The sequence below is a fragment of the Tritonibacter aquimaris genome, from assembly GCF_009617595.1.
GTDB classification, from domain to species: domain Bacteria; phylum Pseudomonadota; class Alphaproteobacteria; order Rhodobacterales; family Rhodobacteraceae; genus Epibacterium; species Epibacterium aquimaris.
The window spans coordinates 53,189-109,534 of the sequence record NZ_WIXK01000006.1 but is presented as its reverse complement, the minus strand read 5'-3'; the positions used below and the strand labels follow the sequence as shown (position 1 = coordinate 109,534).

Sequence of the window (56,346 nt, the reverse complement as noted above, 5' to 3'; positions counted from 1 at the left end):
CAGCTGCTGACGCAGGGCCAACATGCCAAGGCGCACATCTTCCAGCTCAGCCGCCCAATCGGTGCGCAGCGCATCATCGTTCAAGATGGTGCTGACAATGCGCGCGCCGTGATCCGGCGGGAAGGAATAGTTCTGACGGTTCAGGAAGGACAGAGTGCTCTGGTTCAGCGCCTGACCATCCGCATCCTGCGCCACAGCCATCAGAAGGCCGGTACGTTCACGGTAGATGCCAAAGTTCTTGGAGCAGCTCGCCGCAATCAGACATTCCGGCACAGAAGACGCCACCAGACGTACACCCTGCGCATCTTCTTCCAGACCATCGCCAAAGCCCTGATAGGCGATGTCGACCATCGGGATGAGGCCTTTTTCGTTCAGCACATCCACAACCGCCTGCCATTGGGTCAGGTTGAGATTGGCACCGGTTGGATTGTGGCAGCAGCCGTGCAGCAACACCACATCACCAGGGTTTGCGCCTTTGAGATCCTCGATCATGCCGTCAAAGTTCACACCACGGGTTTCGCGGTCAAAATAGCGATAGCTGACGGTTTCGATGTTCAGATACTTCAGGATCGAAATGTGGTTCGGCCAGGTGGGATCTGACACAAAAACCCGCGCGTTTGGATTGGCGTTGCGGATCAGCTCAAACGCCTGACGTACCGCACCCGTACCACCCGGAGTGGCTGCGGCAGCGATATTGCCGCGTGCAACCGCATCCCCAAGGATCAGGCTGATCATGCCATCCGCATAGGCCGGATCACCCGCGAGACCCACGTAGGATTTGCTTTCCTGCGTTTCCCAGATCTTGTGCTCTGCTGCTTTCACCGCACGCATAACCGGGGTAACGCCTTCCGCGTTTTTATACACGCCCACACCAAGATCGATCTTGCTGTCGCGCGGATCCTCACGGAACTGCTGCATCAGCGCCAGGATTTTATCAGCTGGCTGTGCTTTTAGGTTTTCAAACATCACTCTTCTCCAGTCGCGATCGGCAAGGTTGGAAAGGCACCCCATTCCGCCCAAGAGCCGTCATAAAGCGAATAATCGGTTTTCCCCATGCGCTCCAAGGCGAGGCACAGGATAGCGGCTGTTACCCCTGATCCACAGGTGGTAATGGCTGGTTTGGACAGATCAACACCGGCCTCTTCAAAGATAGTGCGAAGCTGATCTGGATCTTTCATCGTACCCGCTGCGGTCAGCAGGGATTTGAACGGCACATTGCGCGAGCGCGGAATATGGCCTGCACGCAACCCTTCGCGTGGTTCTGGCTGGTCGCCGCGGAAACGCTCTGCGGCGCGCGCATCAATGATTTCATGGTCGCGCAGCTTTGACGCCGATGAAACCTGCGTCGCATCACGCACCAGATGGTTCTGTACCCGCACGGTCATGTGGCGATCGCGGATAACCGGTGGCAGATCTTCAAGCGGCAAGCCTTCAGCCTGCCATTTTGGCAGACCACCATCCAATACTGCCACGTTGTTCTGCCCCATTAAACGGAGCAGCCACCACACACGCGCCGCCGAAAACAGCCCAGCGCTGTCATAGACCACCACCTGGTGGCCATCTCCCACCCCCATGGCGCGCAGACGTGACATGAATTTTTCCACAGGCGGCGCCATATGCGGCAGCTCTGAGCGATGATCGGAAATTTCGTCGATGTCGAAAAACCGTGCTCCCGGAATATGCGCGTTGTCATACGCAGCCTTGGTGCTGCCCTTGGCTTCCGGGCCGCAGCCAACCGGTGGCATAGACGCATCCAGGATGCGCAGATCAGGGTCTTTCAGGTGCGCTGCCAACCATTCGGTCGAAACAAGTGTCTTTGGATCGTCCTTCATACATGCCTCCCGGGTCAAAACCTGCATGAAGGCGTACTACCGCCCTCATCCGGGTGCAAGAGAGGCACAAGGCCGCAATCCAACAAAATTGATTTCACCCGCAGCGTCAGCTGTGATCTTTCAACAGGCGCTGCTTTTGCCGTGACCAATCGCGCTTGGCTTCGGTTGCACGCTTGTCATGCAGTTTTTTACCTTTGGCGATGCCGATTTTGATTTTGGCGCGGCCCTTGTGGTTGAAATAGAGCACCAAAGGCACCAGCGTCATGCCCTTACGCTGGGTGGCATTCCAAAGCTCCGACAGCTGAGACCGTGACACCAGCAATTTGCGACGGCGGCGTTCAATGTGTTTGAACACTTTGGCCTGCTCATAGGGCGGCACATACGAGTTCACCAGCCACAGCTCCCCGTCTTCGACGGCAGCATAGGAATCAGCGATATTCACCCCATTGCCACGCATGGCTTTGACTTCTGAACCTTCCAGCACAATGCCGCATTCCAGATCGCTGTCGATCGCATAATCAAACCGCGCGCGGCGGTTTTCCGCAACGATCTTGTAATTTGGGTCGGTGGTTTGCTTCTTCTTAGCCATGAGGAGCAGATGTAAGCCCGCAATCCCTCAGGCGCAAGAGAGGCTGGACGGCGTAACCCGCCCCAGATGCAAGAAAACGCAGCCTCTGCCGCGCGCAGGTGCAACAGGTTCCAAATGCGCCAAACTTGGCCGCGCGCGCCATCACAGCTCGCGGCGGGCGTAATGGTGAATGTTCAAAAACACCGCCCCCTCATCCAGGCCGCGGTAGGAATGCGCTTGATCCGCAGCAAAGCGAAATCCGCGCCCGGCCCCAAGCTGTAGCGTTTCCGCCCCATATTGCAGCTCAACCCCGCCCGAAAGCACATAGATATCTTCAACCAGCCCTTCTTCATGTGCTTCGGATTTGTGAAATTGCCCCGGCTTCAGCGTGATCTCAAAGGTTTCTTCCGCCAGTTTGGGATCAAATGGAAACACAATGCGCACCGAAATACTGCCCGGAAAACGCACGGTTGGGCCCTCATCATCGCTGTTTTCCTGCAACAAAGCCGTGAGCGGCACATGAAAACCTTCGGAAATTTTCCACAGTGTTGCAATGGTAGGGCTGGATTCCTGCCGCTCGATCTGGCCCAGCATTGCCTTGCTGACCCCGGTCAAATCCGCAGCCTTACTCAGGCTAAGGCCCTGCTCGGTGCGAATCCGGCGCAGGTTCTGTGCAATTGTGTCCTCTTTCATCGCCTGCCCTATTCCAACTCTGACGGCCCGTTTTAGCGGTGTTCACTTTTTCCTTGTGCGCTATAACGCACAAAGCTAAATTGGACGCTATAACGCACGCACTCTAGACCCAGCCACATGGGAAGAAAAGCCAGATGGTCGCCAAAGTGAAATTCTCCCATATCTCCGCAGGTGCGATTGCCGTGCTGGTGGGGTACACCAGCTCAGTTGCCATTATTTTTCAGGCAATTGACGCCTCTGGTGCAACAGCCGCGCAGGCCGCCAGCTGGATGATGGCGCTGGGTCTTGGTATGGGGCTCACCTGTCTGATTCTTTCACTGCGCTACAGAATGCCGATTCTCACGGCCTGGTCGACGCCGGGCGCGGCATTGCTTGCTGTTGGGCTGCACGGCATTCCAATGTCGGATGCTATTGGCGCGTTCCTGTTCTCTGGCGTCTTGCTCACGCTGACAGGGCTGACCGGCTGGTTTGAAAAAATCGCAGGCCTCATCCCCGACAGCCTCGCCAATGCCATGCTTGCAGGCATTCTATTTCAATTCGGCCTTGATGCGGTGCGCGCAGCCCAGGTTGATTTTGCATTGGTTGCCGTGATGACCACCTGCTTCATCGCCGGGCGGCTGTATTTCGCGCGCTACACCATTCCTGTGACCTTCTTGCTTGGGTGCCTTTGGGCCGGTGTTGCGGGCAGTTTTGGCCCGCTTGATGGCTTTGATCTTGCCCTCACCGCGCCTATCTTTGTGATGCCAAGCTTTTCACTGCCAGTGCTGATCGGAGTGGGTCTGCCGCTTTATATCGTGACCATGTGTTCACAGAACATGCCCGGTGTTGTTACACTGAAGGGCGCGGGATACGAGCCACCGGTCTCCGCCAGCATGACGATCACCGGGTTGGCGTCTACCGTGCTTGCACCTTTTGGCGGTTTTGCCTTTAATCTGGCAGCGATTACTGCTGCGATCTGCGCCGGGCCAGAGGCCGACGAAGACCCGAACACCCGTTACATCGCCTCAGTGATGGCCGGGATCTTTTACTGTATTGTGGGTCTTGGCGGCGCAGCAGTGATCAGCCTGTTTCTGATCGCACCACAGGCACTGGTCGCCACCATTGCAGGCCTTGCCCTGCTCAGCACCATTGGCAACAGCCTTTCAGCCGCACTGGGACAGCCATCCGGGCGCGAAGCTGCGCTGATGACATTCATGATTACCGTCTCTGGAATCAGTTTCTGGGGCATTGGCGCAGCCTTCTGGGCGCTCCTTGTGGGGATGCTGGTGAATCACCTCTTGGCGCGCCCACTCAGAAAAACACCAACAGCCACCACCCAAACAGACGTAAACACCCCGCAAATGCCGGGGCACAGCAACCAAAAGTAACCGAAATCCGCCCCAGATATTGCCTTTATTGCGCAAATAGTGTCCCTGTGGGCAAAAATTAGGGAAAACGCACAATGCCGATGTACCGATCAAGAACCTCCACCCATGGCCGTAACATGGCAGGCGCCCGCGGTTTGTGGCGCGCCACAGGCATGACCGATAGCGACTTTGGCAAGCCGATTATTGCGATCGTCAACTCCTTTACCCAGTTTGTTCCGGGCCACGTGCACCTGAAAGATCTGGGCCAGATGGTTGCGCGCGAAGTTGAAGCCGCTGGTGGTGTTGCCAAAGAGTTCAACACCATTGCGGTGGATGATGGCATCGCCATGGGCCACGACGGCATGCTTTATTCGCTGCCTTCGCGTGAGGTAATCGCAGATTCCGTTGAATATATGGTCAACGCCCATTGCGCCGATGCAATGGTGTGTATCTCCAACTGTGACAAGATCACCCCCGGCATGTTGATGGCGGCAATGCGCCTGAACATTCCGGTGATCTTTGTCTCCGGCGGCCCGATGGAAGCGGGCAAAATCGACATCGAAGATCTAGATATGAAAAAGATCGACCTGGTGGATGCCATGGTTGCGGCGGCAAATGACAAATTCACCGATGAGCAAGTGCAGCACATCGAAGAAAACGCCTGCCCTACCTGTGGCTCCTGCTCGGGCATGTTCACCGCAAACTCGATGAACTGTCTGGCTGAGGCGCTGGGGCTCGCGCTGCCGGGCAATGGCTCCACACTGGCGACCCACTCAGACCGTAAACAGCTGTTCCTGGAAGCAGGCCGCAAGATCGTTGAGATCACCAAACGCCACTATGAACAGGATGAAAAAGGCCTGCTGCCGCGCGAAATCGCAACCTTTGAAGCGTTTGAAAACGCGATGTCGCTGGACATCGCCATGGGCGGATCCACCAATACTGTTTTGCACCTTCTGGCCATCGCTCATGAAGGTAAGGTCGATTTCGACATGACCGATATGGATCGGCTCAGCCGTAAAGTGCCCTGCCTGTGTAAAGTGGCACCCAACACCCATAACGTTCACATGGAAGACGTGCACCGCGCCGGTGGTATTTTCTCGATCCTTGGCGAACTGAGCCGCGCCGGGCTTTTGCACACAAATGTTCCCACCGTGCACTCCAGCACCATGGGCGAAGCCATCGCAAAATGGGATGTCACAGTCGCCAATAACCCCGCTGCGGAAGAGCTGTTCAAGGCGGCGCCCGGCGGTGTGCGCACCACCCAGGCGTTTTCGCAGTCCAACCGCTACAAAGAGCTCGACACTGACCGCGAAGGCGGCGTGATCCGTTCCAAGGAACATGCCTTCAGCCAGGATGGTGGTTTGGCGGTTCTGTTTGGCAATATCGCGCTTGACGGTTGTATCGTGAAAACTGCTGGTGTGGATGCCTCTATCCTGCAGTTCACTGGCAATGCCTATGTCTGTGAAAGCCAGGACCAAGCGGTAAGCGACGTTCTGACCGGCAAGGTGAAGGCGGGTGATGTTGTAGTGATCCGCTATGAAGGCCCCCGTGGTGGCCCCGGCATGCAGGAAATGCTGTATCCAACGTCGTATCTGAAATCCAAAGGGCTCGGCAAAGAATGTGCGCTGCTCACGGATGGTCGTTTCTCGGGCGGGACATCCGGCCTGTCGATTGGGCACGCCTCACCTGAGGCGGCAGAAGGTGGCGCGATTGGTCTGGTGCAAAACGGCGACAAGATCGAAATCGACATCCCCAACCGCTCGATCAATCTGATGATCTCCGATGAAGAGCTGGACGCGCGCCGCAAGATCCAGGACGAAAAGGGCTGGAAGCCAGAGAAGCCCCGCAAACGCAAGGTTTCAACCGCGCTCAAAGCCTATGGCATGCTGGCAACATCCGCTGCCAAAGGTGCGGTACGTGCGCTGCCGGATGACTACGACAGCTGATCGGTGATATCTTTTATGAACCCGCAACACCCTCTGGCCCAACCGGCCAGAGGGTATTTTTTTGATGAGGTGGCCATATGGGAAAACGTTTTCTAATCACGGGGTGTAGCGGTGGTGGGAAATCCACGCTCTGTGACGCCTTGTCCGCCGCCGGGTTTCACATTGTTGCAGAACCCGGGCGTCGCATTATCAAACAGGAACAAGAAACCGGCGGGACTGCAGTGCCATGGACCGATATGGCAAGCTTTCTCCTACGCGTAAAAGAGGTCTCACTGCAGGACCTTGACGCGACTGCTGCCCGCTCACAACCCGTGTTTTATGATCGCGGTCTATTGGATGCCGCTGTTGCAATGGCTCATGGCGATGGTGCTTGCCCTTCCGCCTATCTGCCCACGCAGTTTCCCTATGATGCGCCGGTCATTCTTGCCCCACCATGGCGTGAGATCTATGTAAGCGACTGTGATCGCAGGCATGGGTTTGACGAAGCGATGGCAGAATTTCGACGTATCAAATCCTTCCTGGAGAAGATGGCGCTAGAAACCATCACTTTGCCCAAAACATCCACAGCTGAGCGTGTGAGGCTGATCCGCAGGTCACTAGCGCTATAAGCAAGCGGAGTACTCCCGCCCTTTCAATGCCGCACCAGCCTCTGGCTGGCACCACTTGAAACCTTGGGCCGCGCGCCGGGCGGTGCCCGGCGCAGGTACGCAAACCGCCAACGCAGCTGCCACACACCACCGCTGCATAAAATCACGCATTGGATTGTCATCAGCGCCCCGCCGAGCGTCAGCTCGGCGCGCGGCCCAACGGGAGCTGATCATTTTAATGATCAAACGACGGGCGGGAGCAGCCCCCGCAATATGGCTCTCACTCACCTAGCTTGGCGTGAACCTCTTCGAGATCGATTTCACCAATGGGCATTTTGTTGCCCGGGTTTTCAAAATCATATTTGAACAACTCGAAATCGCGTTTGTAGATCTCATAGATAAGATGCATCGACAGATCGTCGAAATAATCCTCAACCGGATGCGCGCGTTTGGGGCCGTGGCCTTCGCTTTCGTTGAAGCGTGGGATCGATGTCAGATCAACGGTATGGGGTGTTTCGATTTCATCCAGAACCTGCTGCATGCCGTCGTTGAACTGTTCCGTCCAAAAGATCTTATCATAGCGCCCGCCGTTCCAGATGAAGGTGGAAACATGACCCGACGTTGATGACCAGTGGATGTCTGGTTCCATCGGGCGACGAAACCGCACAGTGTCGCGCACAAACAGCAGGAAACGGCGGAAGCTTTTGATCTGGTCAAACTCATGCTTGCCATCATCACCGCCCACTTCGATGCCATAATCATAGACCAGTTTGGGCACCAGGTTGCCACGGTAGCGGCGACCATTGCGCTGAATACCGCAGATCTTGTCAAAAAATGAGCTGAGCACCCGCGTGTAAGGGTTTCGCACACAGGTGAAGGCATAGGTGCTGTGCGCGTTGACCACGCGCGAAATTGGGGCCTGGCTGTGATCTAGCGCCCATTTGTGCAGGCCATCCTGCGCGTCGTGAATGTCACCATCAAAAAAGCGGCCATGATCCGAGTAATACATGATCTGGCCAATGGTGGAGCAGGCACATTTGGGCACCACACGGTAAAGGACGCTTTCGCTTTCGGTCATCCAAGTTCCGGGAAAGCCCATCTATACACCTCTCATTTGGGACGTAGCACCATATCGCAACCGCGCTGCATTCTTAACGCTTAAGATAAAATACAGAACATTCTGGTTTATTCACCCTGTTTTCCCCCTTATCAAGAGAAACAATTTCTATAAGTTGAGCAAACTTTTCCCCTGATGGCACAAATCGCATATATTCTTCTTTGCCACAAAGACCCGGATGCGGTGATCCAGCAAGCCACGCAGCTGACAGCCGTGGGCGACTATATTTCCATCCATTTTGATGCCAGCGCCGCCAATGCGGATTTTGACCGTATTCAACAGGCTCTGAAGAACAATCCCAATGTCGCCTTTGCGCGCAAACGGATCAAATGTGGCTGGGGGGAATGGTCGCTGGTTCAGGCCACGCTTTATGCCTTGGAAACAGCAGAAGCGCAGTTCCCGCATGCAACCCATTTTTATATGGTTTCAGGCGATTGCATGGCGGTCAAAACGGCGGAATACGCGCATCAGTTTCTGGATCGCAATGCATGTGATTTCATCGAAAGCTTTGATTTTTTTGACAGCAACTGGATCAAAACCGGGATGAAAGAAGACCGGCTGATCTATCGCCACTTTCTCAACGAACGCAAACATAAGTCGCTGTTTTACGCCAATGTCTATTTGCAGCGCAAACTGGGCCTGAAACGTAAGATCCCCGCAGATATTCAGGTGCAAATCGGCAGCCAATGGTGGTGCCTACGCCGCCGCACTGTTGAAAAACTGCTGGAATTTGTCAAAGCGCGCAAAGATGTGGTGCGGTTCTTTCGTACCACCTGGATCCCGGATGAAACCTTCTTTCAGACCCTGGTGCGTCATCTGATCCCGGAGCAGGAAATTCAGTCTCGCACGCTGACATTCCTGATGTTCAGCGACTACGGCATGCCGATCACGTTTTATAATGACCATTATGATCTGCTGCTTGGGCAGGATTTTCTGTTTGCCCGCAAAATCAGCCCCGAAGCCAAAGATCTGAAACAGCGGCTCGGCAAGCTCTATGCCGCAACTGGCGTTGAGTTTTCCATCTCAAATGAAGGACGCAATCTGCAGCGGTTCTTATCAGAACGTGGGCGCAAAGGGCGTCGTTTTGCGCCCCGGTTTTGGGAAACAGAGAGCAGCCTGGGCCATGAACGCGAACTGATGATTGTGACATGTAAGAAATGGCACGTTGCAAAACGCCTGCTGGAGCCGGTGCGTCAGGCCACCAATGTACCTTGTCTCGAATATATCTTTAACGAAGGTGATGCCCCCCTGCCTGATCTTGGCGGCATTCAAGCGTCACTCGAAAAACGCACACGCCATCGGCGCGCATTGATGCGGATGTTGTTTGACTATTTCGACAGTGACCGGATGGTCCTGTGTCTGGATCCATCCTCGCTTGACCTGATACAGGATTTTTACACCGACCGCGCCAAGGTGCGCCTGCTGCAGGTTGAGTGTAATTTCACGGATACCTATCTTGCAGGTCACGCACGTCGTGTCGGGCTTGCAGGTGAAAACACATCAGATCAGACGCTGGAACGGCTGCTCCCAACCATTCGCAACGACATTTTGCACGAAGCGGATCAGCTGCGCGACGCGGATCTCGCCAATCATGTGATCTTGCGCGAAAACAATTCGCCTGACCTCAACCGCGCACGATTGCAAACGTTTCTATCAGTGTCATCCGAACAGGCCGACCGCATCCTTGCCACTGAACATCTGTTCTCAGACTAAAGGGCCAGCTGCAGGCAAAGGTCACATCGCCGACCATTGCCTGCAGGGTGTGAAACTTACTTCTTTTTCCACCATCTAGAGACGCGGGATTTGCGATCTTCAATCGCATCACCAACGGCAAAGATGCCGTCTTCCACATCCTCGATCAATGGATCAACCCGGCGTGCTTTGAACCGGCGCCAGCGCACGTAAAGCGCCCAGAACACCACAGCAAACAACACCAGAATGACAATGCTGACCCAATTGGTGATAGAGGCATCCGGCCCCGCAACGGGTTTCACGGAAATCGCATTGGGGAAGATGGTCAGATATTGATTGCGCCAACCGTAATGTTTGATGGCGACCCACTCAGGATCATCTTTGGTTGAGACCATATCATTGGCCTGAGTATAAAGATTGGCGGTATCGAATTTGAAATAGGGCGGCCAGCTCCAACCGGTGTCTTCATTGCGATACACCACCGCTTTTTCATCCGGGGTCATGGCCTGGATGAACTGGACGTCGCGGTTTTCCAGACCGGCGCTTTGGGTGTCGGGTTTGGACCAGAACATACGGGTCCAGTCGTTCAGCTCCTGGCGCTCTTCATAGGTGCTGACAATGCGCACAATATCGTATTGTGGCAACGTGTAATGCAATAGGCTCGCCACTGCGCCCCAAAACACCAGCGCAAATACCCAACGTATATAGCCCATTCCTCTGTCTCCGCTTGATACAGCCATCGGCGCTTTTGCCCTGCGCCACTTGTTATGTGGTGGATGCAGAGCAAAAGGCCAAGCGTCAAGGGGAGCTTATCAGACAATTATGCGCTGATGCGTAAAAGCGCCGCGCACAAAGACGCCTGATCACGCAATCAAGTTGAACTCGGGTCCATAGGGGTATTTCGTGATGTTTTCATTGTCATCCTCGGTGATGATCAGGATGTCATGTTCACGATAGCCCCCAGCCCCCGGATTGCCCTCTGCAATTGTCAGCATCGGCTCCATCGAAATCACCATGCCGGGTTCCAACACGGTATCGATGTCTTCGCGCAGCTCAAGCCCGGCCTCGCGCCCATAGTAGTGCGACAACACCCCAAAGGAATGGCCATAACCAAAGCTGCGGTATTGCAAGAGATCACGCTCAGAAAAGAACGTGTTGATCTTTTCGGTGATCTCGGCACAGCTGGCTCCGGGTTTCAGCAGGGAAATCCCATATTCATGGGCTGCAACGTTGGCTTCCCAATACTCAAGGCTGGCTTTGTCCACTTCACCCACAAACATCGTGCGTTCAAGCGCGGTGTAATAGGCTGAAATCATCGGGAAAGTGTTGAGCGAAAGGATATCGCCGCGCTGAAGACGCCGGCTCGTCACCGGATTGTGCGCCCCATCAGTGTTGATCCCGGATTGGAACCACACCCATGTGTCGCGGTATTCTGCATCTGGAAATTTGGCGGCAATTTCCAGCTCCATTGCGTCACGCCCAGCCATCGCAATGTCGATTTCACGCGCCCCTTCTTTGACCGCGTCACGGATGGCATAGCCACCCACATCAGCAACTGCGGCACCGGCACGGATGAGCTCAATCTCCGCCGCTGATTTGCGCATCCGCTGCTGCATCGTGACCTCAGACAGATCGACGATACGTTCAGGCAGCAAGAAGGCATCAAGCTTCTGTTTCTGCAGCAGTGTCAGGTGATCGCTCTCATAGCCGACAGAGGCACCCGCTCCGGTAACAGACCGGATCGCGCGCCAGAAGTTGTCCCGCTGCCAGTCTGTATAGGTGATATTGTCGCAAAACGAACGCCGCCACGGCTGCCCTGCATCAATACCCGCACTGATCGTAACTGCAGCATCAGCCGTCACCACCAGCGCATAGGGGCGGCCAAAGGCACAATAGGTAAAGCCGGAATAGTAAGACACATTGTGCATCGAAGTGAAAACGGCCGCGGAGGTGCCGTGCGTCTCCATACTTTGACGCAGCCCCGCAATGCGGGCCTCATATTCGGCCACCTCAAATTGCAAAGGGGCCTTGGTGCCATTGTGAAGACGGTAATACTCTGGACGAGTGGTCATGCTCTGGATCCTTCTTGATTAAAGAAAGCTCCCGGCGTTCAGGAAGTGTAAGATAGTACGGTTCATGCAGCGGCTTCATACTGACCGAAGCATGCGGCGACGCCATCGCCCAACCGTTGTTACAGCAGGCCATAGCTTAGCATTATGTGCAAGGAAATTCTATTTCCTTGCCTTTGGCTGCTGCTTTGATGTGCGAAAATGACTTTGCGTCGCCTGGTCGCGTTGGCCTTATCAGATCCCTGATCTGGCATTACTTATAGGCTGGACAAGTTAAACAATCGCTGTTTTCGATATTTAAAATTTCGTTGGAGGACCGCAGATGCCTGACACTGTGTTGGATTTGAAATCCAAATTAAAAGACCCGTCGCTTCTGGAAGTCAGAGGCTATGTTGGCGGGGCGTTCGTTTCTGGTGAAGCGGGTGAATTTCCGGTCTTGAACCCGGCATCCGGTTTTGAGGTTGCCACAGTTGCCGATCTATCGCGCGCGCAGGTGGCAGGGGCAATTGCACAGGCCGAAGCCGCGCAGAAAGACTGGGCGAAATGGACCGGTAAAGAACGCGCAAACATCTTGCGCAAATGGTTTGATCTGATGATGGAGAACCAGGAGGATCTCGCCGTCATCTTGACCGCCGAAATGGGTAAACCTCTGACAGAGGCACGCGGTGAGATCGCCTATGGTGCCTCGTTCATTGAGTTTTACGCCGAAGAGGCCAAACGTATCTACGGTGAGACCATCCCCGGACATCAGCGCGACAAACGCATCACCGTGCTCAAACAGCCCATTGGTGTCGCGGCCTCGATTACCCCGTGGAATTTCCCCAATGCGATGATCACCCGCAAAGCAGGCCCAGCGCTTGCAGCGGGCTGTGCCTTTGTCGCGCGCCCCTCCGAGGAAACACCGCTGTCGGCCACCGCTTTGGCGGTGTTGGCCGATCGTGCGGGCATTCCTGCGGGCGTTTTTAATGTGGTCCCCAGCGTCAACGCAGCTGAGATTGGCAAAGAATTCTGCGAAAACGACGCGGTGCGGAAGCTGACTTTCACCGGTTCCACCAATGTTGGGCGGATCCTGTTGCGTCAGGCCGCCGACAGTGTGATGAAATGCTCGATGGAGCTTGGCGGCAACGCGCCCTTCATTGTGTTTGACGATGCAGATCTTGATGCGGCGGTTGAAGGCGCAATCATGTGCAAGTTCCGCAACAACGGCCAGACCTGTGTCTGCGCCAACCGAATCTATGTACAGGCCGGGGTCTATGAAGCCTTTGCCGAGAAACTGCGTGCCAAAGTCGCTGAGATGAAAGTTGGTGATGGGTTTGAGGCCGACACCGCATTTGGACCACTGATCAACGCCAAGGCAGTTACCAAGGTTGAAGAACATATTGCAGACGCGCAGGCAAAGGGCGGCAAGGTCATTTTGGGTGGCAATCGCTCAAATCTCGGCGGCACCTTCTTTGAACCAACCATCATCACCGGCGCCACCACCGAAATGGTCTTTGCCACAGATGAAACCTTCGGGCCAATGGCACCGCTGTTTAAGTTCGAAAATGAGGACGAGGTCATCCAGATGGCCAATGACACCATCTTTGGTCTTGCGTCTTATTTCTACGCCAAGGATCTGAGCCGGGTCTACAAGGTGGCGGAAGCGCTCGAATACGGCATCGTCGGTGTAAACACCGGAATCATCTCGACAGAAAACGCACCTTTTGGCGGCATCAAACAGTCTGGCCTTGGCCGCGAGGGCAGCCACCACGGCATCGAAGACTACCTAGAGATGAAATACATCTGCATGTCTGTCTGATGCATTGAATGTAAAAAATAAATCGGCCGCAGCGTCCCACAAGCTGCGGCCTTTTACATTTCTGCAGTAAAACCGTCATCAGCACGTCACCTAAGCAACGTCACTTCTCCTCAAATTTCAAATTTGGGAGAACACAGATGTCCGTGCGCCTTCTTTGCCTGACATCAGCCCTGGCCCTGAGCGCTGTTCAGGCTTCGGCTGAAATGAACTTCAACCGCATTGCTTCTTTCCCGGTCATCAAGAACATGGCCGCAGGTGAAGACACCAAACGCGAGAGCTCACCTGAGATCATCGACGTCACCGCAGATGGCATGACGCTGGTGTACACCGACAGCCCGCTTGGCGCGCTTGGTATGATCGACATCACTGATCCGAAAAACCCCGCACCTAAGGGCAATATCGATCTGGGCGGCGAGCCGACATCGGTCGCGATTGTGGGCACCACCGCTTATGTGGGTGTGAATACATCGGAAAGCTACACACAGCCTTCTGGCTTTTTGAAAGCCATCGACACCAAAACTGGTGCCGAAGTTGCAGCCTGTAACCTGGGCGGCCAACCCGACAGCGTTGCCAAGGCAAAAGACGGCTCTTTCATTTCCGTTGCGATCGAAAACGAGCGTGACGAAGATCTCAACGATGGTGTGATCCCGCAACTGCCAGCAGGCAACCTTGTGATGATCAACACCACCGAGGGCGGTTTGGATTGTGCTTCCATGAAAATGGTAGATCTGACCGGCCTGGCAGAGGTTGCAGGCTCCGATCCTGAGCCCGAATATGTTTCGATCAACGCGCTGGGTGAAACCGTGATCACCCTGCAGGAAAACAACCACATGATTGTGGTTTCCAAAGATGGTGAAGTGCTCAACCACTTCTCAGCTGGTTCCGTTGATCTGAAAAACATCGACGCAACAGACGAACGCGGCGCGCTGCTCTTCACCGAAAGCCAGGACGGCCGTCTGCGCGAACCGGATGCGGTGACCTGGATTGATGACAATCATTTCGCCACCGCAAACGAAGGTGATTACAACGGCGGCTCGCGCGGCTGGACCATCTTCCACAAGGATGGCACCGTTGTGTATGAAAGCGGCACCGACTTTGAACATGCAATCGTTCAGATCGGCCACTACCCGGACAAACGCTCGGATTCAAAAGGTGTTGAGCCTGAGTCCGTGACTTTTGGTGAATTCGGCGGCACCCCATACGTGTTTGTTGGTGCGGAACGCGCATCTGTTGTGGGTGTCTATGACGTCACCAACCCAGCTGCTCCGGTTCTGAAACAGCTGCTCTCCTCCGGCGTTGGCCCAGAAGGCTATGTGACCATCCCGTCGCGCAACCTGCTGGTATCGGCCAATGAAAAAGACCTGATCGAAGACAAAGGTGCACGCGCGCACGTCATGCTGTTTGAATATCAGGATGCACCGGCCCAATATCCGCACCTGACCTCAGAAGGCATGGATGAGCTGGTTGGCTGGGGCGCGATCTCTGGCATGGTGGCTGATAACGATGGCATGATCTACGCCGTGAACGACAGCTTCTACAGCTTCCAGCCGTCGATCTTTAAGATTGATCCCTCCCAGACCCCGGCCCGCATCGTGGATGTCATCCGCGTTCACCGTGCCAATGGCCAGCCTGCCCAGAAGCTTGACCTCGAAGGTATCACGCTGGACGGCAAAGGTGGTTTCTACCTCGCATCTGAAGGCCGCACCGACCGCGCCATCCCGCATGCGATCTACCACGTAAACGGCGAAGGCCTGATCAAAAGCCACAAGCAGGAATATGGCCTGCCTGCGGAACTGATGGCGGTGGAAAAACGCTTTGGTTTTGAGGGCATCACCAAAGTGGGCGATACATTGTGGATGGCAGTTCAGCGTGAGTGGAAAGACGATCCCAAGAACCACGTGAAACTGGTGGCCTACAATCTGAAAACCAAAGAATGGGGCGCCGTACACTATCCAAAAGCTGAGCCTGCAAAAGGCTGGGTTGGCCTGTCAGAGATCGTCGCACATGGTGATTACTTCTATGTAATCGAGCGCGACAACCAGCATGATGACCGCGCCGTGACCAAAAAGGTCTACCGCATCCCGGCTGCTGATATGGTTCCGGCCAAGCTGGGTGGCGCGCTTCCTGTTGTGTCCAAAGAACTGGTGCGCGACCTGCTGCCAGACCTGAAATCCACCGGCGGCTATGTTCTTGATAAGGTCGAAGGTCTTGCGATCCTGAAAGACGGCACCGCATTTGTATCCACTGACAATGATGGTGTGGATGACAGCTCTGGTGAGACCATGTTCTGGTCGATTGGCTCCGTGAACAAAGCCACCAACTAAGACTGCAAAAAGCGGGGCTATTTCCTGCCCCGCACATCGCTTTTGCAACAAAAAAGCCCGCCAAATCGGCGGGCTTTATCGTTTTTTAGGTCAGGATCAGTTGACGGCCTTCGCTTCAATCTCAGCGGTTTCAGGCAGTTGACCATTGATCGCGATACGGCGCGGTTTCAGCGCTTCGGGGACTTCGCGCTGCAATTCAATATGGAGCATGCCATCAACGTGGCTTGCACCGGTCACACGGATATGATCCGCCAAGGTAAAACGGCGCTCAAACGCGCGGGTGGCGATGCCGCGATGCATATAGGAGCGCTCAGTTTCTTGTTCGGCCTTTTTCGCAGCCACGATAAGCGCGTTCTCTTTCACTTCGACGCTAAGCTCATTTTCAGAGAAGCCCGCAACCGCAATGGAGATGCGATAGGCATCATCGGCGGTTTTTTCGATATTGTAAGGGGGGTAGCTTTGCTGGGAGCCATCAGCGCTGAGTGCGCGATCCATCAGATCAGCGATTTGGTCAAAACCAATGGTTGCGCGGTGCAATGGCGCAAAGTCAAACGTACGCATGTCGTTTTATCCTCTTTCAAGAGCGATATATGTCAATGCCTTCCCCATGGGACAGGCGGTTTAATATCGGGCCCCGCTTTGGGCGACCCGACTGAATCAGATATGGGGAGTGTGACTGCGCGTTCAAGTGGGTCAGTCAGGGGCGCGGACAAATTTCGCACTGCTGCGTGCGCCACCGTTCTGGCGAATTGTACCTGCTTCGGCGGCCGGCGCATAAACACGATTGAGCCGCATCTGCGCCTTTAGCTCAGCGACCCGTTTAGGCAGCGTCATTCCATAGGCCAACCCACCTTCCTTAGAGGTGCTCACCTGCGATACGATGGAGACGATCCGTCCCCTGCCACCCACTTTGGAAAACACAGGTGCACCGGAAGAGCCAAAGGTCACATCACAATCGATTACAAAGAGATCTCGGTAGCGCTTCACCAGAGCGCAATGACGCTGGCGCGACGGCGCAGCTGAGCGTCCGCGCCCATATGAGGTGACCGAGAGGTTGTTGCCAAAATCACGGCCCGAATGGAGCACGAAAGGATCGGCAATTGAGGTGCTGATCGGCTCTTTCAGGCGGATCAAAGCGACATCATGGCGCACCCGATCCCACTTTTTACCCTCGCTTGGATGATACTTGGCATGTGGCTCCACCTGCAGCGCCTGCCGTTCTGCCAGCGCTACACCGTCGCTGAGTCCCGCGCGAAACAGGATCTTTTCCGCAGGGATCAATGTGCCATCCTTTGCGTACACACAATGAGCCGCCGTAAGCACCAGATCAGATGCAATCAAGGTGGCGGTGCAATAGCCTTTGCCCGATAGATCCAGCCGCCCCACTGCCTCCCAGCCCAAAAGATCACCGCGATTGTCCAATCGACGCAACCCTGACTGTTGGGCATGGGCCACGCTCACGAGGCCAAGAAACAGCAGCAGCGATATGAGCGGTCGGATCAACATCATGGCCGTATAAATTTCGCCCCTGTGTTGCTGTTGCCTTCGCCAACCCGCACCCGGCGTACGCCATTGGGCAATTGCGCCCCGGTGGCTGAGCTTGGCCGCAAATTGGCACGCAACAGTTCAAGATCTTCGGCCAGCGCCGCCCCCAATGAAACACGCTGCCCTTTAACTTCGGCTTTGGCGGAAATCACCGAAACAATGCGCGGCGTTGGCGTTTCAAAGGAAAACACAGGCGCGCCAGATGCGCCGAAATCCACGTCACATGACATCACCAGCATCCCGCCCTGTCGCGCCATCACGCCGCACACTTCCTGCAAGGAGGGCACTTCGGAGCGATCATGGGCGTAAGATACAACGCCAATTTTGTCGCCTTTTCGTGGGCGCGCATCAGTTTCAAAGGGGGTCACGCTGGTGTTGCGGATGGGTCGCTGCAGCTCAAGCAGTGCAATGTCATTGCGTACGCGGCGCGAAGAAACATCTTCGTCGTAAATGTATGACGGGTGAATGGAGGCACGCGAGACGCTACGATAGGCTGAGGCGCGCCCATTGCGCCACCCCGCCAGAAATTCAATCGACGTGGGATCCAGCGCGTCTTTGCTGTCGGGGTCAAACAGGCAATGGGCCGCGGTCAAAACCAGATCTGGTGCGATCAATGCACCGGTGCAAACCCCGTGGCCATCAATATCCAAACGGCCGACCGCATCCCAATCACGACCCGCATCTAAGGTGTTCAGGGGCTGCAACCCGCTGTCTTGGGCAAAGAGTGGTGTTGCGCATGAAGCAGCAACAAGCAGCGCCGCGCCCATCCGTTTCAGCTGTTTCAAAATCCCTGCCCCCGCTGGCCTTTGCCCAAACAACGATTGCGTGGGACTGGGGCCAAAATGGGGCAAGTCAGATGTTTTAAAAAGCCGTTAACCGAACTGTGATCAAAAAACCGCCATTTGCCCGTCCGCAAGCTGCGCATAAACGCAGCATTACGCAGCCTTATCCTAATTCCGCCCTACTTTGCAGGCCCTTCGATTTATCCAAGTGACAAATCCTGCAGGAAAGACCTATGGTAACTTCATGATTTGGCTGAACCGTATCTCTTTGTTTTCCGCGTTAGATTTTGCTGCCCTGGCGTTTTTGCTTGGTGTTTGGATCTGGATCGGATGGCGGATAGAAAACCCTTCGCTCAATCGCCCGTCCGTCTCCATTTTGATGTCTGACTTTCGCCACGACTGGATGAAAGAGCTGGTCACCCGACAGCCGCGGATCTTTGATGCACAGCTGATTGGAAACTTGCGCCAAGGCACCGCGTTCTTTGCCTCAGCCTCGATGATTGCAATCGGTGGTGGGCTGGCGCTGATCGGCAATACCGAGCAGTTTGTTGGCATTGCCAGTGATTTCATTCAGGCCAAAGCCCCCAATTTTGTCTGGGAAGTAAAACTGCTCATGGTGATTTTGCTGCTCAGCAACGCGTTTTTGAAATTCGTCTGGTCACACCGGCTGTTTGGCTATTGCTCTGTTGTTATGGCCGCGGTGCCAAATGACGCCAATGATCCACTTGCGTATCGGCGGGCCGAACAGGCAGCTGAGCTGAGCATAACCGCAGCGCGCAGTTTCAACCGCGGTATGCGCGCGACCTATTTTTCGCTGGCCACAACGGCCTGGTTGATCGGCCCGATTGCCCTGATGCTTGCAGTATCGATCACGCTAGCCGTGTTGTACCGACGCGAGTTTGCATCACAGTCGCGCGAAGCCCTGTTAAGCACCCCATCCGCCTATGCGCAGGCACGCAAACGTGATCTCACCCCGTGACGCTTCTTGTTAGGGTGGCCGCATGAAACCAAATCATTTTTTCTTTGTTACAGCTGCTTTTTCTGCAAGCCTTTGGGCGGGCACCGCCTTGGCGGATGCACCGGAAATTGTTGCGGCAAAAGCTCAGAAAGGCACAGGTGGCTGGCGGTTTGATGTCACTTTGCGCCACGGCGACACCGGATGGGATCACTATGCCGATGGCTGGCGTATCCTAGACGCTGATGGCACCGAGCTGGGGCTGCGCACACTGTTTCACCCGCATGAGCATGAACAGCCTTTCACCCGCTCCCTAAGCGGGGTCAGCATTCCTGACGGGGTGGACCGGGTGTTCGTACAGGCGCGCGACAATATTGATGGCTGGGCCGAGCCGCTGTTTACAGTGGAATTGCCGCGCAAGTAGGCACCATCAGCTGCGATGGTATGGGCTGCCCGATTGAATGGTGGCGGCCCGATAGATTTGTTCGGCCAGCATCAGCCGCACCATCATATGCGGCCAGACCATTTTACCAAATGAAATCGAAAAATCCGCTTCGGCCCGCAAACTGGCGTCGATGCCATCCGCGCCGCCAATAACAAAGGCGAGATCCTGACAGCCAGTGTCACGCCAGCCCGCAAGTTTGTTGGAAAATTCCGGAGAGCTCAGCAGCTTGCCACGCTCATCAAGGGTGCACAGCATTGCGCCTTTTGGCAAAGCCTTGCGCAACAGCTGCGCTTCGGCGCCCATGCCCGCGTTTTTCTTATCTTCCACCTCGATGACCCGCGCCGGACCTAAGCCAAGGCTGCGGCCGGTGCGATCAAAACGTGTGAGGTAGTCGTCAATAAGCGTCTTTTCCGGGCCCGCCCGCAAACGCCCTACCGCACAGATCTGTATGCGCATGTCTCAACCGTCTGAGTTATCCGCGTGGCCAAAATGGCCGCGCGCAGCTGTTAAACAGTGGTATCCGGTGCAGACGGTGCTGCGCCATTTGGCATCCACATTTTCTCGATCTGATAGAATTCACGCACTTCAGGGCGGAACAGATGCACGATCACATCACCGGTATCGATCAGGACCCAATCGCCGGTATCTTTGCCTTCGACTTTGCAGACAATGCCAAATTCCTGCTTCAGCCGATCCATCAGCTTTTCGGACATGCCCGCCACCTGACGCGAAGAGCGACCAGAGGCCACGATCATGTAATCACCAATGGAAGTTTTGCCACGCAGATCAATCTGCACGACATCCTCGGCTTTATCATCATCAAGGGAAGAAAGGATCCGACCCAGCAACGCATCGCTGGTGGGACGTTGAGAAGCGGCCTTTACGGCCATGGTGTGACCATTCTTGTTGGCCACGTCAGCTTGGGGTGACAGGACAAAGTCCTCCGTTTGGCGCGCCGCAAACCCCGGCGCCGGGTGATCCAACCCTAGCAGGAAACCCCCGGTTTTTCAACGAATGGAAGAATCCAGGGGGCGAATCGATGTGCATGTATGGTGGAGATGCCATGGGTTTTAAAGCGAAAACAAACGCCCTGAAGCGTTATCATACAAAGAATAGGCGGGTTTCAGGGCCATATTTGCGGCGAAGCCTTGATTGCCGCGATAAGCAAATGTATCTGAGCGACATGACCCTGGAAATTGCACAGCACTTTGATTTGGAAGATCGCGCGCGTCTACGTGAGCGGTTCTTTGGTGCTGCCCGCACGGTTCTGGCCCGCCTATAAACGGCGCTGCCCAACCATTCGCCAGCTTTGACCAACTTTCAAGGGGAGAGGACCTAATGTCCCCCAAAACGCTCTATGATAAAATCTGGGATGCTCACGTCGCTCATCAGGACGAAGACGGAACATGCCTGCTCTATATTGATCGCCACCTCGTTCACGAGGTGACCTCTGCGCAAGCTTTTGAGGGGCTGCGTCAAGCAGGCCGCAAAGTTCACGCCCCTGAAAAAACAATTGCGGTCCCAGACCACAATGTTCCAACCACGCTTGATCGTGCAGATCCGGCAACGATGACCGACGACAGCCGCATCCAAGTCGAAGCGTTGGACAAGAACGCAAAAGAATTTGGTGTGAACTACTATCCGGTTTCTGACGTGCGTCAGGGTATCGTGCACATCGTAGGCCCTGAGCAGGGCTGGACCCTTCCGGGTATGACCGTTGTATGCGGCGACAGCCACACCGCCACACATGGTGCGTTTGGTTCTCTGGCGCATGGTATCGGCACATCAGAAGTTGAACATGTTCTGGCGACTCAGACTCTGATCCAGAAAAAATCCAAGAACATGAAGGTGGAGATCACCGGCAAGCTCAAGCCGGGTGTCACCGCCAAGGATGTGACCCTTGCAGTGATCGGCGAAACCGGCACCGGCGGCGGCACCGGTTATGTGATTGAATACTGTGGTGAAGTAATCCGCGACCTTTCCATGGAAGGGCGGATGACCGTCTGCAACATGGCGATCGAAGGCGGCGCGCGCGCAGGTCTGATCGCTCCGGATGAAACCACATATAAATATGTAAACGGTCGCCCGCATGCGCCAAAAGGCGCGCAATGGGAAGCTGCGCTCAACTGGTGGAAAACGCTCTACACAGACGAAGACGCGCATTTCGACAAAGTTGTCACCCTGCGCGGTGAAGACATCGAACCTGTTGTAACCTGGGGCACCTCACCCGAGGATGTATTGCCAATCACCGGCAATGTTCCTGCACCCGAAGACTTCGAAGGCGGCAAAGTTGAAGCGGCCCGTCGTGCGATCGAATACATGGGGCTTGAGGCTGGCCAGAAGCTGACAGATATCGAAATCGACACTGTCTTTATTGGCTCCTGCACCAATGGGCGCATTGAAGATCTGCGTGCTGCAGCGCAGATTCTGAAAGGCAAGAAGATCAAGGACGGCATGCGGGCAATGGTTGTGCCTGGTTCCGGCCTTGTGCGTGCGCAGGCCGAAGAAGAAGGTCTTGCCGAAATTTTCAAAGACGCAGGCTTTGAATGGCGTATGGCGGGATGCTCCATGTGTCTTGCGATGAACCCGGATCAGCTCTCGGAGTATGAGCGCTGCGCGGCCACCTCGAACCGTAACTTCGAGGGCCGTCAGGGCTATAAGGGCCGCACCCATCTGGTTTCCCCCGCAATGGCTGCAGCAGCAGCTTTGACCGGGAAACTGACCGACGTACGTGAGTTGAGCTAAGAGGGCAGCACCATGGAAAAGTTCGAAACATTCACTGGGGTTGCTGCCCCAATGCCTTTGGTCAATATCGACACCGATATGATCATTCCAAAGATCTTCTTGAAGACCATCAAACGCTCGGGTCTGGGTGTGCATGCCTTTGATGAGATGCGTTATGATCGCCAAGGCAATGAGCTGCCCGATTTTGTGCTGAACAAACCAGCCTATCGTCAAAGCCAGATCATCGTTGCTGGTGATAACTTTGGCTGTGGTTCCTCGCGCGAGCACGCACCTTGGGCCCTGGCTGACTTTGGCATCAAAGTTGTGATCTCCACGTCTTTTGCGGACATCTTCTTCAACAACTGCTTCAAGAACGGCATGCTGCCGATCGAGCTGCCGCAAGAGCAGATCGATATTCTGATGAAGGATGCGGAAAAGGGTGAAAACGCGCGCATGACCGTTGATCTGGCGGCGCAGGAAATCACCACCTCCGAGGGAGAAGTGATCAAATTCCCCGTGGATGACTTCAAAAAACATTGCTTGATCAATGGCTTGGACGATATCGGCCTGACTATGGAAAAGGCAGATTCAATTTCCAGCTTCGAAGAAAAGATGTCTCAGTCGCGCCCCTGGATCTAATTCCCAAAGTGACTGACCTAATCCTTAAAAGGCTGCCTTCTGGGCGGCCTTTTCTGTTTCAGAAAGCCATGCGCGAACACAATTTTGCCTTAGTTCAAATTGTTCGCAAAACCCCATTTGACAAAGACGTCCGGCGCACCACAAATACCCCACTAAGCAAGCCGCTGTTTTAGAACAGAAAAGATGATGCAAAGAGGCATCACAGATCTAATTATCGCAGAAATTTTATCGCGCTCACCACTCTTTTCTTGAGCGGTTTAATTCAATCGTGATGAAATAGGGCAAAAATGAGGCAGGTAGTTCAACTGATTCAGTTGAGGCAAGCGCATCTGCCCAGATTGAGGATAAAGAGACGTGCTAGCTCGGATTGCGATGGCAGCCGCGCGGGGTCTATTGGTTGCAGTGCTCATTGCGGTGCCATCCATAGTTCTGACGCATCAGGCAGGAACCAACCCAGAGGTGGTGGTATTCCTTGCGCTGCTTGGTGCTGTGCTGATCTTTGCTGAATACAATTCGAATGCGCCCTCATTCCTCGAGTTTCGCGACGCACCGCCGCTCAATCGCAGCCGTTTCCTGGCTCTCTTTGCCATTCTCTTTGGCACCAGCCTGATTTTGCGGCATGAGTTTAACCCCAATGGGCTGACCGCACTGTTTTATGGTCTCGGCCTCAAGGTCGAATGGCTGGCCGATGTGCCGTTTTCTCCGGCACAACTCATGGTTGGTGCTATTTCAGGCACCACAAAAACCCTCAGCGTGGAGCATATCAAATCGGCTGCAAGCCTTTCATATGCGCTTTCACTCGTACTGATGATCGGGGGGATCGCCGCGATCCGGGTGGCGGGCTGGCCGCTGGCCAATGGCGCGTTCAACGTTTGGACCAACCTGCCACTTTTTGATCCCACCACCGGTGGCGATGTGGTGACACGGATGCAGCGTGAAGGGCGGATCAGTATTGCCATTGGTCTGGTGTTGCCGTTTGCAATTCCGGGTGGCATTCAAATGATTTCACTCAGTCCGCTGTCGCTTAATTTCGACCTTCCATTGATGCTCACTTGGGCGATTGCGCTTTGGGCGTTTGTCCCGGCCTCGATGGTTTTGCGCGGCTTTGCCATGCTCAGGATTGCAGATCTCATCGCAGCACAGCGGCGGCGGACCTATGCTGCTTCAGATCAGCTTCAAACCGCATGAGAGCGGTGCTGGCGGTCAGCTTTTTCCTATTTGGGGCGCTGGCAGCTTTGGCGGATACTTTCAAAATCGCAACTTATAACACCGAACTGTCGCAGGACGGTCCGGGGCTTTTGCTGCGCGCGTTGGAAACCAGGCGGCTTCCACAGGTTGAAGCCGTGCTTGCCACCCTTGCTGCTGCAGACGCTGATATTTTGATACTACAGGGGATCGATTGGGATCTTGAGCACGCCGCGCTCACCGCGTTGACCACCCGCCTCTCCGAACTTGGGATGGATTATCCGTTCACCTTTTCGCGCGAACCCAACAGCGGGTCTGCGACAGCGCTTGATATGAACGGAGACGGCAAACGTGCAACTGCTGCAGACACACAAAGCTATGGCGCATTTCGCGGCGCACATGGGTTGGCTGTACTCTCCCGCTTTCCACTGCAGACGGAAGAGGTGCGCGATCTAAGCACCTTGCTTTGGCAGGACCTACCCGATGCAAATCTTCCAACCCATGCGGATGACACACCATTCCCCAGCCGTGAGGCGCAATCAATTCAGCGTCTTTCCTCGACAAACCACTGGATCTTACCAGTTAAGATATCCGAGGCCTCCCAGATCAATCTGGTTGTTTTTCACGCCACCCCACCCGTGTTTGATGGCCCCGAAGACCGAAACGGCAAGCGCAACCGCGATGAGCTGTTGTTGCTGCAAAAAATTCTGGATGGCAGCTATCCCCCTCCGATCGATGGCCCGATCATTTTGGTCGGCGACGCAAATCTCGACCCAGACAAAGGGGCCGGACAAAAGCAGGCGATACGAGAGCTGCTGGCACACCCCCGCCTGCAAGACACCAGACCTCATGGTGAAATACATCAGAACGCAACAGTGAACTGGCAACAAACCGGCCCGATGCGCGTCGACTATGTATTGCCCGAAACCAGCTTAGAAACTGTCCGTTCAGCCGTGCTCTGGCCCAAAGATCAGACCCATCCCGCGCATAGCGCCAGCCGACACTACCTCGTTTGGGTGGAAATCGTCATTCCCTAGCCAAAGGCGGCTGTTTCAGGCCGTAATCTCTGCGCAAATTACCGCCCTGTTATTGACCCCATCCACATGGATCGTTACCCCCGGGGCAACCGATTTCAAGGAGTTTGAGGATGTCTAACCCATCGATTCTGATTCTGCCCGGCGACGGTATTGGCCCCGAGGTCATGGCCGAAGTGCGCAAGGTCATCAACTGGTATGGCGACAAGCGTGATATTCAGTTCGATGTGAGCGAAGACCTCGTTGGCGGCGCCGCATATGACGCCCATGGCACTCCGCTGCACGATGACACAATGGCCAAAGCCCAAGAAGCCGACGCAGTTCTTTTGGGCGCTGTTGGCGGCCCGAAATATGACGTTCTGGACTTTTCGGTAAAGCCAGAGCGTGGCCTGCTGCGCCTGCGCAAGGAAATGGATCTTTATTCCAACCTGCGTCCGGCACAGTGTTTTGATGCACTGGCTGACTTCTCTTCGCTGAAAAAAGACGTGGTTGCGGGCCTCGACCTGATGATCGTGCGCGAACTGACCTCGGGCGTGTATTTTGGTGAGCCTCGCGGCATCTTCGAAGAAGGCAACGAGCGTGTTGGCATCAACACCCAGCGCTACACCGAAAGCGAGATTGAACGCGCAGCCCGTTCCGCCTTTGAGCTGGCAATGCGCCGCAACAAAAAGCTCTGCTCGATGGAAAAAGCCAATGTCATGGAATCTGGCATTCTGTGGCGCGAAGTGGTCACCAAAGTGGGTGAAGACTACCCCGAAGTTGAACTGTCCCACATGTACGCCGACAATGGCGCCATGCAGCTGGTTCGCCAGCCCAAGCAGTTTGACGTGATTGTCACCGACAACCTCTTTGGCGATCTGCTGTCTGATGCGGCTGCAATGCTCACCGGTTCACTTGGCATGCTGCCTTCCGCTTCTCTCGGGGCTCCGATGGCAAATGGCCGCCCCAAGGCGCTCTATGAACCGGTACATGGTTCTGCGCCGGACATCGCAGGTGAGGGCAAGGCCAACCCGATCGCATGCATTCTCAGCTTTGCAATGGCGCTGCGTTACAGCTTTGATCTGGGCGACGAAGCGACCCGCCTGGAAACAGCCGTGGAGAAGGTGCTGGCTGATGGTGTGCGCACCGCGGATCTTCTTGGCGAAGAAGGTGTAACACCTGTGTCCACCTCTGAAATGGGTGATGCGATCGTTGCGGCTCTGACCGCCAGCCTTTAAATCACTTTCACAATCTAGTGTTAAACGGGCTGAACCATGGTTCAGCCCGTTTTGTTTTGCACCTTGCTTGTGACGCTCGAAAATCACTTGCTCGTACGCTACTTTTCATGACACGGTTGCGCTAACACCCTTCCCCGATTGGTCTTATCATGAACACCAAAGCCGTTCTTTACGCGCTGCTCGCGTTTGCAATTTTTTCAACACATGACGTTGTTGTTAAGTATCTCAGCGTGTCTCTGTCCGCGTTTCAGATTGTGTTCTTCAGCAGCCTGCTGTCCTTTCCGCTTCTGACACTGATGATGGTGCAGGATAAGACCCTCGACGGGCTGCGCCCCAAATATCCGGGCTGGACGATACTGCGTTCACTGATCATTCCGATCATCCCAACCGGCGCGTTTTATGCGTTTTCTGTTCTGCCACTGGCGCAGGCCTATGCTTTGTTCTTTGCTGCGCCGCTGCTGATCACGCTCCTATCCATTCCGGTTTTGAAAGAACGGGTCGGGCTGCACAGATTGTTGGCAGTTGCGGTTGGCTTTCTTGGGGTTGTTGTGGTGTTGCGACCTGGCGCAACAGAGCTGAGCTGGGGCCATGCTGCAGCACTTCTGGCGGCTTTTGGCAACGCGACCCAATCGGTGATCTTGCGCAAAGTGGGCAGCGCAGAAAAACCAGTTGTTTTGATGCTATACCCGCTGTTGGCCACGGTATTAGTGATGGCATTGGCCCTGCCCTTTACCTATCAGCCCCTGCAAGGAAGCGAGCTAGGCCAATTGGCACTGGTGGCTTTGCTTGGCTTTTTTGCGACCCTTTTGGTGGTCAAAGCCTACGCCCTTGGCGAGGCCACCACCGTCGCCCCTATGCAGTATTCCCAAATCATCTGGGCCTCGGCCTTTGGCAGCTTGTTATTTGGCGAAGCCCTTGATGTGGCAACACTAATGGGCGCATCCATTGTTATTGCAAGCGGCGTGTTCATCGTCATGCGTGAAGCCCGCGGCGGCAAGTCAGAAAACCGCCCGGTCCTGCAAACCCGCAGCCGCGCCGTCTCCAGTTTTGGCGCAAACGTATCCGTTTTCCTGCGCCAGCGCGGCGGTCGAAATACTGAGGATTAAGCACTTGCAAATCCTCAGGCCGAAGTATAGTCAGCCCTCCACGGTCGGAGCGTAGCTCAGCCTGGTAGAGCACTGTCTTCGGGAGGCAGGGGCCGGAGGTTCGAATCCTCTCGCTCCGACCAATATTTTCAAGAACTTACGCATTTTCTGAAATCTGCAACCTATGCAAGACTGCATAAGTTGCACAGAAACGCGAGAATGCTCTCCTGAAGAGCACTGTCCCGTATCCACCCTTGAAGCCTCCAAGCTGACCCCGGCGGAAGGCACTTGATCCCAAGGCTGGGCCGAGATCTTCCCGGCCCTCACCTCCGGCGAGCAGACGCTCGCAGTGATCCTCCCCCACTGAAGTGGTCCGCCGTTATGTTTAGGAAAACGGAGGATCAGAATGGCTACGAAGAGACCCAAGCCGGAAGAGATTGTCACGAAGCTACGGCAGGTTGAAGTGCTTGTCAGGCAAGGCATGTCACGGGCGGATGCGATCCGCGAGGTTCGCATTACGGAGGCGGACCTATTAACGTAGCGCAAGCAGTAAGGGGGTATGTGAACCGACCAACTCAGGGAACTGAAGCGCCTCCAGAAAGAGAACGAACGGTTGAGAAAAGCCGTCTCGGATCTGACGTTGGTCAAGTTGATCCTGGCGGAGGCAGCAAAGGGAGTGAAGGCCGTCTAGGAATTGATCCAGTGGATCAATTCAGGCCTGAATGGGCGGAGCCCCTGAGCGGGAGAAGCTTATTCTGCAAGAAAAGGCGGGCAAACCAGCGGTTCCAGCCTGCGCCTTTGAGGGTCCATTCGAACTCGCACTGCAATTCCTCTCAAACTCTTGGAGAATATGGCTGTCAAACGTCAGGCAAACCCGACCCAATGCGGGCTGTCTATAAGGAAAAACTGCCTGCACCTGCCAAGCATTTCCGACCCAAGCCAGGCCGTTTTTCGCTGTAAACGCAGCCAAGGCGCCATCCAGTGTCCTCTTTACGCAGGCAGTTGACGTTGCTGCTTCATGCCGTGGACGGCAGGTTCGAGCCCAATGCACAAAATGCTGCACAACATTTGAGTGTCCGCAGATCGCAGCATAGCGCCATTGGGTAAATCGCGGCCGCAGGCTCTCATGAGTTGGTACTGGCGGCCCTTAGCATACATTAGCAGATATATCATTCATTGAACGCGCCCTGCGCGCGCGGCTTTATGGATTATCGGGCTGCAATTCGAGTTTTGTGAAGGCGAAGCATTAAAGAAAGAGAAGAATAGCTGCGCGTCATCGATCACGGACGACGGCATGCGCCGTAAATTCAGCCAGTTCACCGCGCCATAGTTGGCGTCCAAAACAGAATGGTTGGCCGTCGCGATCCAGAATGACCTGTTCCAGTTCTATGCCAGCTTGGTAGGTCGGTAGGTTCAGCAGCTTGGCCTCTGCCTCGTTCAGCGCGCGCATCCGAATGGAGATATCGCCGGAATGCGCGGGCCTGTTGTATGTCTCTGCCATCAAGCGGGTTGTGGATTGCTCCAGGTTATGGCTGAACATATCCGGAAACAGGTCTGCTATCGCAAATTCCTCTTCGATCAAGGCCGGATGTTCCTTGAGACGGAACAGGCGGGTGTAGGCGTATAGCTCCCGCCCTTCCTCCACCGACAGTTTTTCTGCGAGGGAGGCTGTCGCCTTGATCATCTGTTGTGAGATGAGCTCAATCTTTAACCCAAGTTCGCCCTCTTCGGCGTGTTCCGAAAAGCTGACGGTCTTGCTGATGTCATAGGTCAATCGCTGCGGCGAAACAAAGCGCCCTCGCCGTTCAGAGCTATAGGCTAGCCCTTCCCTTTCAAGCGCCAAAAGGGCACGGCGCGCGGTCATCCTGCTGATGTCAAACTGTTCCCCAAGGATGCGTTCCGAGGGCAAAGCCGCGTGTTCCCGCAATTCGCCGGAACGGATCTGCGCGCGCAGAAACTCTGTAACCCTTTGAAATGCTGGCTCTTTAATCCTTTGAGGACTGTCAACTTTGGTCATTCAACTTCACTTTCATAAGATTTTTCTTGGTATATACCAGATTGCTGGTCTATACCAGATTCTCAAGAACCTACTCTTTGACTGCATGGGATACCCATGAATTTCAAGGCGGGAGGCGACTGGGAGGGAGAACAGCATTGATCAATTCTGTTTCAGGGCAACCGGCATGAGCGCGGGTCCGGACATCCAAAACCTGACAGCGTCGCAAGACACCGGTCTGGGGGCGCGCGCCCGAATTGGGGTGGTAGTATTGCAGTCGGATCAGACCATCGAGCATGAGTTTGCAACGCTTCTGCGTCGAGACGGCATCGCGCTTTATCACGCCCGGATCCCCAATGAGATGGAAGTGACCCACGATACGCTGCGCCAGATGGAGGCTGATCTGCCCGTCGCCGCGGGATTGCTGCCGCGCTCTTTTGAATTTGATGTGATCGGCTATTGCTGCACGTCCGGTGCCACCATGATTGGCGAAGATCGGGTGGATCAGATCCTGCGCGCTGCGCATCCGCAGGCCAAAACCAGCAACCCGATCACTGCCTGCAAGGCGGCCCTGGGCTCTTTGAAGCTCAAACGGATCGCCTTGATCACGCCCTACGCCCCTGATGTGACGACAGAATTGCGTGACAACCTCGCAGCGGCGGGTTTTGAAGTGAATGCGATCGGATCCTTCAATCAAACGGATGATTTCAAGGTCGCCCGCATTTCTTCGGACTGCATCCTTGCTGCAATCAAAGAGATTGGCCAGCGCCCGGATTGCGACGGTGTCTTTGTTTCCTGCACCAGCCTGCGGGTCATGCCCGTCATTGCCGAGGCCGAAGCGCATCTGGGCAAGCCGGTATTGTCGAGCAATCAAGTCACAGCCTGGCACCTGGCCCGGCTGGCCGGGATCACCGATGAAATCGCGTCTGGTGGTTCCCTTTTTCAACAGCAATTGACCTCCAAGGACTGAAACTGATGTCGGATCTGCATCCTGTTGCCCCCCGTGGCTTTGCCACATCCGAGTTTGAGCAGCGTACCGAAGCGGCGCAAAAGATCATGGCGCGCCTTGGCCTTGATGCCATGCTGCTAACCACAGAGCCTGAAGTGCGCTATTTCACCGGCTTTGATACCATTTTCTGGCTCAGCCCCACGCGCCCCTGGTTTGTTATTATTCCTGCTAAGGGCGCGCCAATTGCGGTGATCCCTGAAATCGGCGGCCCCAGCATGGCTTTGACCTGGGTCTCTGATATCCGTACCTGGCTGGCACCGCAGCCCGAAGATGACGGGATTTCGCTGCTGAGCGAGACCCTGCGCGAAGTGATGCCTCAGGGCGGAGTATTGGGCCTGCCTATGGGCCATGAAACTCATATCCGTATGCCTGGGGCGGATCTGCAGAAGCTGCGGGCCGGGCTGCAAGACATCACGCTGGCAGATGCCACCGAGGTGGTCCGCAGCCTGCGCATGGTGAAATCTGAAGCCGAGATCGCCAAGATCGCCCGAATGTGCAGTATTGCCTCCGCCGCCTTTGAGGATCTGCCAAAGCATATCAAGGCGGGCGATACCGAGCGTCAGGCCTTTGCTAAATTTAAGATCGATCTGCTGCAAAAGGGTGCTGATGATGTGCCCTATCTGGTGGGCAGCTCAGGGCCTGGTGGGTTCGAGGATGTGATCAACCGCCCCTCGGATCGGGTGATCGCAGAGGGCGATATGCTGCTGCTGGATACGGGCTCGCTTTATGATGGTTACAGCTGCGATTTTGATCGCAACTTTGCCTTTGGCCATGCCTCGGATGCCGCAAAATCCGCCTATGATTTGGCCTGGCGGGCGACCGAAGCCGGGTTGAAAGCGGCCCGCCCCGGCATCACCACAACCGATCTCTGGGGCGTCATGGCCCAGGTGTTGGAAGAGGGCGGCTGCAGCGGCCATCAGATTGGCCGCATGGGCCATGGGCTGGGCATGCAAGTGACCGAATGGCCCTCTCTGACGCCGGGAGACAAGACCCTGATCGAGGCAGGCATGGTGCTGACACTGGAGCCCGGTCTGGCCTTCGGGGACGGCAAAATGATGCTGCACGAAGAAAACATCGTCATCCGAGAGGATGGTGCAGAGCTGCTGACGCGCCGGACGGCGCGCGAACTTCCAATCATTTCCTAATTTGGCGGGCCAGAGACTATGAGTAAGCAACTTCCATCACAGGCAACGGTCGTCATCATTGGCGGCGGAATCCATGGCTGTTCCGTGGCCTATCATCTGGCCAAACAGGGGCTGACCGATGTGGTCCTGCTGGAGCGCAAACAGCTGACCTCGGGCACCACCTGGCACGCTGCTGGGTTGGTCGGGCAGCTGCAGGGCAGCCATGCCACCACGGCTTTTGCCAAATACGGTATCGAACTGCTGCAAGAAATCGAGGCAGAGACCGGCCAAAACCCGGGCTACCGCCCCTCAGGCTCAATCTCGATTGCGGTGAATGACGAACGTATGGCCGAGCTGAAGCGCAAGGCCGATTTCGCCAAATTGTTCGGGATCGAGGCCCATTATATGGAAACCGCCGAGATCAAGGAGCGTTGGCCGTTGATGAATGCCGACGGTGTGCTGGGCGGGATTCACATGCCCAGCGACGGTTCGGCCAACCCGGTTGATCTGACCACCGCCCTGGCCAAGGGTGCGCGGATGCACGGGGCCAAGATCTTTGAATACACCAAGGTCGAAGAGGTTCTGACCGAGGGGGGCAAGGCCGTCGGTGTGCGCACCGATCAGGGCACCATCCGCGCCGATTATGTGGTCAACTGCGGCGGCATGTGGGCGCGTGAGCTGGGCCGCCAGAACGGAGTTGGCGTGCCGCTCCACGCCTGCGAACACTATTATCTGGTAACCGAAGCCATCGACAATCTGCCCAGCGACCTGCCGGTGCTGCGGTCCTATTGCGACGGCACCTACTGGAAGGAAGATGCGGGCAAGCTTCTCTTCGGCTTTGCTCATTTCCAGGCCAAACCCTGGGGCATGAAAGGCATATCGGAGAGTTTTGAGTACGACAGCCTGCCTTTTGTTGAAGATGACGTGATGGAGGTGCTGGAACTGGCGATGAACCGGGTTCCGCTGTTGCAGGAAACCGGCATCCGCACCTTCTTTAATGGGCCGGAAAGCTATTCCTACGATGGGCGGTTTATTCTGGGTCAGGCACCGGATATTTCGAATTACTTTGTTCTGGGTGGGGTGAATTCCACCGGTATCCAATCCGGTTCTGGAGCTGGTCGCGCATTGGCGCAATGGATCATTGATGGCCACCCGCCGATTGACCTCAGCGAAATGGACCCCAAACGCTGCGAGGAATTCCAGGCGCGCGACCCCTATTTGCAAGAACGTTGCCCGGAAACCTTGGTGCTGACCTATGCCATGCACTGGCCCAACCGCCAGCGGGAAAGCGCGCGCAATCTGCGCCGCTCCCCCTTCTATCATCCAATGAAAGCACTGGGGGCCTGCTATGCAGAAGCCCAGGGTTGGGAGCGCCCCGGCTGGTTCGCGCCCGAGGGGGTAGAGCCCAAGTATGAATACAGTTTTGGCCGCCAGAACTGGTTCGCTCATGTGCAGGAAGAGCAAAAGGCGGCGCGCGAAGCCGTGGCGATGATCGACTACACCATGCTGGGCAAGCTGATGGTCGAAGGCACAGACGCCGAGAGCTTCCTGCAGCGGGTCTGCACCAACAATATGGCCATGAAGACTGGCCGGGTTGCCTATACGCTGATGCTGAACGAGCGTGGCGGCATCGAAAGCGATGTCACCGTGGCGCGTCATGGCGATGACAGCTTCATGGTGATGAGCTCGATCTCGCACACCCGTCGAGACTATCTGCACCTGCGTGATCTGATCCAGCCTGGCGAAGATGTGCGCCTGCGGGATGCGACCCCGGCCTATGGCGTCTTGGGCATTATGGGCCCCAAAAGCCGTGATTTGCTGCAGCGCGTCAGCGGAATTGATGCCTCAAATGAGGCCTTCCCCTTCAACAGCCTGCAGCATTTCCACATTGGCCACGCGCCGGTCTTCGCGCAGCGCCTGTCTTACTCGGGCGAAATGGGCTGGGAGATCTTTATCACCCCCGATTTTGCCGAACACGTCTTTGAAGTTCTGATGCAGGCTGGTCAGCAGGATGACCTGCGGCTGATCGGCGGCGAGGCCCTGAACGCCCTGCGTCTGGAAAAAGGCTTTGTCCATTGGGGTCATGAGATGGCCTATACCGAAGCGCCGCATCAGCTGGGGATGGAGTTTGTCTGCAAGACCAAAAAGCCAATCCCCTTTATCGGGCGCGACGCCTATCTCGCCCGCAAGGCGGAAAACAAAGGGCCCTTCCTGTGTTCGGTGAAGCTTCGTGATCCGGAACCGCTCTTGCACCACAACGAGCCGGTGCTGCGGGACGGCAAGATTGTGGGCTATGTGACCGCGGGGGCTTGGGGGCAAAACCTTGGCGCAGCAGTCGGGCTATGCCTGTTGAACCTGCCCGACGGAGAAACGGACAAGAACAGGGTGGAAGCCGGGCGCTTCACCGTTCTGGTTGAAGGCCAGAGCTATGAGGCGGATGTCAGCCTCTCCCCGTTCTACGACCCAGACAGCAAACGCATGTTGACTGGGGCGGACTGATGGAAACGTCAGGCCGGAAATTGAATACAATAACCTAGAGCTATCAAACTGCAGCATGAAAGGTCATTTTGAAATGCGATTTTGAAGCAATACTCTGGTTTAAACTTCGGAGGGGAGGACGAAAATTACCATGAAACACGAACCAGTTAGAACGGGACATACCCAATCTTTGGCTCGTTTTGAGGATCTTAACAGGGTTGACGACGGAGCACACGAAATCAAACCATAACCTCAAAGAATTCACTGCTCTGCGCGCGATCTGGTTTTCGCTCTCAATAACAGTATCGCACCAGGGCGTGGAAAAAGGAGGCGGGCCGCCGACAAAGGCCAAGCTCGCCTCCGCACCAACAACAAGTTCCATTCAGGGAGGAACCTATGACCTACACACTACTTAAGACACTCAGCACCGCAGCTGTCGCGACCGTTCTGAGCACCGTTTCGGTGTTTGCCGGGCCACTGGAAGATCGGATTGCAGCAGGCGAGCCGATCCGTATCGGCTTTTCCAATATTCCGATCTGGGGCTTCCCGGATGAAGATGGCAACGCCAAGGGGTTTGTAAATGAGATTGCCCTCGGCATTCTGGCGGAAATGGGCCACACGGAAGTGGAAACCACCGTCACCGAATGGGGCGGGCTGATCCCGGGCCTCAAGGCCAACCGTTATGACATGATCACCGGCGGCCTCTATATCCTGAACAGCCGCTGCCAGAACATCGCCTTCTCAGAGCCGATCGGCTCCATGGGCGACGCCTTCCTGGTGCCAGCAGGCAACCCCAAGAACATCAACAACTACCAAGATGTGCTCTCGAACGACGGTTCCATCCTGATCCTGTATTCCGGTGCGAACACCGTAGAGGCTTCGCGCAAGGAAGGCCTGAGCGACGCGCAGATGATGCAGGTGCCTGGTCCAACCGAAACCCTGGCAGCGATGAACGCGGGCCGTGCGGATGCAGCTGCTCTGACTTACTTCGAGGCGCTCTACCTGGCAGAACAGTCCGAAGGTAAATTCGAAGTGACCGATCCCTCGGCGCTGCCAGAGTGGACCAAGAACTGGGTTGGCATTGGTTTCCGTGACGAAGATGCGGAGTTCATGGCCAAGTTCAACGCCGCTTTGGCTGGTTACGTTGGTTCCGACGAAATGCTGAATGCCGTAGCCGAATACGGCTATACATCTTCGCATCTGCCCGGCGATAAGTCGGCAGAATGGGTTTGCGGCAACCGCTGAGTCACCCCTGCAACGAGGCGTTAAGGCCTCGCTGCTCCTTGCACGTTCCTCAAGATGACAGAGCGGGGCCATGAATATTATTGAATTCGTTATCCAGTACTGGCCGCGCCTTTTGGCCGGTACCGGAATGACTGTAGCGCAGTTTTTTCTAGCGGCCATCCTGGGTATAGCCATTGCCCTCATGATGGGGCTGATGAAACTTTCCTCCAACAGGTTGGTCCGCAGCTCTGCGGTCACATATATAGAGATCTTTCGAGGCACCTCCTTGCTGGTGCAGCTTTACTGGATCTTTTTTGTTCTCCCGCTGTTTGGCGTGTCGATTGACAAATTCACCGCCGGCTATGTGGCCGTGGGCATGAACATTGGTGCCTATGGCGCCGAACTGGTGCGAGGCGGCATCCTTTCGGTTCCCAAAGGACAATGGGAGGCAGCCTTGGCGATCAATATGTCGCCGGCACAGCGGATGCGTCGGATCATTCTGCCGCAGGCACTGGTCAATATGCTGCCGCCCTGGGGCAATCTGATGATCGAGCTGCTCAAGGGCACGGCGCTTGTATCGCTGATTTCGGTGGCGGATCTGATGTTTGAAACCAAGCAGATCAACAGTTCCACCTTCCTTTCGGCGCAGGCCTTTGGTGTTGCCCTGGTCATCTACTACATCCTGGCGCGTTTCATGGTCACACCTTTCATGCGCTGGCTAGAGGCCTATATGGCCCGCAAAATGGGGAGGGCTTGATCCATGTTTGATTGGAAATGGGAATTTGCATGGGAAATCCTGCCCCGCCTGATCACCGCAACCGGCAACACCCTGCTGGCAGCCGGGGTCGGCTATGCCATCGCCTTGGTGCTGGGGCTGTTCCTTGCCATTGCGCAGCGCAGCCCCTACCGGTCTTTGACCATTGCAGTGCGTGAATTCGTCGAGTTCATCCGCTCGACGCCGCTGCTGCTGCAGATCTTCTTTATCTTCTATGTGGGGCCGCAGTTCGGCATTCGCCTCAGCCCCTGGATGTCGGGGATGATCGCGATCGGGCTGCACTATGCCTGTTACCTCTCCGAAGTATATCGCGGCGGCATCGACAGTGTACCAAAGGGCCAGTGGGAGGCGGCCATCGCGCTCAACATGTCCACGGTGCAAAAGTACCGCCGTGTCATCATTCCGCAGGCGATCCCTTCTGCCCTGTCGGGCATGGGCAACTATCTGGTTGGCATCTTCAAAGATACGCCAATGCTCTCTGTCATCGGGGTTGCCGAACTCATTCACACCGCCAATGCTATCGGGTCTGAACATTACCGTTTTCTTGAACCCTTCACGATGGTTGGCATCATCTTCCTTGCAATCTCTCTTCCTGCTGCGGGTCTGATCCGGCTGGTCGAAGGGCGTGTGCGTCGTAAACTGGGGCTGAAATAATGCTGGATATGTCAGGTTTTCCAATGGAACTGAGCGGTGAAAACACACCGATGGTAAGTTTCCGCAAAGTGCGCAAATCTTATGGTACGCTCACCGTTCTCGATGATCTTGATCTCGACATCAATGCGGGCGAGATGGTCTCCGTCATTGGTCCTTCGGGGTCGGGCAAGACAACGGTGCTGCGCATGCTGATGACGCTGGAGAAGATCAACGGCGGGGTGATCTATGTGGATGGCAAGCCGCTGACCCATATGCCCAAAGGCGGACAGCTTGTGCCCGCAAACGAGCGCTACCTGCGCAGCCGCCGGGCTGATATCGGCATGTGTTTTCAGCACTTCAACCTGTTCCCGCATATGACGGCGCTCGAGAACTGCATGGAAGGGCCGGTGCAGGTGCTCGGCCTCTCTAAGGCTGAGGCCCGCGACCGTTCCGAAGAACTGCTGGAGCTGGTGGGCATGATTGCCAAGAAGGATCAGCACCCCTCGCGTCTGTCGGGTGGTCAGCAGCAGCGGGTTGCCATTGCACGGGCTCTGGCCATGCGCCCGAAGGTGATGCTCTTTGATGAGGTGACATCGGCGCTGGACCCCGAAGTGATTGGCGAGGTGACCAATGTTATTCGCGGCCTGGTAGCGGAGCATAACCTGACCATGCTGATGGTGACGCATCAGATGGGCTTTGCCCGCGATATTTCAGACCGGGTCTGTTTCTTCTATGGCGGCAAGATCGAAGAGCAAGGCCCCCCGTCCGAGCTCTTTGGCAACCCGCAGCGCGAACGCACCCAGCAGTTCCTCAGCGCGGTGCGCGAAGCGGTGTGACCCAGCTGGCGGGTTAGGCTGCAATTCCGACGTCGCGCAGCAGATCGCGGGTGTGTTGGGAAAGAGTTCCGCTTTGCCAGATAAGGAAATAGGTACGCCCCGTCTTGAGAGGCGTACCTGCCAGCGGGGCCAACCGCCCGGCCTCGATTTCATACTTCAGAACATCAGGGCAGCCCAGAGCAATTCCCTTGCCCCGGATGGCGGCATCCAAAGAGCTGCCGTAAGAGCCGAGATTCACGCGCGGCCCTGCGGCATGCTCCGCAGCACCGGTGAGCTCGATGAAATCCGGCCAGTTGATCCATTTCAGCGCCAGCTTGTCAAAATCCAGCAAGGTGAGCTGCGCCGGATCAGGGTCCTGTGCCAGCAGACTGGGCGCTGCCAATGGCTGCCAGAGCTCTTCGAACAAAACCTCCCCTTCCCAACCTGAAGGAATATCGGTGCCATAGTATACTATGGCGTCATGATCCTGATTGAGGATATCGGCTTCATAGTTGGAGGCAGTGACGCTGACTGGAACAGCATGCGGGCTGAGCAGGTATTCGTTCACTTGTGGCGTTAGCCAGAACTGCGAAACCGCAATATTTGACGCCAATGACAATTTGTCATGGGCGCCCTGGCGCAGCTGACCTATGCCAAGCGCCAGATACTCTAAGGCCTCGGAAGCATTGGCAGCAAGCTTATGTCCGGCCTTGGTCAGATCAACATTGCGGCCCTGGCGCGCAATCAGTTCAACGCCAAGCCAGGTTTCAAGAAATTTGATCCGTTTGCTCACCGCCGCCTGACTGACGCTCAGCTCCTCGGCAGCTCGGGTAAAGTTCTTGTGCCGGGCAACGGTTTCAAAGAACAGCAGATAGTCCAGCGGTGGCAGGGTGCGGCGATAATTTTTCATAACTATGAGTTATCATGATTTGGGATGAAAAGTCATTTTGAAAACGCCATCTCCATCAATAAGCTCATCTTTAATGCACAATTAGGCCCGCCGTGCTTTGGCGTTTTTTTACACAGGGAAACCCGCTATGTTCTCCGACCGCATGCTCCGCCTGCAAACCAAACTGACCGAAGCAGATATCGATGTGGCGCTGATCACCGATGACGACAATGTCTACTATCTGACAGGCTATTACGACTATCTGCATATGGAATTCGGCCGCCCGACCATTTTGGTGGTGCCCAAAGATGGTGAAGCGCTGCTGATCACCCCGACCATTGACCTCAACTCTGCCCAGGCGGCAGCGCGAGTGGGACGGATTGCCCCTTGGAATGATGGCATGGGCAATGAATGGCGCGAGGAACTGCCGGGTGCAGTGAAATACGCTTCCAAAGTGGCGATCGAACCCGGGCATATGCCGCCACCAGTGCGGGCCTATGTGAATGATCTGGTTGATACCGAAGCGCTCACCACTGTCACCCCGATCCTGAACGAGATGCGAATGATCAAATCCGCACAGGAGCTGCAACTGGCCCGTCATGCCGGCGAGGTGGCCACGGCAATGATGAATGCAGGCCGTGCGGCCATCGGCGACGGCGTGCCGGAATTCGAAGTGGCTATTGCCACCAGCCAGGCCGGTACCCGCAAGGCGGCCGAGCTGCTGGCAGCGCATTACGACGATACCGATATGTCGCCCAATACGCATTTTTTGCAGATCATGGCCTCGGGCAAGGATATCATCAAAACCCACCATCGCGCCTCAACCCGGATCATGCGCCATGGCGAGCCGGTGTTCCTGTGTTTCTGCGGCATGACCAATTTCCATCGCTTCAAACTGGGCTTTGACCGCACCTTCTGGATTGGCGAGCCCGACCCGGAGCAGGTGAAGGTTTATGAAGTGGCAGTGGCCAGCCAGAAAGCCGCCCTGGACGCGCTGCGTCCCGGTGTCACTGCCGAAAGCATCCATGCGGAATATGCCGAGGTGATCCAGGGCGCGGGTTTTGAATACCCCTTCCGCTGTGGTCGGGCCACAGGTTTCAGCTTCCTCGAGGCACCACAGCTGGTCACCGGCGACAAGACCATCATCCAGCCGGGCATGGTGCTGGCGGTGGACGGGTCGGTCTCGGTTGACACTTTCCGTGCCCAGGTCGGCGACAGTTTCATCATCACCGAGGACGGCTGGGAGCCGCTCACTCAGCATCCGAAATCCGTTGAAGAGGTCATTCTGTGATGTTCCAGCCAGGTCAAACTATCCAGTCCAAGCCCCGCACTCCCGAAATGGATGGCGGACGTTTCCACCGGGCCAAGCTGGGCTTTATCCTGATGTCCACCGACCCCTCGGCAGAGGGGGATTTCTGGGACATGGCCCCGGAAGGGGTGGCGGTCTATGTCACCCGCCTGAAGACGGATGATCGCACCACCACCGAAACTCTGGCCAAGCACATCGAACATATGGCCGATGCGGCAGCCCGTATTCAGCCCGAGGCCGAGCCGGATGTAATCAGCTACAGCTGCACCTCGGGCTCTATCGTGATCGGCGAAAAGCGGGTCATGGCCGAGATCAAGAAGGGGGCGCCCTGGGCGCAGCCGATGTGTCTGGTACAGGGGGTGCTGGATGCCCTGAACGAGTTGGGGGCCAAGAAACTGGTGGTTGGTACGCCCTATCTGGATGACATTAACACCGCCGAAGCGGAATTCCTGGTCGAGCGCGGCTTTGATGTGCTGGATATCCAGGGGCTCAATATCGCAAGTGGCTGGGATATGGGGCTGGTAACGCCTGAATATTGGAAGAAATTCGCGTTGGAAATCGACCAGCCGGACGCCGATGCGATTTTCCTCAGCTGCGGGGGCGTGCGTTCGCTGCCGGCGGTGGAGGAAATCGAGCAGATCACAGGAAAGCCGGTGATCACTTCGAACCAGGCACAATTCTGGTCCTGCCTGCGCCGCGCGGGCATCATGGATGAGCTGGAAGGCTTTGGCCAGATCTTCAAACATCCCGGCAAGGTGCTGCAACGCACCAGTTAAGGCCTTCGAAAGAATAGAAAAAATGACTAGATTTTCCGCATGGAATGTCTTTTGGCAGGGGATGTCCGGCCAAAAGGGCTGGAGCCGTCAGTGGCGCGATCCCGAACCCAAACCACATTATGATGTGGTGATCATCGGCGGCGGGCTGCATGGGCTCGCCACCGCCTACTACCTGGCAACGAACCACGCCATTACCAATATCGCGGTTCTGGAAAAGGGCTGGATCGGTGGCGGCAATGCCGGACGCAACACCACCATCGTACGCTCGAACTACACCCAGCCGGGTAACCGCGAATTCTATGAACATTCTCTAAAACTCTGGGAAGAGCTGAGCCACGAGCTGAACTACAATGTGATGTTCAGCCAACGCTCCCATATCACCCTGCTGCACAGCCCCGGTGCGATTGATGCGGCGTCGCGCAATTACAATACCATGCGGCTCACCGGCAATGCGGATGCGGAAATCTGGAGCCTAGAGCAGCTGAAAGAAGCTGCGCCACATTTGAACTACGATGCCTCGGCACGTTTTCCGATCATGGGGGCCGCGGTGCATAAACGCGCCGGAACCGCGCGCCATGATGCGGTGATCTGGGGCTATGCACGCGCAGCGGATCAGCTGGGCATCGACATCATTCAAAACTGCGAAGTCACCGGCATTACCCGCGATGGCAATCGGGTCACGGGGGTTGAAACCTCACGCGGCAGAATCAGCACCAACCGGATGGGTTTGGCCGTTGCCGGCAGCACCTCGCGGCTCTGGTCGATGGCAGGGATGCGCCACCTGCCAATCGAGTCCCATAAATTGCAGGCTTTTGTCTCGGAACCGCTGAAGCCACTTTTGGATCAGGTCGTAGTCTTTGGCATGGGTGGTGCGCATTTCTATATCTCCCAGTCGGACAAGGGCGGCATGGTCTTTGGCGGCGATCTCGACTGGTACAAATCCTACGCCCAGAAAGGCAATCTGCCCATTGTTCAAGACGTGGCCGAGGCGGCGATGTCAGTGCTGCCCTGCCTGGGACGTGTGCGGCTGCTGCGCCACTGGTCCGGCGTGGTGGATATGTCGATGGATGGTACGCATTTCATTTCCAAGACCCCGCTGGACAATCTCTATCTGAATGCTGGCTGGAACTATGGCGGCTTCAAGGCCACCCCGGCCTCGGGCACCTATTTTGCCGACCTCATCGCCAATGACCGCCCCCACAGGGTGATCGCCAACCATGATCTCAAACGGTTTGAACGCGGCATCCAGCTGGATGAACGCGGCGCAGGCCCGGATCCCAAACTGCACGGATAAGGAAAAAAACACATGATCAGAATTCCCTGTCCCTACTGCGGCACCCGTGACCATAGCGAGTTCTCCTATGGCGGTGACGGCTCGATCCAATACCCGGCCTTGGATGCGCCGATGCAGGACTGGCACGATGCGGTGTTTCAGCGCGAAAACATCTGCGGCCTCCAGGTCGAGACCTGGCAGCACGTGAATGGCTGCCGCATGTGGCTCTTGGTGGAGCGTGACACCATGACCCACGAGATCCGCTCCGTGCGCCCGGCCCACCCCGACATGGAGCAGGCGCTGGAGGTAACGACATGAGCGCGACACGTCTGAGCAAAGGCGGGCGGATCGACCGCAGCCAGCCGCTTCGCTTTACCTGGGATGGTAGATCCTATCAGGGCTTTGCTGGTGACACCCTAGCCTCGGCTTTGATGGCCAATGGCGAAAGGGTCCTGGGACGCAGTTTCAAATACCATCGCCCGCGCGGCATCATGTCTGCAGGTGTCGAGGAATCCGGGGCCATTGTAACACTAGGCACAGGTAACCGGGCTGAGCCCAATACCAAGGCCACCATGGTCGAGCTTTATGACGGGCTTGTGGCCTCGGGGCAGAACGCCTGGCCCAATGTGCGCAATGATATCGGTGCGGCGCTAGGGGTGTTTGGCCGGTTTTTCTCTGCGGGTTTTTATTACAAGACTTTCATGGGGTTGCCGCCTTTTGAATGGGGCCGCGGCACTGGCCTGTGGATGCAGTACGAAAAGATCATTCGCAAAGCGGCCGGCATGGGAGAAGCCTCGCGCGAGGCGGATCCGGACAGTTATGATCATCTGCACGCTTTTTGTGATGTTCTGGTGGTTGGCTCCGGCATTGCCGGGCTGAATGCGGCCTTACGGGCGGCACAACAGGGCAAGGATGTGATCCTGGTGGAGCAGGATTACACGCTGGGCGGCGATCTGCTGAACCAGGCGGATCAGGCCGCTGAGGATACGCGCAGCGAGCTGATCGCGGCGCTGGAGTCCGCAGACGTGCGGATCATGACGCGCACCACCGCCTTTGGTCTATATGATTATGGCACCGCCGGGCTGTTGCAGCGGGTGAGCGATCATCTGGCGGTGAAAACAGAACACTGCCCGCGCCAGCGGTTCTGGACAGTTCGAGCGGCGGCAACCATTCTGGCGACCGGTGCCTTGGAGCGCACCGTTGCCTTTGAAAACAACGACCGCCCAGGCGTGATGACGGTGAACGCTGCGCGCAGCTATCTCAACCGTTTTGGTATCCTGCCAGGGCAGAATATCGTGTTGAGCACCAATAATGACTCGACCTACGAGGTGGCGGCAGAACTGGCTGGGGCCGGTGCCAGGGTGACTTTGGTTGACCTGCGCGCTGCTGCTCCGGCGGCTCTGGTAGATCAGACGCGCGGAGCTGGGGTTCAGTTGAAAACCGGCCTCGCTCCGCTCAGGGCTCTGGGCCACAAGGCGGTGACCGGAGTGCAACTGGCACGCCCAAACAGGAACAACTGGGTCGCGGCTGAAACTCTGCCCTGTGATCTCCTGCTCGTCTCGGCAGGGTGGTCGCCGGTGGTCAATCTGTTGTCGCATCGCGGCGCCAAGCCGGTCTGGGATCAGACCCTGGCCTGTTTCCTGCCAGCGCCCTGCGCTGAGAATGTCACCATGGCGGGTTCCGCCGCCGGGCACTGGGACGCCAAGAGTTGCGCGGCCTCGGGCCGGACAGCGGCGGATCAGGCTTTGGGATTGCCGAAGGAAGATCTCGCGCGGCTCGGCTGGGAGACCCCGATCACGCCGCTCTATGAGGTGCGCCTGCCGGGTAAGAAAACCAAGAGCTTTGTCGATCCCCAGCATGATGTCACCGCAGCCGACGTGCGCCTGGCCCATCAGGAGGGCTTTGTCTCGGTCGAGCATCTGAAACGCTATACAACCCTGGGCATGGCCACGGATCAGGGCAAGATGGGCAATGTCATCGGTCTGGCCCTGATGGCCGAAGCCCTGGGCAAGGAGATCCCGGCAGTTGGCACGACCCGCTTTCGTCCGCCCTATACGCCGGTGGCTATCGGGGCTCTGGCTGGGCGCAATACCGGCAGTCATTTCAAGGTACTGCGCCGCACGCCACTGCATGACTGGAACCTGCGCCATGGCGCAACCATGACTGATGCGGGCCTGTGGCACCGTCCCTGGTACTTTGCCCGGAAGGGTGAAACCATCACCGAAGCCTATATCCGTGAGGCCACCACCGTGCGCCAGACACTAGGCATCTGTGATGTGAGCTCGCTGGGCAAGATCGCGGTGCAGGGGCCGGATGCCTCGGAGTTTCTCAACCGGATCTACAGCAATGCCTTTGCCAAACTGGCGGTGGGCAAGGCTCGCTATGGCATCATGCTGCGCGACGATGGCATGGTGATGGATGACGGCACCACTTGGCGCCTGTCCGAGAACGACTTTCTGCTCACCACCACCACCACGGGAGCGGGCAAGGTCATGGTCTGGTTGGAAGAGCTGTTGCAGCTGCGCTGGCCCGAGCTGAAAGTGCATGTCACCTCAGTCTCCGATCAATGGGCCGGGGTTTCGGTTGCTGGCCCCCAAACGCGGCAAGCCATCGCTGCTTGTTTGGAAGACCCCGATGCCATTTCGGCAGAGAACCTGCCCTTCATGGGCGTGCGCGAGACCCGGTTGAAATCGGGTATCAAATGTCTAATCGCGCGGATCAGCTTTTCCGGTGAGCTGGCCTATGAGCTCTATGTCCCGGCCAATCGGGGCGAGGCGATGATGGAGATGCTTTGGGCCGCGTCTGAACCCTTGGGCGGATGCCTATATGGGCTGGAGGCCCTGGGAACTCTGCGCATTGAAAAGGGCCATGTGACCGGCGCCGAACTGGATGGCCGCGTCACCATCGATGATGCGGGGCTAGGTAAGATGGCCTCGACCAAGAAACCCTTTATTGGCAGCGCCCTGCGACAGCGCCCGGAACTGGAACGCGCGGACCGGCCACAGCTGGTCGGGATCTTCCCCAAGGACCGCAGCGAGAGCTTCAACGGCGGCGCCTTGCTGTGCAAACCCGATGAGATCTCGGGTTTTGGCGAGGGCTGGATTACCGCAGTCACGCATTCCCCGGCGATGGGGCACTGGATTGGCCTTGGCTATATCTCCGGCGGACAGGAGGCCTGGCAGGGCAAGGTGGTGACGGCAACGGATCCGGTGCGCAAAGGCGATGTCGCGGTCGAGATCGTCTCCCCCCACATGTTTGACCCCAAGGGAGAGCGGATGCATGGCTAATTCTACATCCCCTTTGCAGAGCAGTCGCAGGCTGGGCCAGTTTGGTCGCGCTGGTACTATTGGTGTGACCATCGAAGAGGTGACGGGTTTTGGCATGGTGCAATGTGCCGCCTGGGGCGCAACCCTGGCGCAGGTTGGTGCCGCCGCCGCCGCCGCGGCTGGCTGTGAAACGGCCCCCCAGCCCGGGCAGTGTCATGCAGGTACTGGGGCCTTTCTTCTGCGGGTCGAGCCTTTGAAATGGTGGCTGGTTGCTGCCCCGGGAGCTGAGGTCCCCACGCCGACAGTGGCCCCTGAGGAGGGGGCGGTGCTCGATCTGCAGGATGGACGCTGCTGGCTGCGGATAAGTGGCGCGCAGGCTGAGACCCTGCTCAACCACTTCCTGCCGCTGGATCTGCGCCCCGCAGCCTTCCCGGTGGGGGCAGTGGCCAGCACGGCCTTTCATCACACTGGCGTCACCCTGTGGCGCACAGAGGAGCATTTCAATCTTCTGATCCCCCGCAGCTCTGCCCAATCCCTGTGGGAGCTGCTCTCTGAAAGCGCGCGACAATATGGGCTGGCCGAAACATAATCAGACACAGCAAGCCATTTGGCTGGGAGTAAAACATGAAACCGCATATGCCACTTGATGAATTGTTGGAGGCCCTGCGCCGCAACGCAGAGCTGCCGGATGAGCTGGCCGAGGCAACACCCCCGCAGATCTACACCTCGCCGGAGTTCCTGGAGTTGGAGCTGGACGAGATCTTCAATCATGAATGGTTCTGTGTCGGTCGGATCGACGAGTTCGAAAACCCGGGGGATTACCGCACCATGACCATCGGGCGTGACCCGGTGGTGGTGCTGCGCGACCGCGATGGCAATCTGCGGGCCATGTCCAATATCTGCCGTCACCGCATGGCGACATTGCTGGAAGGCTCGGGCAATATCCGGAGGCGCATCACCTGCCCTTATCACGCCTGGACCTATAATCTGGACGGCCAGCTGATCGGTGCCGCCCATATGCGGGAGAACTTCGACAAGAAGGAGGTCTGCCTGCCACAGTTCCAGGTCGAGGTCTGGCAGGGCTGGGTTTATGTCTCTCTGGACCCGGAGGCAGAACCACTTGCGCCGCGCCTGAGCCTGCTGTCGGAACATCTGGCAAACTACCAGTTGGACAAATACCGCACTTTGTTCCGGGCAGAAGAGATCTGGGACACCAACTGGAAGATCCTGGTGCAGAACTTCACCGAGGGGTATCACCTCTTTGTGGCCCATGCCAAAACCATCGAACCCGCGATGCCGACCAAGCTGGCCAATGCGATGCACGGCAGCGAGGGGCACAGCCTGTACAAACAGGGGCGCATTCCGGGGAAATCCTACGAGCGCGCTTCGGACATGCAGGTGGACAATCCACTGCTGACGGAAGAGGATCGTAACACAGCCGTCTTATCCGCTGTCTTCCCCTGCCACGTGATGTCAGTTGTGGCGGAGCGCACCTTCTGGCTGTCGTTGCAACCGCATGGCACTGGACAAGTGAAAGTTCTGTGGGGCGCGGACTATTACCCTGGATCGGTTCCAGAAGATCCGGAGGAACGCGCCGCCTACGCAGCAGAATTGAAGGCCGGTTTTGATGCGATCAACGACGAAGACAAACCGATCATCGGCGGAATTGTCAAAAATGCAGGAGCTTTAGCTGCCGAGCCTGGCCGACTTTCGCCGAAAGAGCGTACAGTTTGGTACTTCCAACAGTATCTGGCCAGGGTTTTGACAGGTTGACTTTCGCTATGAAAACCCAGCTCTTCCCCGGACACATTCCGGAGCCAGATCGCACCATATGCTTGTATCATAGACGCAAGGAAAAACTTGAATTTAGGTAAGAGATCCAAATGCGAGTGAAACCGCCCTACTTTTCATAGATGGGCTTGCTTGGGCATAGCTGGCATAAAGAAACGTGCCGCGAAGGTCGGAAATCCGGCCTTCGTGTTGAAGACAAGCTCAGTTCAGCTTCTTAACTGAAGGTCCGCAACGCGCTATCAGCGGTCCTTGCTTTCGGACAAGCGAATGTCAGTTTTGTCCGCGTAGCGGTCTTGCCGGAACCAGACGTTGAGTGTCTGCTATGCGCCGTTCAAGCCCTGCCGCACATGCAAAGGTTTGCCAGGTGGTCAGCGTCCGCTGAGGGCTGAGGGTGTATGAAAACTCCGGCCCACAAGCTCTCTCGTCGCGCTCGATTTCAGAACCTGTGCAAAGTTCTCTCAGAAGCACGAGAGAATGCACATACAGGGTGTTTTCGGCATGTTTCGCGTTTCGGCGATGATTGCTTGTGACATCATCATCGGACCCAGAATGTTGACGCCGAAGGCAATGTCGCCGCAAAATCTCTGCATCGAAATGGCGCCGTTCCTGGCCGCAAGCCGCGACAGCAAGGAAGTTGCCGGCTCGCACGAGGAGTGCGGCACCGTCAGCGGTAACTGCGGGAAGTTCGTTCCGGGAGTGGCAGGTAAGCTTTTGACCACGCGAGGCTTCCGAGATCAGACAAAGGCTGGATTGGCCGAATCTTACGATCACCAACTCAACTAAGCAACGTCGCTATGATTTCAGGAAATTCCGTCGAATGGGTCAGTTATCTGTCACAAAAGTCGATTTTGCTTGGCATCTGACAAGAGGCAGAATGGCGGACCGAGGAGGATTCGAACCCCCGACCCCTTGATTCGTAGTCAAGTACTCTATCCAGCTGAGCTATCGGTCCATTCTGCCGCAGAACTGAGAAATTCTTCAAGTTCTGCCGTCTGACGCTCCCTATCTGCGCCGCTTCAATCGCCAAGATGCGATCGGAGGGAAAGTGGCGGACCGAGGAGGATTCGAACCCCCGACCCCTTGATTCGTAGTCAAGTACTCTATCCAGCTGAGCTATCGGTCCATTCTGCCGCAGAACTGAGAAATTCTTCAAGTTCTGCCGTCTGACGCTCCCTATCTGCGCCGCTTCAATCGCCAAGATGCGATCGGAGGGAAAGTGGCGGACCGAGGAGGATTCGAACCCCCGACCCCTTGATTCGTAGTCAAGTACTCTATCCAGCTGAGCTATCGGTCCACTGTGAAGCCGGGGTTTAAAGTGAGCCGCAGACATGCGCAAGAGCAAAAGCGAATTATTTTGAGTGTTTTTACAAAACCCTCTTTGCTGCCCTGAGCGGATCGCCTCGGGCGCGTAAATCGCAATCCGTATCGCCTTAGATCACCGCCTGCAGCGCCTCATCCCCTTTGGGCAGGATAATTTCAAAGGCGGTGCCATCTGCCCCGGTACGGTTCAGCCGCACCTGGCCACCGTGGCCGCGTGCAAGCTCAGCTGCGATTGCCAAGCCCAGGCCAGAGCCACCCTTGCGGATGCCACCCTGAAACGGGGTAAAGAGATTTTCCTGCGCTTTCATCGGAAGCCCCGGCCCGGTGTCGACCACTTGAATGCACCAGTCTGGCCCAATCTCGCCCGCTTCAATAAGGATGCGACCCTCTTTGCCGGTTGCCGCAATTGCCTGCCGCGCATTGCGCACAAGGTTCATGATCACGCGAAACAGCTGTTCGGGATCGGCGCGCACCACCAGATCAGCGGGCACCTGCGATTGAATTGTGACCAGATTACTGTCCTCGGCCAGGGTTTCGCCCGCCACCACATCATCCACCACCGTATAGAGCGGCACCATAGTGAGCGTGGGCGCAGGTTCTTCGGCACGACCAAAGGCCAGTGTGCCCTCACACAGGGACACCGCGCGGGTGATGGAGTTCACAAGCTTGGGGGCCAGGCGGCGCACGGTTGGGTCTTCGCTCATCTCGATGCGGTCGGTGAACAGCTGCGCCGATGTCAGGATATTGCGCAGATCATGGCTCACCTTTGCCACCGCACTGCCAAGCTGCGCCAGACGTTCGCGCTGCTTCAATGCGTGGGTCAGCTCTACCTGCATCTGCTGCAGCGCTTCTTCGGCTTCGCGCAGCTCTACAACGCCCGCATTGGGGGTGATAATGCCGCGGGCATCTTCGGGCGCCTGCGCATAGCGCTGCATATAGCCAACAACGCCCTTGATCGGACGCACAAGGAACATGCGCACCGCCCAGAATAGCAAGATCGCGGTGAATATCGAAATCACCGCCGAAAGCACCAGAATACGCAGACCATAATCAAGCATCGCCATGCGCAAAGGCTGGGTCTCGATGGTGATTTCAATCAAAAGCCCCGCATCGCGCACCGGCTCACCGATGACGCGGATCACCTCATCCGGGCTGCGCACCAACCGCATCATTGCATCACGAATGAGGGTCATCGCCGTGGCTTCACGCAGATCAAAGGTCGTGGCGATCGGCTCAGGGATGGGTGATGCCAGCATCAACTGGCGCAACTTATCGCGCCGCAGCACCACGTTATAGACCTCTGCGTTTTGCAGCAGCTCCGCTTCTAGCTCAGTGTCGAGCATATCATCAGCAAGCAGCGCCAATGAGGCGATCTGCGCCCGCTCCAGCCGATCTTGTAGATATTCCTGACGAAACCGCGCAATCGAAGGCACAAAGATCAAAACCTCGGCCAGCATTACAAAGACCAAGGTCAGGACCAGAAATCTCCCTGAAAGCGTATTGAGCATTCTGCTCCCTTTTTTGTCCGGTCAATTATGTCAGGGCATCCATCGCTGAACAAACCTTACCATACGTTTAACGAATTGGTTTTCGAATAATTTCGGAGAGAAATAAGCCCCCGCGGCCCGTTTGTTAAGCTCTGCTATCGTTGGATAGGGCGCTATCATTGCGGCAATCTGGCTCATTTTCATATTATTGGCCAGCGCCATCGACCACAGCGCGCATTGTTCGCCGGCCTGATGCCCCACCAAAGACACCCCAACCGGCCGCCCTTTCACCACCATAACCTTGATCAGGCCTTTGGTTTTGCGCTCGGCAATGGCGCGATCATTGTGGCTATAGTGAAAGCGCACCACATCCAATTTGCGGCCAAATTTCTCCTGCGCCTGCGCCTCGGTCAGACCCACTTGCGCGAGCTCTGGATCGGTATAGGTGGCCCAGGGGATATGGTTGGTTTTAGCCTTGGATGGCAGGCCAAACAGCGCGGATTTGGCAATCACACTGGCATGATAGCCTGCCACATGGGTGAACTGCAGCCCACCGGCCACATCCCCAATGGCATAGACCTTTGAATTGGTGGTTTTCAGACTGTCATCCACCTTAATGCCCGTGCGCGTGGTTTCGATCCCTGCGGCCTCAAGGTTTAGCTTGTCGATATTGGCTTTGCGCCCAACGGCCATCAATAGATGACTGCCGCGATAGATTGCGCCATCGGCAGTGTGCACTTCAATCGCACCTGCAGTGCCACGAATTTCGCTTGCCAGCGCCTCTTCCACGATCTCGATGCCTTCGTCACGCAGGCTTTCCAGCGCAATCGCTGCAAGCTCGGGATCATCTTTACCCAGCGCCTTGGCCCCTTCGATCACCGTGACCTTACAGCCAAGCCGCACATGCGCCTGCGCCATTTCCAAACCAATAGGACCACCGCCGATGATCAATAGGTGTTCGGGCTTTTCTTTCAGCTCAAACAGCGTCTCATTGGTTTCAAACGGCACCGTATCCAAACCCGGAATTGGCGGCACCAATGGGGATGAGCCGGTGGCAATCACAACCCGGCGCGCGCTGATGCGATGGTTGCCCGCTTCCACCTCAGTTGGCGAAACAAACCGGCCATATTCGCGAAGAACCTTCACACCAAAGCCTTCAAACCGCTCCTGGCTGTCCATTGGCTCAATGGTGGCAATGACATCCTGCACGTGTTCTTTGGCAGCGCCATAATCCACCTGCGGCTGCTGATCTGACACGCCAAAGGCGCTTGCATGGGATTGACTATAGGCCGCCTTCCCCGCCGCCAAGAGCGCCTTTGAAGGGACACAGCCAAAATTCAGGCAATCACCACCCATTTTATGGCCTTCCAGCAAGACCACATTGGCCCCCATCTGGCTGGCACCCGCCGCAACCGACAAGCCGCCAGAGCCCGCGCCAATCACCAGAAGATCACAGGTCAGTTGTTCCATCGGGCTCACTCCGCCTCATCTGATTCATTGGTAGATTGCGCCGGGCGAATGGCCTTGATCACGATTGGAAGCGCCGCCAGCACACACAGCCCAAGGATCGGCCCAATTACATGAGGCTCCCACAACAGGCTCAGATCGGGGGTCTCACCGCGGTCAAATACTTCGCCAAGGCCCACACCAATCCAGGTGAAAACGATACCACCCGGAACAATGCCCACCGCAGTGGTCCACAGGAAATTGCGCAGCCGCACCCCAACAAGCGCAGGCAGCAGATTGGCCACAAAGAACGGCACAGCAGGCACCAGGCGCAGCAGCAGCAGCACTTCGATTTCATTCTGACGCAGGGCGTTTTTCAGGCTTTGCACCCGCCCGCCCGCGTTCTCGATCTTAGCGTTGAGATACTCCCCAAGCCCCCAGCGTGCCGCCAGGAAGATGCCGGTTGCGCCAATTGTGGCCGCAACCACATTGGCAAATGTGCCCGCCGCAAGCCCAAAGAGAAACCCACCCGTCACCGAGGCCACCGCCGCCCCCGGCAGCGAAAAGGCCACAATCACCACATATATGCCCATGAACATCAGCAGCATTGCGCCAAAGTTCTGATCGCGAAACGCCACCAGTGCTTCGCGGTTGTCGCGCAGGGTGTCAAAGCTCAGATAATCCTTGAGCGTCACGGCACCAATCAGCGCCACGGCCAGGACGGCAATCAAAGGAAGGTTGCGCATGATTCCCCCTTTTGCTGTGGGTTTTTGCTGCGGTTTTACGGTTTCGCTCATGTGGCACCTCGGCAAGTGGCTGCAGACATTCGTATTGTCTTCTCTTTGTGGTACGCTCTAAGTATGCGCAGATCGAGACCAGCCCGCCCCGCTTCACGCTGCCTTGATCACAGCCTGCGCTTTTGTGAGATATGCAACAAAGGGACGGGCAATTCGTTACAAAGCGGTGCCGTTTGGCCGCTTTTTTGACGGAAATATTGCAGTTTTGCTGCAAAATCGGAGTTAAGCCCGGGAAAGGGGTTTGACTTGCGCGGCGATCACTTCTAAAGACCGAGCCTCGAGATTGACCCCGGGTGTGTGTGATTCCGCACTGTTCCCGCATAGTTTTATGGAGACCGGAGCGATGAAACGCACCTATCAGCCTTCGAACCTGGTTCGCAAACGCCGTCACGGCTTCCGTGCGCGCATGGCCACTAAAGCAGGCCGCAAGATCCTGAACGCACGCCGCGCACGTGGCCGCAAGTCGCTGAGCGCATAATACGCGCATTTGCGATTTCCGTCAGGAACGGATTTTAAACCGCCGGAGGCGCCCATGGACGATGACACCATCGCGGGGACTACGCCTCCGGCGGTTTCCGTTTTGAACACAGATGATTCCCAGCCCGTCCAAAGCAAAAACCTTGGCGGCGTCGAGATCATTACCAAACGTCGCGATTTCCTGCTGGCCGCGCGTGCCAAACGCCAGGGCACCAAAGCGATGATGCTACAGGGGCGTCGCCGTGACGATGACGGACCTGCGCGGGTGGGCTTCACCTGCTCCAAAAAAGTAGGCAATGCAGTGGCACGCAACCGGGCCAAACGCCGCCTGCGTGAAATTGCCCGCCTTGTGCTGCCGGAACAGGGCCGCGCCGGTTGGGATTATGTGCTGATCGGACGCTTTGAGGCCACCGCCCAGCGCGATTTTCAGGCGCTACAGGATGATCTGCGCTACGCATTGCGCAAAATCCACAAATCATAGCGCTCCCGCCCGTGCCCTGCGCGTCAAAGACGCGCACGCCCCCGTTGGGCCCAGCGCCGCTGCGCGGCGTGGATTGCGCCGCCGCCATCAGCCTCTTAAGAAGAGCCCATGAATATTGTTGCCAAGATTCTGTCTTTGCCTATTCGGGCCTACCGGCTGATTTTCAGCCCCTGGGTGGGGTTTAACTGCCGCTACCAGCCCACCTGCTCCGCCTATGCGCTGGAAGCTTTGGAAAAACACGGGGCAATAAAAGGCAGCTGGCTGATTGTACGCCGCCTTGGCCGCTGTCATCCCCTGGGCGGAAGCGGCTATGACCCGGTGCCAGACCATGCGGAAAGCCAGGGCTGTGGCTGTCATTCTGGCTGCAAGAAATAGCTCACTGTTTTTCAAGAAACAGCGCCCCCCCCCCAGCAACACATCAAAGCGGCGCTGATAGGCTTTGTTTATTGGCAGCCCTCGGCTCCCTCAGCTTAGCTCCGCGCTGAGAGCCCCGGTTTTCTTCAGGTTCCAAAGCCGCGTTTCCCGGCTGCCATCGGCGTAACAGAAACGCTCATCCAGCGTCAAAACCTGACCATCCCAGCGGCCATCAATTTCCACCTTGAACCGGCGGCCCACCGTGCCAAACCGATCCTGAAATTGCCCATAGGCAATGGTACGGCCCGCAAAATACTCTTCGAGGTTTAGATCATTGGTGCTGAGCTTTTGATCATCCAACCTGGGGGCGACCACAGGCGGTCACCCCGATCAGCGCCGCCAGGGCAATCACTGCTGAAATCGTTTTTCGCATCTTTGGTCCTTTCATAGCGATTACGCGAAACACCGGGTTTTGGATCAATGCACCCACACGCAGGGCGCGAAGATTGCCGCCGCGATGGGATTTTTCTTGGCAAATGGCTCCCGCTTCGCTAGGGGGCCGCCATGCTTGATGATGATCTGGACGAAATCCACCCGCTCTTTGCAGGCGCGCCCAAAACGACCGCCTTCAAAAAGCTGCGCAAGCGCATCGTGAAAAACACCCGCGAAGCGATTGAGCAGTACGGCATGGTAGAAAAACGCGCCGATGGCAGCCGCCCGAAGTGGTTGGTGTGCCTGTCGGGCGGCAAGGACAGCTATACCATGCTTGCCATCCTATATGAGCTGAAATGGCGCGGGCTTTTGCCTGTGGACCTTTTGGCCTGCAACCTGGATCAGGGTCAGCCGGGTTTTCCGGCGACGGTTCTGCCTGCATTTCTTGAAAAAATGGGCGTTGAACACCGCATTGAGTATCAGGACACCTATTCCATTGTGATGGACAAAGTGCCCGAGGGACGGACCTTTTGCGCTCTTTGCTCGCGCCTGCGTCGTGGCAACCTGTACCGCATCGCACGCGAAGAAGGCTGCTCGGCCGTGGTGCTGGGCCATCACCGCGATGATATCCTTGAAACCTTCTTTATGAACCTGTTTCACGGTGGCCGTCTTGCCACGATGCCGCCAAAGCTTGTGAACGAAGAAGGCGACCTCTTTGTCTATCGTCCGCTGGCGCATGTGGCCGAAGCTGATTGTGAAAAATTCGCCCGTGACATGGATTACCCGATTATTCCCTGTGATCTTTGTGGCAGCCAGGATGGGTTGCAGCGTCAGCAGGTGAAACAGATTCTGGATCAGTGGGAATCAAACAGCCCCGGACGCCGCCAGGTGATGTTCCGCGCATTGATGAATGCGCGTCCTTCACACCTTCTGGACCCCAATTTGTTCGATTTCCTCGGTCTAAGCGCAAAAAAAGCGGTGGATTTGAGTGAATCTGAGGAGATTCCAAAGCTGCGTTAAAGGTTCAGTCAGAACACGGCCTCTAGTGTGGACCCACGCCAAAGTATAGGTGAAAGGTCCGCAAATGAACTATTCAAACTCAGGTCTGCTGGCGCGGTTACGCAAATCGCTGGCACCTGTCCTATTGGGGCCACCGGTACTTGCGTTTTTGCCCGCACTCACCCTGGCCACCTATTGGGTGGGTGGTGAATACGCGTTGTTGGCTGTTGCGCTGGGATTGCCGCTGTTTTTTGCAGGCCTTGGGATGTTCACGCGTTCCGGCAATGTGCCGCAAGATAGCGCCACAGGTTTTGTGCTGCGCGACGGGTTTGAAATGGCGGTGCAAGAGGTTTTTGAAGCCTCTCAGAAAAAGGGCCTGAACTCTGCTGTCTTTGTGCTCGAAATTGATCAATTTGCTGAGCTGGAGACCGAATATGGGGCGCAGGCCTGCGATGATCTGCTGCGCCAGATGGGCAATCGCCTGCGCAGCGTGACCCGCAGCCGGGACTGTCTTGCCCGCATTACAGAAAATAAGTTTGCCATCTGCCTGAACGCGATGCCGCATCTGGATCTTGAACTGTGCATCCAACTGGCCGGGCGCTACCAGGCCAAGATTGAACAGGCGCTCTCTCTTGATGCAACATCGGTCTATGTCACCTGCTCTGTTGGGTTCTGCAGCCGCCAGCTTGCACCAGACAACACCGCCGATGATTGGGTCGCCGCCGCCTTTGCCGCGCTCGAAGAGGCCAAACACAACGGCCCCTCTGGCATGCGCGCCTATTCGGCTGAGCTGCATCACCGCACAAAACGCCGCCGCAATCTGCATGGCGAAGTAGTCCAAGCGCTTGAAAGTGGCCAGATCCAAGCCTGGTTCCAGCCGCAGATCAACACTGACACCGGCCAGATCTCCGGCTTTGAGGCGCTGGCGCGTTGGGTGCACCCTGTGCATGGTATGATCCCACCGGTAAAATTCCTGCCTGCGCTCGAAGATGCGGGCCTGATGGAGCGGTTGAGCGAAGTGATGGTCTATCAATCCCTCTCCGCGCTGAAAGCCTGGGACGCTGCGGGTGTGATGGTGCCGCAGGTTGGGGTGAACTTTGCCGCCGATGAGCTGCGCAACCCCGGCCTGGTGGAACGGATCAAATGGGACCTTGAGCGGTTTGGCCTCTCTGCTGATCGCCTCTGCGTCGAAGTTCTGGAAACCGTGTTCAGCGACAGCCCCGATGATGTGATTGTGCGCAATATCGCCGCTTTGGGAGAGCTCGGCTGCCAGATCGATCTGGATGATTTTGGCACCGGCCACGCCTCGATTGGCGCAGTGCGTCGCTTTAACGTCAGCCGGATCAAGATTGACCGCTCCTTTGTCACCAAATCAGACCGCGATCCCGAGCAGCAGAAAATGGTCGCAGCCATCCTCACCATGGCCGAACGTCTGGAGCTTGAAACCCTTGCCGAAGGGGTGGAAACCGTGGGCGAACATGCGCTGCTGGCCCAGCTTGGCTGCAACCATGTGCAGGGATATGGCATCGGGCGACCGGTACCATTTGATCAGACCCTTGACTGGATCGCCGCCCATCAGGCCAAGCTGAAAGATCCACCCGCGATTGGTGGC

54 protein-coding genes, 4 tRNA genes and 1 pseudogene (2 of these 59 only partly in view) are annotated in these 56,346 nt (G+C 56.5%); 37 read left to right on the top strand and 22 right to left on the bottom strand.

Features of this window, described 5'->3' with window-relative positions; genetic code table 11:
• From GG681_RS12985 to GG681_RS12970, 4 genes are all read right to left on the bottom strand, one after another.
• On the bottom strand, positions 1-966 hold the 5' portion of the coding sequence (locus GG681_RS12985) for an amino acid aminotransferase (RefSeq protein ID WP_153548448.1). Its footprint begins 219 nt before the window's first position; only the first 966 of its 1,185 coding nucleotides appear in the window; it begins with the start codon at positions 964-966; its stop codon lies beyond the left edge, outside the window.
• The gene (gene sseA, locus GG681_RS12980; protein WP_153548447.1) at positions 966-1,832 is read right to left on the bottom strand and encodes a 3-mercaptopyruvate sulfurtransferase; all 867 of its coding nucleotides are present in this window, start codon (positions 1,830-1,832) and stop codon (positions 966-968) included. The genes GG681_RS12985 and sseA overlap by 1 nt, the downstream gene beginning before the upstream one ends.
• A 106-nt stretch (positions 1,833-1,938) precedes the next feature.
• Positions 1,939-2,421 carry an SsrA-binding protein SmpB gene (smpB, locus tag GG681_RS12975; RefSeq protein ID WP_153548446.1) on the bottom strand — a complete coding sequence of 161 codons (483 nt, stop codon included), beginning with the start codon at positions 2,419-2,421 and terminating at the stop codon, positions 1,939-1,941.
• Positions 2,422-2,562: 141 nt separating this feature from the next.
• A complete protein-coding gene (locus tag GG681_RS12970) occupies positions 2,563-3,093 on the bottom strand; it encodes a helix-turn-helix domain-containing protein (protein ID WP_153548445.1) in 531 nt (176 codons plus the stop codon).
• Positions 3,094-3,227: 134 nt separating this feature from the next.
• On the opposite strand from GG681_RS12970, the gene GG681_RS12965 reads away from it, so the two are divergent.
• The 3 genes from GG681_RS12965 (at position 3,228) to GG681_RS12955 (ending at position 6,993) form a co-directional block, all read left to right on the top strand.
• Entirely contained in the window at positions 3,228-4,460 is a 1,233-nt protein-coding gene (locus GG681_RS12965) for a benzoate/H(+) symporter BenE family transporter (RefSeq protein ID WP_153548444.1), read from the top strand.
• Positions 4,461-4,534: 74 nt separating this feature from the next.
• A complete protein-coding gene (gene ilvD / locus GG681_RS12960) occupies positions 4,535-6,385 on the top strand; it encodes a dihydroxy-acid dehydratase (protein ID WP_153548443.1) in 1,851 nt (616 codons plus the stop codon).
• A gap of 77 nt (positions 6,386-6,462) precedes the next feature.
• A complete protein-coding gene (locus tag GG681_RS12955; RefSeq protein ID WP_153548442.1) occupies positions 6,463-6,993 on the top strand; it encodes an AAA family ATPase in 531 nt (176 codons plus the stop codon).
• Between the two features lie 259 nt (positions 6,994-7,252).
• Here GG681_RS12955 and GG681_RS12950 read toward each other — a convergent pair whose 3' ends face one another.
• Positions 7,253-8,071: a sulfotransferase family protein gene (locus GG681_RS12950; RefSeq protein ID WP_153548441.1), complete on the bottom strand. Its 819-nt coding sequence runs from the start codon at positions 8,069-8,071 to the stop codon at positions 7,253-7,255.
• Between the two features lie 153 nt (positions 8,072-8,224).
• On the opposite strand from GG681_RS12950, the gene GG681_RS12945 reads away from it, so the two are divergent.
• Positions 8,225-9,802, top strand: coding sequence for a DUF5928 domain-containing protein (locus tag GG681_RS12945; RefSeq protein ID WP_153548440.1), 1,578 nt, complete (start codon positions 8,225-8,227; stop codon positions 9,800-9,802).
• A gap of 56 nt (positions 9,803-9,858) precedes the next feature.
• Here GG681_RS12945 and GG681_RS12940 read toward each other — a convergent pair whose 3' ends face one another.
• Both GG681_RS12940 and GG681_RS12935 read right to left on the bottom strand, forming a co-directional pair.
• A complete protein-coding gene (locus tag GG681_RS12940; protein WP_153548439.1) occupies positions 9,859-10,494 on the bottom strand; it encodes a DUF1523 family protein in 636 nt (211 codons plus the stop codon).
• Between the two features lie 150 nt (positions 10,495-10,644).
• Positions 10,645-11,853, bottom strand: a complete 1,209-nt coding sequence (locus GG681_RS12935; RefSeq protein WP_153548438.1) for an aminopeptidase P family protein — start codon at positions 11,851-11,853, stop codon at positions 10,645-10,647.
• A 319-nt stretch (positions 11,854-12,172) separates the two neighbouring features.
• Here GG681_RS12935 and GG681_RS12930 point away from each other — a divergent pair, with 319 nt between their 5' ends.
• Both GG681_RS12930 and GG681_RS12925 read left to right on the top strand, forming a co-directional pair.
• Positions 12,173-13,648 (top strand): NAD-dependent succinate-semialdehyde dehydrogenase, encoded by a 1,476-nt coding sequence (locus GG681_RS12930; RefSeq protein ID WP_153548437.1) that lies wholly within the window; start codon positions 12,173-12,175, stop codon positions 13,646-13,648.
• A gap of 137 nt (positions 13,649-13,785) precedes the next feature.
• Positions 13,786-15,972 (top strand): esterase-like activity of phytase family protein, encoded by a 2,187-nt coding sequence (locus tag GG681_RS12925; RefSeq protein WP_153548436.1) that lies wholly within the window; start codon positions 13,786-13,788, stop codon positions 15,970-15,972.
• A gap of 96 nt (positions 15,973-16,068) precedes the next feature.
• Here the strand turns inward: GG681_RS12925 and GG681_RS12920 are convergent, their stop codons facing one another.
• The 3 genes from GG681_RS12920 to GG681_RS12910 all read right to left on the bottom strand — a co-directional run bounded on the left by GG681_RS12920 (position 16,069) and on the right by GG681_RS12910 (position 18,284).
• Positions 16,069-16,533, bottom strand: coding sequence for an Hsp20 family protein (locus tag GG681_RS12920; RefSeq protein ID WP_153548435.1), 465 nt, complete (start codon positions 16,531-16,533; stop codon positions 16,069-16,071).
• Positions 16,534-16,665: 132 nt separating this feature from the next.
• Entirely contained in the window at positions 16,666-17,481 is an 816-nt protein-coding gene (locus GG681_RS12915) for a trypsin-like serine peptidase (protein WP_328593381.1), read from the bottom strand.
• Positions 17,478-18,284 carry a trypsin-like serine peptidase gene (locus GG681_RS12910; protein WP_153548528.1) on the bottom strand — a complete coding sequence of 269 codons (807 nt, stop codon included), beginning with the start codon at positions 18,282-18,284 and terminating at the stop codon, positions 17,478-17,480. The genes GG681_RS12915 and GG681_RS12910 overlap by 4 nt, the downstream gene beginning before the upstream one ends.
• 259 nt (positions 18,285-18,543) lie before the next feature.
• Between GG681_RS12910 and GG681_RS12905 the strand changes: the two genes are divergently transcribed.
• Positions 18,544-19,278 carry a DUF599 domain-containing protein gene (locus tag GG681_RS12905; RefSeq protein WP_153548434.1) on the top strand — a complete coding sequence of 245 codons (735 nt, stop codon included), beginning with the start codon at positions 18,544-18,546 and terminating at the stop codon, positions 19,276-19,278.
• Between the two features lie 22 nt (positions 19,279-19,300).
• Entirely contained in the window at positions 19,301-19,678 is a 378-nt protein-coding gene (locus GG681_RS12900; RefSeq protein WP_194287177.1) for a hypothetical protein, read from the top strand.
• A gap of 6 nt (positions 19,679-19,684) precedes the next feature.
• Here the strand turns inward: GG681_RS12900 and rlmH are convergent, their stop codons facing one another.
• Both rlmH and rsfS read right to left on the bottom strand, forming a co-directional pair.
• Positions 19,685-20,155, bottom strand: coding sequence for a 23S rRNA (pseudouridine(1915)-N(3))-methyltransferase RlmH (gene rlmH, locus GG681_RS12895; protein WP_153548433.1), 471 nt, complete (start codon positions 20,153-20,155; stop codon positions 19,685-19,687).
• Positions 20,156-20,205: 50 nt separating this feature from the next.
• Positions 20,206-20,589, bottom strand: coding sequence for a ribosome silencing factor (gene rsfS / locus GG681_RS12890; RefSeq protein ID WP_153548432.1), 384 nt, complete (start codon positions 20,587-20,589; stop codon positions 20,206-20,208).
• Between the two features lie 173 nt (positions 20,590-20,762).
• Between rsfS and GG681_RS17920 the strand changes: the two genes are divergently transcribed.
• From GG681_RS17920 to GG681_RS12845, 9 genes and pseudogenes are all read left to right on the top strand, one after another.
• Positions 20,763-20,981 (top strand): hypothetical protein, encoded by a 219-nt coding sequence (locus GG681_RS17920; RefSeq protein ID WP_235899938.1) that lies wholly within the window; start codon positions 20,763-20,765, stop codon positions 20,979-20,981.
• Positions 20,982-21,037: 56 nt separating this feature from the next.
• Entirely contained in the window at positions 21,038-22,444 is a 1,407-nt protein-coding gene (gene leuC / locus GG681_RS12880) for a 3-isopropylmalate dehydratase large subunit (RefSeq protein ID WP_153548431.1), read from the top strand.
• Positions 22,445-22,456: 12 nt separating this feature from the next.
• Positions 22,457-23,062, top strand: a complete 606-nt coding sequence (leuD, locus tag GG681_RS12875; protein WP_153548430.1) for a 3-isopropylmalate dehydratase small subunit — start codon at positions 22,457-22,459, stop codon at positions 23,060-23,062.
• A 354-nt stretch (positions 23,063-23,416) separates the two neighbouring features.
• Entirely contained in the window at positions 23,417-24,250 is an 834-nt protein-coding gene (locus GG681_RS12870) for a hypothetical protein (RefSeq protein WP_328593380.1), read from the top strand.
• A complete protein-coding gene (locus GG681_RS12865) occupies positions 24,247-25,284 on the top strand; it encodes an endonuclease/exonuclease/phosphatase family protein (protein WP_153548429.1) in 1,038 nt (345 codons plus the stop codon). The genes GG681_RS12870 and GG681_RS12865 overlap by 4 nt, the downstream gene beginning before the upstream one ends.
• Before the next feature lie 110 nt (positions 25,285-25,394).
• Positions 25,395-26,498, top strand: coding sequence for a 3-isopropylmalate dehydrogenase (gene leuB, locus GG681_RS12860; protein ID WP_153548428.1), 1,104 nt, complete (start codon positions 25,395-25,397; stop codon positions 26,496-26,498).
• 149 nt (positions 26,499-26,647) lie between these two features.
• The gene (locus GG681_RS12855; RefSeq protein WP_153548427.1) at positions 26,648-27,604 is read left to right on the top strand and encodes a DMT family transporter; all 957 of its coding nucleotides are present in this window, start codon (positions 26,648-26,650) and stop codon (positions 27,602-27,604) included.
• 45 nt (positions 27,605-27,649) lie between these two features.
• Positions 27,650-27,726: transfer RNA gene (locus tag GG681_RS12850), tRNA-Pro, on the top strand.
• 263 nt (positions 27,727-27,989) lie between these two features.
• A pseudogene (locus tag GG681_RS12845) lies at positions 27,990-28,259 on the top strand (transposase); the annotation flags it as partial.
• Between the two features lie 597 nt (positions 28,260-28,856).
• Here GG681_RS12845 and GG681_RS12840 read toward each other — a convergent pair.
• On the bottom strand, positions 28,857-29,600 hold the full coding sequence (locus tag GG681_RS12840) for a GntR family transcriptional regulator (RefSeq protein WP_153548426.1): 744 nt from the start codon (positions 29,598-29,600) through the stop codon (positions 28,857-28,859).
• Between the two features lie 166 nt (positions 29,601-29,766).
• Between GG681_RS12840 and GG681_RS12835 the strand changes: the two genes are divergently transcribed.
• The 3 genes from GG681_RS12835 to GG681_RS12825 are packed head-to-tail and all read left to right on the top strand — an operon-like array spanning position 29,767 to position 34,211.
• Positions 29,767-30,549 carry a maleate cis-trans isomerase family protein gene (locus GG681_RS12835; RefSeq protein WP_153548425.1) on the top strand — a complete coding sequence of 261 codons (783 nt, stop codon included), beginning with the start codon at positions 29,767-29,769 and terminating at the stop codon, positions 30,547-30,549.
• Between the two features lie 5 nt (positions 30,550-30,554).
• On the top strand, positions 30,555-31,733 hold the full coding sequence (locus GG681_RS12830) for a M24 family metallopeptidase (protein WP_153548424.1): 1,179 nt from the start codon (positions 30,555-30,557) through the stop codon (positions 31,731-31,733).
• An 18-nt stretch (positions 31,734-31,751) separates the two neighbouring features.
• Entirely contained in the window at positions 31,752-34,211 is a 2,460-nt protein-coding gene (locus GG681_RS12825; protein ID WP_153548423.1) for a GcvT family protein, read from the top strand.
• Between the two features lie 43 nt (positions 34,212-34,254).
• Here GG681_RS12825 and GG681_RS12820 read toward each other — a convergent pair whose 3' ends face one another.
• A complete protein-coding gene (locus tag GG681_RS12820; RefSeq protein WP_153548422.1) occupies positions 34,255-34,572 on the bottom strand; it encodes a hypothetical protein in 318 nt (105 codons plus the stop codon).
• Between the two features lie 14 nt (positions 34,573-34,586).
• Between GG681_RS12820 and GG681_RS12815 the strand changes: the two genes are divergently transcribed.
• The 4 genes from GG681_RS12815 (at position 34,587) to ehuA (ending at position 37,658) form a co-directional block, all read left to right on the top strand.
• A complete protein-coding gene (locus tag GG681_RS12815) occupies positions 34,587-35,435 on the top strand; it encodes a transporter substrate-binding domain-containing protein (RefSeq protein ID WP_153548421.1) in 849 nt (282 codons plus the stop codon).
• Positions 35,436-35,505: 70 nt separating this feature from the next.
• A complete protein-coding gene (gene ehuC, locus GG681_RS12810; RefSeq protein ID WP_153548420.1) occupies positions 35,506-36,171 on the top strand; it encodes an ectoine/hydroxyectoine ABC transporter permease subunit EhuC in 666 nt (221 codons plus the stop codon).
• Positions 36,172-36,174: 3 nt separating this feature from the next.
• Complete coding sequence (gene ehuD / locus GG681_RS12805) at positions 36,175-36,843, top strand: ectoine/hydroxyectoine ABC transporter permease subunit EhuD (protein ID WP_153548419.1); 669 nt, start codon at positions 36,175-36,177, stop codon at positions 36,841-36,843.
• Positions 36,843-37,658 carry an ectoine/hydroxyectoine ABC transporter ATP-binding protein EhuA gene (ehuA, locus tag GG681_RS12800; protein WP_153548418.1) on the top strand — a complete coding sequence of 272 codons (816 nt, stop codon included), beginning with the start codon at positions 36,843-36,845 and terminating at the stop codon, positions 37,656-37,658. Before ehuD ends, ehuA begins: the two co-directional genes overlap by 1 nt.
• Positions 37,659-37,671: 13 nt before the next feature.
• Here the strand turns inward: ehuA and GG681_RS12795 are convergent, their stop codons facing one another.
• A complete protein-coding gene (locus GG681_RS12795) occupies positions 37,672-38,547 on the bottom strand; it encodes a LysR family transcriptional regulator (RefSeq protein WP_153548417.1) in 876 nt (291 codons plus the stop codon).
• 127 nt (positions 38,548-38,674) lie between these two features.
• Between GG681_RS12795 and GG681_RS12790 the strand changes: the two genes are divergently transcribed.
• The 8 genes from GG681_RS12790 to GG681_RS12755 all read left to right on the top strand — a co-directional run bounded on the left by GG681_RS12790 (position 38,675) and on the right by GG681_RS12755 (position 47,724).
• Positions 38,675-39,817, top strand: coding sequence for a M24 family metallopeptidase (locus GG681_RS12790; protein ID WP_153548416.1), 1,143 nt, complete (start codon positions 38,675-38,677; stop codon positions 39,815-39,817).
• Positions 39,817-40,611, top strand: a complete 795-nt coding sequence (locus GG681_RS12785; RefSeq protein WP_153548415.1) for a maleate cis-trans isomerase family protein — start codon at positions 39,817-39,819, stop codon at positions 40,609-40,611. The genes GG681_RS12790 and GG681_RS12785 overlap by 1 nt, the downstream gene beginning before the upstream one ends.
• 22 nt (positions 40,612-40,633) lie before the next feature.
• Positions 40,634-41,905 carry an oleate hydratase gene (locus GG681_RS12780; protein ID WP_153548414.1) on the top strand — a complete coding sequence of 424 codons (1,272 nt, stop codon included), beginning with the start codon at positions 40,634-40,636 and terminating at the stop codon, positions 41,903-41,905.
• Between the two features lie 12 nt (positions 41,906-41,917).
• The gene (locus tag GG681_RS12775; protein ID WP_153548413.1) at positions 41,918-42,202 is read left to right on the top strand and encodes a sarcosine oxidase subunit delta; all 285 of its coding nucleotides are present in this window, start codon (positions 41,918-41,920) and stop codon (positions 42,200-42,202) included.
• Positions 42,199-45,171: a sarcosine oxidase subunit alpha family protein gene (locus tag GG681_RS12770; RefSeq protein WP_153548412.1), complete on the top strand. Its 2,973-nt coding sequence runs from the start codon at positions 42,199-42,201 to the stop codon at positions 45,169-45,171. Before GG681_RS12775 ends, GG681_RS12770 begins: the two co-directional genes overlap by 4 nt.
• Positions 45,164-45,739: a sarcosine oxidase subunit gamma gene (locus GG681_RS12765; RefSeq protein WP_153548411.1), complete on the top strand. Its 576-nt coding sequence runs from the start codon at positions 45,164-45,166 to the stop codon at positions 45,737-45,739. The genes GG681_RS12770 and GG681_RS12765 overlap by 8 nt, the downstream gene beginning before the upstream one ends.
• Before the next feature lie 35 nt (positions 45,740-45,774).
• Positions 45,775-46,923 carry an aromatic ring-hydroxylating oxygenase subunit alpha gene (locus GG681_RS12760; protein ID WP_235899936.1) on the top strand — a complete coding sequence of 383 codons (1,149 nt, stop codon included), beginning with the start codon at positions 45,775-45,777 and terminating at the stop codon, positions 46,921-46,923.
• 516 nt (positions 46,924-47,439) lie between these two features.
• Positions 47,440-47,724 carry a hypothetical protein gene (locus tag GG681_RS12755; RefSeq protein WP_153548410.1) on the top strand — a complete coding sequence of 95 codons (285 nt, stop codon included), beginning with the start codon at positions 47,440-47,442 and terminating at the stop codon, positions 47,722-47,724.
• A gap of 92 nt (positions 47,725-47,816) precedes the next feature.
• Here the strand turns inward: GG681_RS12755 and GG681_RS12750 are convergent.
• The 6 genes from GG681_RS12750 to GG681_RS12725 all read right to left on the bottom strand — a co-directional run bounded on the left by GG681_RS12750 (position 47,817) and on the right by GG681_RS12725 (position 51,991).
• Positions 47,817-47,893, bottom strand: a tRNA-Arg gene (locus GG681_RS12750).
• Between the two features lie 94 nt (positions 47,894-47,987).
• Positions 47,988-48,064 (bottom strand) — tRNA-Arg (locus GG681_RS12745).
• A gap of 94 nt (positions 48,065-48,158) precedes the next feature.
• Positions 48,159-48,235 (bottom strand) — tRNA-Arg (locus GG681_RS12740).
• Between the two features lie 136 nt (positions 48,236-48,371).
• Positions 48,372-49,769, bottom strand: coding sequence for a sensor histidine kinase (locus tag GG681_RS12735; RefSeq protein WP_153548409.1), 1,398 nt, complete (start codon positions 49,767-49,769; stop codon positions 48,372-48,374).
• Between the two features lie 30 nt (positions 49,770-49,799).
• Positions 49,800-51,218 (bottom strand): dihydrolipoyl dehydrogenase family protein, encoded by a 1,419-nt coding sequence (locus GG681_RS12730; protein ID WP_153548408.1) that lies wholly within the window; start codon positions 51,216-51,218, stop codon positions 49,800-49,802.
• A 5-nt stretch (positions 51,219-51,223) separates the two neighbouring features.
• A complete protein-coding gene (locus GG681_RS12725; protein ID WP_153548407.1) occupies positions 51,224-51,991 on the bottom strand; it encodes a TVP38/TMEM64 family protein in 768 nt (255 codons plus the stop codon).
• A 343-nt stretch (positions 51,992-52,334) separates the two neighbouring features.
• Between GG681_RS12725 and rpmH the strand changes: the two genes are divergently transcribed.
• From rpmH to yidD, 3 genes are all read left to right on the top strand, one after another.
• Positions 52,335-52,469: a 50S ribosomal protein L34 gene (gene rpmH / locus GG681_RS12720; protein ID WP_005980833.1), complete on the top strand. Its 135-nt coding sequence runs from the start codon at positions 52,335-52,337 to the stop codon at positions 52,467-52,469.
• 54 nt (positions 52,470-52,523) lie between these two features.
• On the top strand, positions 52,524-52,949 hold the full coding sequence (gene rnpA, locus GG681_RS12715) for a ribonuclease P protein component (protein ID WP_153548406.1): 426 nt from the start codon (positions 52,524-52,526) through the stop codon (positions 52,947-52,949).
• Between the two features lie 108 nt (positions 52,950-53,057).
• Positions 53,058-53,324, top strand: a complete 267-nt coding sequence (gene yidD, locus GG681_RS12710) for a membrane protein insertion efficiency factor YidD (RefSeq protein ID WP_153548405.1) — start codon at positions 53,058-53,060, stop codon at positions 53,322-53,324.
• Positions 53,325-53,414: 90 nt separating this feature from the next.
• Here the strand turns inward: yidD and GG681_RS12705 are convergent, their stop codons facing one another.
• Positions 53,415-53,678: a DUF3833 family protein gene (locus GG681_RS12705; RefSeq protein WP_328593379.1), complete on the bottom strand. Its 264-nt coding sequence runs from the start codon at positions 53,676-53,678 to the stop codon at positions 53,415-53,417.
• A gap of 189 nt (positions 53,679-53,867) precedes the next feature.
• Here GG681_RS12705 and ttcA point away from each other — a divergent pair, with 189 nt between their 5' ends.
• Both ttcA and GG681_RS12695 read left to right on the top strand, forming a co-directional pair.
• Complete coding sequence (gene ttcA, locus GG681_RS12700) at positions 53,868-54,755, top strand: tRNA 2-thiocytidine(32) synthetase TtcA (RefSeq protein WP_153548404.1); 888 nt, start codon at positions 53,868-53,870, stop codon at positions 54,753-54,755.
• A gap of 64 nt (positions 54,756-54,819) precedes the next feature.
• Positions 54,820-56,346, top strand: partial view of a putative bifunctional diguanylate cyclase/phosphodiesterase gene (locus GG681_RS12695; protein WP_153548403.1) — the 5' portion only. Its footprint extends 9 nt past the window's final position; only the first 1,527 of its 1,536 coding nucleotides appear in the window; its start codon is at positions 54,820-54,822; its stop codon lies off the right edge, out of view.

Excerpts from the sequence above, each read along its gene's own strand:
- sseA (WP_153548447.1), bottom strand. The coding sequence starts at position 1,832 with ATGAAGGACGATCCAAAGACACTTGTTTCGACCGAATGGTTGGCAGCG.
- smpB (WP_153548446.1), bottom strand. The coding sequence starts at position 2,421 with ATGGCTAAGAAGAAGCAAACCACCGACCCAAATTACAAGATCGTTGCG.
- GG681_RS12970 (WP_153548445.1), bottom strand. The coding sequence starts at position 3,093 with ATGAAAGAGGACACAATTGCACAGAACCTGCGCCGGATTCGCACCGAG.
- GG681_RS12965 (WP_153548444.1), top strand. The coding sequence starts at position 3,228 with ATGGTCGCCAAAGTGAAATTCTCCCATATCTCCGCAGGTGCGATTGCC.
- ilvD (WP_153548443.1), top strand. The coding sequence starts at position 4,535 with ATGCCGATGTACCGATCAAGAACCTCCACCCATGGCCGTAACATGGCA.
- GG681_RS12955 (WP_153548442.1), top strand. The coding sequence starts at position 6,463 with ATGGGAAAACGTTTTCTAATCACGGGGTGTAGCGGTGGTGGGAAATCC.
- GG681_RS12950 (WP_153548441.1), bottom strand. The coding sequence starts at position 8,071 with ATGGGCTTTCCCGGAACTTGGATGACCGAAAGCGAAAGCGTCCTTTAC.
- GG681_RS12945 (WP_153548440.1), top strand. The coding sequence starts at position 8,225 with ATGGCACAAATCGCATATATTCTTCTTTGCCACAAAGACCCGGATGCG.
- GG681_RS12940 (WP_153548439.1), bottom strand. The coding sequence starts at position 10,494 with ATGGGCTATATACGTTGGGTATTTGCGCTGGTGTTTTGGGGCGCAGTG.
- GG681_RS12935 (WP_153548438.1), bottom strand. The coding sequence starts at position 11,853 with ATGACCACTCGTCCAGAGTATTACCGTCTTCACAATGGCACCAAGGCC.
- GG681_RS12930 (WP_153548437.1), top strand. The coding sequence starts at position 12,173 with ATGCCTGACACTGTGTTGGATTTGAAATCCAAATTAAAAGACCCGTCG.
- GG681_RS12925 (WP_153548436.1), top strand. The coding sequence starts at position 13,786 with ATGTCCGTGCGCCTTCTTTGCCTGACATCAGCCCTGGCCCTGAGCGCT.
- GG681_RS12920 (WP_153548435.1), bottom strand. The coding sequence starts at position 16,533 with ATGCGTACGTTTGACTTTGCGCCATTGCACCGCGCAACCATTGGTTTT.
- GG681_RS12915 (WP_328593381.1), bottom strand. The coding sequence starts at position 17,481 with ATGATGTTGATCCGACCGCTCATATCGCTGCTGCTGTTTCTTGGCCTC.
- GG681_RS12910 (WP_153548528.1), bottom strand. The coding sequence starts at position 18,284 with ATGGGCGCGGCGCTGCTTGTTGCTGCTTCATGCGCAACACCACTCTTT.
- GG681_RS12905 (WP_153548434.1), top strand. The coding sequence starts at position 18,544 with ATGATTTGGCTGAACCGTATCTCTTTGTTTTCCGCGTTAGATTTTGCT.
- GG681_RS12900 (WP_194287177.1), top strand. The coding sequence starts at position 19,301 with ATGAAACCAAATCATTTTTTCTTTGTTACAGCTGCTTTTTCTGCAAGC.
- rlmH (WP_153548433.1), bottom strand. The coding sequence starts at position 20,155 with ATGCGCATACAGATCTGTGCGGTAGGGCGTTTGCGGGCGGGCCCGGAA.
- rsfS (WP_153548432.1), bottom strand. The coding sequence starts at position 20,589 with ATGGCCGTAAAGGCCGCTTCTCAACGTCCCACCAGCGATGCGTTGCTG.
- GG681_RS17920 (WP_235899938.1), top strand. The coding sequence starts at position 20,763 with ATGGGTTTTAAAGCGAAAACAAACGCCCTGAAGCGTTATCATACAAAG.
- leuC (WP_153548431.1), top strand. The coding sequence starts at position 21,038 with ATGTCCCCCAAAACGCTCTATGATAAAATCTGGGATGCTCACGTCGCT.
- leuD (WP_153548430.1), top strand. The coding sequence starts at position 22,457 with ATGGAAAAGTTCGAAACATTCACTGGGGTTGCTGCCCCAATGCCTTTG.
- GG681_RS12865 (WP_153548429.1), top strand. The coding sequence starts at position 24,247 with ATGAGAGCGGTGCTGGCGGTCAGCTTTTTCCTATTTGGGGCGCTGGCA.
- leuB (WP_153548428.1), top strand. The coding sequence starts at position 25,395 with ATGTCTAACCCATCGATTCTGATTCTGCCCGGCGACGGTATTGGCCCC.
- GG681_RS12855 (WP_153548427.1), top strand. The coding sequence starts at position 26,648 with ATGAACACCAAAGCCGTTCTTTACGCGCTGCTCGCGTTTGCAATTTTT.
- GG681_RS12840 (WP_153548426.1), bottom strand. The coding sequence starts at position 29,600 with ATGACCAAAGTTGACAGTCCTCAAAGGATTAAAGAGCCAGCATTTCAA.
- GG681_RS12835 (WP_153548425.1), top strand. The coding sequence starts at position 29,767 with ATGAGCGCGGGTCCGGACATCCAAAACCTGACAGCGTCGCAAGACACC.
- GG681_RS12830 (WP_153548424.1), top strand. The coding sequence starts at position 30,555 with ATGTCGGATCTGCATCCTGTTGCCCCCCGTGGCTTTGCCACATCCGAG.
- GG681_RS12825 (WP_153548423.1), top strand. The coding sequence starts at position 31,752 with ATGAGTAAGCAACTTCCATCACAGGCAACGGTCGTCATCATTGGCGGC.
- GG681_RS12820 (WP_153548422.1), bottom strand. The coding sequence starts at position 34,572 with ATGGAACTTGTTGTTGGTGCGGAGGCGAGCTTGGCCTTTGTCGGCGGC.
- GG681_RS12815 (WP_153548421.1), top strand. The coding sequence starts at position 34,587 with ATGACCTACACACTACTTAAGACACTCAGCACCGCAGCTGTCGCGACC.
- ehuC (WP_153548420.1), top strand. The coding sequence starts at position 35,506 with ATGAATATTATTGAATTCGTTATCCAGTACTGGCCGCGCCTTTTGGCC.
- ehuD (WP_153548419.1), top strand. The coding sequence starts at position 36,175 with ATGTTTGATTGGAAATGGGAATTTGCATGGGAAATCCTGCCCCGCCTG.
- ehuA (WP_153548418.1), top strand. The coding sequence starts at position 36,843 with ATGCTGGATATGTCAGGTTTTCCAATGGAACTGAGCGGTGAAAACACA.
- GG681_RS12795 (WP_153548417.1), bottom strand. The coding sequence starts at position 38,547 with ATGAAAAATTATCGCCGCACCCTGCCACCGCTGGACTATCTGCTGTTC.
- GG681_RS12790 (WP_153548416.1), top strand. The coding sequence starts at position 38,675 with ATGTTCTCCGACCGCATGCTCCGCCTGCAAACCAAACTGACCGAAGCA.
- GG681_RS12785 (WP_153548415.1), top strand. The coding sequence starts at position 39,817 with ATGTTCCAGCCAGGTCAAACTATCCAGTCCAAGCCCCGCACTCCCGAA.
- GG681_RS12780 (WP_153548414.1), top strand. The coding sequence starts at position 40,634 with ATGACTAGATTTTCCGCATGGAATGTCTTTTGGCAGGGGATGTCCGGC.
- GG681_RS12775 (WP_153548413.1), top strand. The coding sequence starts at position 41,918 with ATGATCAGAATTCCCTGTCCCTACTGCGGCACCCGTGACCATAGCGAG.
- GG681_RS12770 (WP_153548412.1), top strand. The coding sequence starts at position 42,199 with ATGAGCGCGACACGTCTGAGCAAAGGCGGGCGGATCGACCGCAGCCAG.
- GG681_RS12765 (WP_153548411.1), top strand. The coding sequence starts at position 45,164 with ATGGCTAATTCTACATCCCCTTTGCAGAGCAGTCGCAGGCTGGGCCAG.
- GG681_RS12760 (WP_235899936.1), top strand. The coding sequence starts at position 45,775 with ATGAAACCGCATATGCCACTTGATGAATTGTTGGAGGCCCTGCGCCGC.
- GG681_RS12755 (WP_153548410.1), top strand. The coding sequence starts at position 47,440 with ATGTTTCGCGTTTCGGCGATGATTGCTTGTGACATCATCATCGGACCC.
- GG681_RS12735 (WP_153548409.1), bottom strand. The coding sequence starts at position 49,769 with ATGCTCAATACGCTTTCAGGGAGATTTCTGGTCCTGACCTTGGTCTTT.
- GG681_RS12730 (WP_153548408.1), bottom strand. The coding sequence starts at position 51,218 with ATGGAACAACTGACCTGTGATCTTCTGGTGATTGGCGCGGGCTCTGGC.
- GG681_RS12725 (WP_153548407.1), bottom strand. The coding sequence starts at position 51,991 with ATGAGCGAAACCGTAAAACCGCAGCAAAAACCCACAGCAAAAGGGGGA.
- rpmH (WP_005980833.1), top strand. The coding sequence starts at position 52,335 with ATGAAACGCACCTATCAGCCTTCGAACCTGGTTCGCAAACGCCGTCAC.
- rnpA (WP_153548406.1), top strand. The coding sequence starts at position 52,524 with ATGGACGATGACACCATCGCGGGGACTACGCCTCCGGCGGTTTCCGTT.
- yidD (WP_153548405.1), top strand. The coding sequence starts at position 53,058 with ATGAATATTGTTGCCAAGATTCTGTCTTTGCCTATTCGGGCCTACCGG.
- ttcA (WP_153548404.1), top strand. The coding sequence starts at position 53,868 with ATGCTTGATGATGATCTGGACGAAATCCACCCGCTCTTTGCAGGCGCG.